53 protein-coding genes and 3 pseudogenes (2 of these 56 only partly in view) are annotated in these 56,220 nt (G+C 64.0%); 38 read left to right on the top strand and 18 right to left on the bottom strand.

Annotated features, from left to right (window positions below; all coding sequences use genetic code 11):
• From VWN43_RS11480 to VWN43_RS11455, 6 genes are all read left to right on the top strand, one after another.
• Positions 1-875: the 3' portion of a hypothetical protein gene (locus tag VWN43_RS11480; RefSeq protein WP_320181629.1), read on the top strand. 655 nt of this gene lie to the left of the window's left edge; 875 of the gene's 1,530 nt are visible here — the last part of the coding sequence; its start codon lies off the left edge, out of view; its stop codon occupies positions 873-875.
• Between the two features lie 56 nt (positions 876-931).
• Complete coding sequence (locus VWN43_RS11475) at positions 932-3,022, top strand: M1 aminopeptidase family protein (protein WP_320181630.1); 2,091 nt, start codon at positions 932-934, stop codon at positions 3,020-3,022.
• Between the two features lie 168 nt (positions 3,023-3,190).
• Entirely contained in the window at positions 3,191-4,618 is a 1,428-nt protein-coding gene (locus VWN43_RS11470) for an efflux transporter outer membrane subunit (protein WP_320181631.1), read from the top strand.
• Positions 4,615-5,931 (top strand): efflux RND transporter periplasmic adaptor subunit, encoded by a 1,317-nt coding sequence (locus VWN43_RS11465; RefSeq protein ID WP_320181632.1) that lies wholly within the window; start codon positions 4,615-4,617, stop codon positions 5,929-5,931. The genes VWN43_RS11470 and VWN43_RS11465 overlap by 4 nt, the downstream gene beginning before the upstream one ends.
• Positions 5,928-6,647, top strand: a complete 720-nt coding sequence (locus VWN43_RS11460; RefSeq protein ID WP_320181633.1) for an ABC transporter ATP-binding protein — start codon at positions 5,928-5,930, stop codon at positions 6,645-6,647. Before VWN43_RS11465 ends, VWN43_RS11460 begins: the two co-directional genes overlap by 4 nt.
• Positions 6,647-7,849 (top strand): ABC transporter permease, encoded by a 1,203-nt coding sequence (locus tag VWN43_RS11455; protein WP_320181634.1) that lies wholly within the window; start codon positions 6,647-6,649, stop codon positions 7,847-7,849. Before VWN43_RS11460 ends, VWN43_RS11455 begins: the two co-directional genes overlap by 1 nt.
• 409 nt (positions 7,850-8,258) lie before the next feature.
• Here the strand turns inward: VWN43_RS11455 and VWN43_RS11450 are convergent.
• Positions 8,259-8,582: pseudogene (locus tag VWN43_RS11450) on the bottom strand (transposase); the annotation flags it as partial.
• 250 nt (positions 8,583-8,832) lie between these two features.
• On the opposite strand from VWN43_RS11450, the gene VWN43_RS16350 reads away from it, so the two are divergent.
• The 8 genes from VWN43_RS16350 to VWN43_RS11410 all read left to right on the top strand — a co-directional run bounded on the left by VWN43_RS16350 (position 8,833) and on the right by VWN43_RS11410 (position 14,978).
• Positions 8,833-9,072 carry a hypothetical protein gene (locus VWN43_RS16350; protein WP_320181636.1) on the top strand — a complete coding sequence of 80 codons (240 nt, stop codon included), beginning with the start codon at positions 8,833-8,835 and terminating at the stop codon, positions 9,070-9,072.
• A gap of 590 nt (positions 9,073-9,662) precedes the next feature.
• Positions 9,663-10,208, top strand: a complete 546-nt coding sequence (locus tag VWN43_RS11440; protein ID WP_320182085.1) for a class I SAM-dependent methyltransferase — start codon at positions 9,663-9,665, stop codon at positions 10,206-10,208.
• Positions 10,209-10,333: 125 nt separating this feature from the next.
• The gene (locus VWN43_RS11435) at positions 10,334-10,855 is read left to right on the top strand and encodes a hypothetical protein (RefSeq protein WP_320181637.1); all 522 of its coding nucleotides are present in this window, start codon (positions 10,334-10,336) and stop codon (positions 10,853-10,855) included.
• Between the two features lie 212 nt (positions 10,856-11,067).
• Positions 11,068-11,283: a Rid family hydrolase gene (locus tag VWN43_RS11430; protein ID WP_320181638.1), complete on the top strand. Its 216-nt coding sequence runs from the start codon at positions 11,068-11,070 to the stop codon at positions 11,281-11,283.
• 93 nt (positions 11,284-11,376) lie between these two features.
• A complete protein-coding gene (locus VWN43_RS11425) occupies positions 11,377-11,805 on the top strand; it encodes a thermonuclease family protein (RefSeq protein ID WP_320181639.1) in 429 nt (142 codons plus the stop codon).
• 161 nt (positions 11,806-11,966) lie between these two features.
• Positions 11,967-12,185, top strand: a complete 219-nt coding sequence (locus VWN43_RS11420) for a hypothetical protein (RefSeq protein ID WP_320181640.1) — start codon at positions 11,967-11,969, stop codon at positions 12,183-12,185.
• A gap of 7 nt (positions 12,186-12,192) precedes the next feature.
• Positions 12,193-13,524, top strand: coding sequence for a DUF4365 domain-containing protein (locus tag VWN43_RS11415; RefSeq protein WP_330767343.1), 1,332 nt, complete (start codon positions 12,193-12,195; stop codon positions 13,522-13,524).
• Complete coding sequence (locus tag VWN43_RS11410) at positions 13,521-14,978, top strand: argonaute/piwi family protein (protein ID WP_320181643.1); 1,458 nt, start codon at positions 13,521-13,523, stop codon at positions 14,976-14,978. The genes VWN43_RS11415 and VWN43_RS11410 overlap by 4 nt, the downstream gene beginning before the upstream one ends.
• Before the next feature lie 377 nt (positions 14,979-15,355).
• On the opposite strand, the gene VWN43_RS11405 is transcribed toward VWN43_RS11410, so the two are convergent.
• Positions 15,356-16,345 (bottom strand): helix-turn-helix transcriptional regulator, encoded by a 990-nt coding sequence (locus tag VWN43_RS11405; protein ID WP_320181644.1) that lies wholly within the window; start codon positions 16,343-16,345, stop codon positions 15,356-15,358.
• Between the two features lie 61 nt (positions 16,346-16,406).
• On the opposite strand from VWN43_RS11405, the gene VWN43_RS11400 reads away from it, so the two are divergent.
• The 4 genes from VWN43_RS11400 (at position 16,407) to VWN43_RS11385 (ending at position 22,890) form a co-directional block, all read left to right on the top strand.
• The gene (locus VWN43_RS11400) at positions 16,407-19,733 is read left to right on the top strand and encodes a TM0106 family RecB-like putative nuclease (protein WP_320181645.1); all 3,327 of its coding nucleotides are present in this window, start codon (positions 16,407-16,409) and stop codon (positions 19,731-19,733) included.
• Positions 19,734-19,840: 107 nt separating this feature from the next.
• Positions 19,841-20,044 (top strand): hypothetical protein, encoded by a 204-nt coding sequence (locus VWN43_RS11395; RefSeq protein ID WP_320181646.1) that lies wholly within the window; start codon positions 19,841-19,843, stop codon positions 20,042-20,044.
• Positions 20,045-20,104: 60 nt separating this feature from the next.
• Entirely contained in the window at positions 20,105-21,643 is a 1,539-nt protein-coding gene (locus VWN43_RS11390) for a phospholipase effector Tle1 domain-containing protein (protein WP_320181647.1), read from the top strand.
• A 614-nt stretch (positions 21,644-22,257) separates the two neighbouring features.
• Positions 22,258-22,890: a sensor histidine kinase family protein gene (locus tag VWN43_RS11385; protein WP_320181648.1), complete on the top strand. Its 633-nt coding sequence runs from the start codon at positions 22,258-22,260 to the stop codon at positions 22,888-22,890.
• Between the two features lie 4 nt (positions 22,891-22,894).
• Here the strand turns inward: VWN43_RS11385 and VWN43_RS11380 are convergent, their stop codons facing one another.
• Positions 22,895-23,185, bottom strand: coding sequence for a helix-turn-helix domain-containing protein (locus tag VWN43_RS11380; protein WP_320181649.1), 291 nt, complete (start codon positions 23,183-23,185; stop codon positions 22,895-22,897).
• Positions 23,186-23,387: 202 nt separating this feature from the next.
• Between VWN43_RS11380 and VWN43_RS11375 the strand changes: the two genes are divergently transcribed.
• The 4 genes from VWN43_RS11375 to VWN43_RS11360 all read left to right on the top strand — a co-directional run bounded on the left by VWN43_RS11375 (position 23,388) and on the right by VWN43_RS11360 (position 28,566).
• A complete protein-coding gene (locus tag VWN43_RS11375; RefSeq protein WP_320181650.1) occupies positions 23,388-24,119 on the top strand; it encodes a ribonuclease H-like domain-containing protein in 732 nt (243 codons plus the stop codon).
• A 204-nt stretch (positions 24,120-24,323) separates the two neighbouring features.
• A complete protein-coding gene (locus VWN43_RS11370) occupies positions 24,324-25,775 on the top strand; it encodes a hypothetical protein (RefSeq protein WP_320181651.1) in 1,452 nt (483 codons plus the stop codon).
• On the top strand, positions 25,772-28,090 hold the full coding sequence (locus VWN43_RS11365; protein WP_320181652.1) for a hypothetical protein: 2,319 nt from the start codon (positions 25,772-25,774) through the stop codon (positions 28,088-28,090). Before VWN43_RS11370 ends, VWN43_RS11365 begins: the two co-directional genes overlap by 4 nt.
• Positions 28,087-28,566, top strand: a complete 480-nt coding sequence (locus VWN43_RS11360) for a hypothetical protein (RefSeq protein WP_320181653.1) — start codon at positions 28,087-28,089, stop codon at positions 28,564-28,566. The genes VWN43_RS11365 and VWN43_RS11360 overlap by 4 nt, the downstream gene beginning before the upstream one ends.
• Here VWN43_RS11360 and VWN43_RS11355 read toward each other — a convergent pair.
• The 4 genes from VWN43_RS11355 to VWN43_RS11340 form a co-directional block, all read right to left on the bottom strand.
• On the bottom strand, positions 28,563-28,901 hold the full coding sequence (locus VWN43_RS11355) for a hypothetical protein (protein WP_320181654.1): 339 nt from the start codon (positions 28,899-28,901) through the stop codon (positions 28,563-28,565). The genes VWN43_RS11360 and VWN43_RS11355 overlap by 4 nt on opposite strands.
• Before the next feature lie 91 nt (positions 28,902-28,992).
• Positions 28,993-29,286 carry an antitoxin Xre/MbcA/ParS toxin-binding domain-containing protein gene (locus VWN43_RS11350; protein ID WP_330767341.1) on the bottom strand — a complete coding sequence of 98 codons (294 nt, stop codon included), beginning with the start codon at positions 29,284-29,286 and terminating at the stop codon, positions 28,993-28,995.
• Positions 29,287-29,529: 243 nt separating this feature from the next.
• On the bottom strand, positions 29,530-29,652 hold the full coding sequence (locus tag VWN43_RS11345) for a hypothetical protein (RefSeq protein ID WP_320181656.1): 123 nt from the start codon (positions 29,650-29,652) through the stop codon (positions 29,530-29,532).
• 109 nt (positions 29,653-29,761) lie between these two features.
• A complete protein-coding gene (locus tag VWN43_RS11340; RefSeq protein WP_320181657.1) occupies positions 29,762-30,229 on the bottom strand; it encodes a hypothetical protein in 468 nt (155 codons plus the stop codon).
• A 252-nt stretch (positions 30,230-30,481) separates the two neighbouring features.
• On the opposite strand from VWN43_RS11340, the gene VWN43_RS11335 reads away from it, so the two are divergent.
• Genes VWN43_RS11335 through VWN43_RS11325 form a run of 3 tightly spaced genes read left to right on the top strand, consistent with a single transcriptional unit; the run spans position 30,482 to position 35,255 of the window.
• Positions 30,482-31,846 carry a hypothetical protein gene (locus VWN43_RS11335; RefSeq protein WP_320181658.1) on the top strand — a complete coding sequence of 455 codons (1,365 nt, stop codon included), beginning with the start codon at positions 30,482-30,484 and terminating at the stop codon, positions 31,844-31,846.
• Entirely contained in the window at positions 31,843-34,248 is a 2,406-nt protein-coding gene (locus VWN43_RS11330; RefSeq protein ID WP_320181659.1) for an AAA family ATPase, read from the top strand. The genes VWN43_RS11335 and VWN43_RS11330 overlap by 4 nt, the downstream gene beginning before the upstream one ends.
• Positions 34,248-35,255 carry an HNH endonuclease family protein gene (locus VWN43_RS11325; protein WP_320181660.1) on the top strand — a complete coding sequence of 336 codons (1,008 nt, stop codon included), beginning with the start codon at positions 34,248-34,250 and terminating at the stop codon, positions 35,253-35,255. The genes VWN43_RS11330 and VWN43_RS11325 overlap by 1 nt, the downstream gene beginning before the upstream one ends.
• A gap of 60 nt (positions 35,256-35,315) precedes the next feature.
• Here the strand turns inward: VWN43_RS11325 and VWN43_RS11320 are convergent, their stop codons facing one another.
• The 4 genes from VWN43_RS11320 to VWN43_RS11305 all read right to left on the bottom strand — a co-directional run bounded on the left by VWN43_RS11320 (position 35,316) and on the right by VWN43_RS11305 (position 39,578).
• Positions 35,316-36,485 carry a restriction endonuclease gene (locus VWN43_RS11320; protein ID WP_320181661.1) on the bottom strand — a complete coding sequence of 390 codons (1,170 nt, stop codon included), beginning with the start codon at positions 36,483-36,485 and terminating at the stop codon, positions 35,316-35,318.
• 104 nt (positions 36,486-36,589) lie between these two features.
• The gene (locus VWN43_RS11315) at positions 36,590-37,219 is read right to left on the bottom strand and encodes a hypothetical protein (RefSeq protein ID WP_320181662.1); all 630 of its coding nucleotides are present in this window, start codon (positions 37,217-37,219) and stop codon (positions 36,590-36,592) included.
• Between the two features lie 77 nt (positions 37,220-37,296).
• Positions 37,297-38,484 carry a hypothetical protein gene (locus VWN43_RS11310; RefSeq protein WP_320181663.1) on the bottom strand — a complete coding sequence of 396 codons (1,188 nt, stop codon included), beginning with the start codon at positions 38,482-38,484 and terminating at the stop codon, positions 37,297-37,299.
• A 212-nt stretch (positions 38,485-38,696) separates the two neighbouring features.
• Entirely contained in the window at positions 38,697-39,578 is an 882-nt protein-coding gene (locus tag VWN43_RS11305; RefSeq protein ID WP_320181664.1) for a LysR family transcriptional regulator, read from the bottom strand.
• Positions 39,579-39,672: 94 nt separating this feature from the next.
• Here VWN43_RS11305 and VWN43_RS11300 point away from each other — a divergent pair, with 94 nt between their 5' ends.
• Complete coding sequence (locus tag VWN43_RS11300; protein ID WP_320181665.1) at positions 39,673-40,554, top strand: alpha/beta fold hydrolase; 882 nt, start codon at positions 39,673-39,675, stop codon at positions 40,552-40,554.
• 35 nt (positions 40,555-40,589) lie between these two features.
• Here VWN43_RS11300 and VWN43_RS11295 read toward each other — a convergent pair whose 3' ends face one another.
• Positions 40,590-42,182 carry a recombinase family protein gene (locus VWN43_RS11295; RefSeq protein ID WP_330767340.1) on the bottom strand — a complete coding sequence of 531 codons (1,593 nt, stop codon included), beginning with the start codon at positions 42,180-42,182 and terminating at the stop codon, positions 40,590-40,592.
• A 69-nt stretch (positions 42,183-42,251) separates the two neighbouring features.
• Positions 42,252-42,890: pseudogene (locus tag VWN43_RS11290) on the bottom strand (magnesium chelatase domain-containing protein); the annotation flags it as partial.
• Between the two features lie 160 nt (positions 42,891-43,050).
• Here VWN43_RS11290 and VWN43_RS11285 point away from each other — a divergent pair.
• The 8 genes from VWN43_RS11285 to VWN43_RS11250 all read left to right on the top strand — a co-directional run bounded on the left by VWN43_RS11285 (position 43,051) and on the right by VWN43_RS11250 (position 48,992).
• Complete coding sequence (locus VWN43_RS11285) at positions 43,051-43,941, top strand: alpha/beta hydrolase (protein ID WP_253522066.1); 891 nt, start codon at positions 43,051-43,053, stop codon at positions 43,939-43,941.
• 123 nt (positions 43,942-44,064) lie between these two features.
• Positions 44,065-44,199, top strand: coding sequence for a 50S ribosomal protein L34 (gene rpmH / locus VWN43_RS11280; RefSeq protein ID WP_057884309.1), 135 nt, complete (start codon positions 44,065-44,067; stop codon positions 44,197-44,199).
• A gap of 86 nt (positions 44,200-44,285) precedes the next feature.
• Positions 44,286-44,669: a ribonuclease P protein component gene (gene rnpA, locus VWN43_RS11275; protein ID WP_320181667.1), complete on the top strand. Its 384-nt coding sequence runs from the start codon at positions 44,286-44,288 to the stop codon at positions 44,667-44,669.
• Positions 44,666-44,875, top strand: a complete 210-nt coding sequence (gene yidD / locus VWN43_RS11270) for a membrane protein insertion efficiency factor YidD (protein WP_253522070.1) — start codon at positions 44,666-44,668, stop codon at positions 44,873-44,875. Before rnpA ends, yidD begins: the two co-directional genes overlap by 4 nt.
• Positions 44,876-44,943: 68 nt before the next feature.
• Positions 44,944-46,734, top strand: a complete 1,791-nt coding sequence (yidC, locus tag VWN43_RS11265; RefSeq protein ID WP_320181668.1) for a membrane protein insertase YidC — start codon at positions 44,944-44,946, stop codon at positions 46,732-46,734.
• Positions 46,731-47,384, top strand: coding sequence for a ribosome biogenesis GTP-binding protein YihA/YsxC (gene yihA / locus VWN43_RS11260; RefSeq protein WP_320181669.1), 654 nt, complete (start codon positions 46,731-46,733; stop codon positions 47,382-47,384). The genes yidC and yihA overlap by 4 nt, the downstream gene beginning before the upstream one ends.
• Before the next feature lie 331 nt (positions 47,385-47,715).
• Positions 47,716-48,759 (top strand): beta-1,6-N-acetylglucosaminyltransferase, encoded by a 1,044-nt coding sequence (locus tag VWN43_RS11255; RefSeq protein ID WP_320181670.1) that lies wholly within the window; start codon positions 47,716-47,718, stop codon positions 48,757-48,759.
• Positions 48,750-48,992: a hypothetical protein gene (locus VWN43_RS11250; protein ID WP_330767332.1), complete on the top strand. Its 243-nt coding sequence runs from the start codon at positions 48,750-48,752 to the stop codon at positions 48,990-48,992. The genes VWN43_RS11255 and VWN43_RS11250 overlap by 10 nt, the downstream gene beginning before the upstream one ends.
• Positions 48,993-49,064: 72 nt before the next feature.
• Here the strand turns inward: VWN43_RS11250 and VWN43_RS11245 are convergent, their stop codons facing one another.
• A complete protein-coding gene (locus VWN43_RS11245; protein WP_320181671.1) occupies positions 49,065-49,484 on the bottom strand; it encodes a VOC family protein in 420 nt (139 codons plus the stop codon).
• Positions 49,485-49,698: 214 nt separating this feature from the next.
• On the opposite strand from VWN43_RS11245, the gene VWN43_RS11240 reads away from it, so the two are divergent.
• Entirely contained in the window at positions 49,699-50,361 is a 663-nt protein-coding gene (locus VWN43_RS11240; protein ID WP_253522080.1) for a glutathione S-transferase family protein, read from the top strand.
• Positions 50,328-51,218 (top strand): S1/P1 nuclease, encoded by an 891-nt coding sequence (locus VWN43_RS11235; protein ID WP_320181672.1) that lies wholly within the window; start codon positions 50,328-50,330, stop codon positions 51,216-51,218. Before VWN43_RS11240 ends, VWN43_RS11235 begins: the two co-directional genes overlap by 34 nt.
• Here VWN43_RS11235 and VWN43_RS11230 read toward each other — a convergent pair.
• Positions 51,215-51,682 carry a cupin domain-containing protein gene (locus VWN43_RS11230; RefSeq protein ID WP_320181673.1) on the bottom strand — a complete coding sequence of 156 codons (468 nt, stop codon included), beginning with the start codon at positions 51,680-51,682 and terminating at the stop codon, positions 51,215-51,217. The two genes, VWN43_RS11235 and VWN43_RS11230, sit on opposite strands and share 4 nt — an antisense overlap.
• Positions 51,683-51,711: 29 nt before the next feature.
• Here VWN43_RS11230 and dapE point away from each other — a divergent pair, with 29 nt between their 5' ends.
• A complete protein-coding gene (dapE, locus tag VWN43_RS11225; RefSeq protein WP_320181674.1) occupies positions 51,712-52,848 on the top strand; it encodes a succinyl-diaminopimelate desuccinylase in 1,137 nt (378 codons plus the stop codon).
• Positions 52,849-52,948: 100 nt separating this feature from the next.
• Positions 52,949-54,187 (top strand): dicarboxylate/amino acid:cation symporter, encoded by a 1,239-nt coding sequence (locus tag VWN43_RS11220; RefSeq protein WP_320181675.1) that lies wholly within the window; start codon positions 52,949-52,951, stop codon positions 54,185-54,187.
• 242 nt (positions 54,188-54,429) lie between these two features.
• Here the strand turns inward: VWN43_RS11220 and VWN43_RS11215 are convergent.
• The 3 genes and pseudogenes from VWN43_RS11215 to nth form a co-directional block, all read right to left on the bottom strand.
• A pseudogene (locus VWN43_RS11215) lies at positions 54,430-54,684 on the bottom strand (endonuclease III domain-containing protein); the annotation flags it as partial.
• Between the two features lie 51 nt (positions 54,685-54,735).
• A complete protein-coding gene (locus VWN43_RS11210; RefSeq protein ID WP_320181676.1) occupies positions 54,736-55,614 on the bottom strand; it encodes an ATP-grasp fold amidoligase family protein in 879 nt (292 codons plus the stop codon).
• A gap of 74 nt (positions 55,615-55,688) precedes the next feature.
• On the bottom strand, positions 55,689-56,220 hold the 3' portion of the coding sequence (gene nth, locus VWN43_RS11205) for an endonuclease III (RefSeq protein ID WP_320181677.1). It continues 119 nt past the right edge of the window; 532 of the gene's 651 nt are visible here — the last part of the coding sequence; its start codon lies off the right edge, out of view — the gene reads right to left on this strand; the stop codon is at positions 55,689-55,691.

Raw genomic sequence — 56,220 nt, 5'->3', positions numbered from 1 at the left:
TGGTGCGCGCCGCGCTGCCACCCGGCGTGGGAGAGGGCAGTGTTTCGATTGGCTTGGTTTCGACCACCGGCGCAGCCGCCAGGACCTGGCAAACCATCGAGCCTGCCGCACTGACCGCCGCATCACATCAGTTCGCATTCGCGGCCATTGCCTGTCTGCTGGGGCTGAGCATCGCAGCTTTGATGGGGCCGTTCGCGCTGAAAACCGAGGGGAGAGAGCCGGCTAAACCGCGCTCTTTCGCCATTCCCGAGCCCAGGCCGCAGCAATGTGATCGGCCGATACAGCGCCAAACCGGGGTCCCGCCGCCAACCTTGGTGCACGGCGCGCTGTTGGAAGCGGAACGCTTGTTGCGACGCTCGCCCGGCGCCGGACTTGTCGCTCTGGTGGCGTGCGCAGCGGGCCTGGCCGCACCCGCTATCGGATTGATCCTCACGCATCTTGCTGCGATCCTTCTAATGCGCAAGATCAGCCTCGCCGAATCCAGGCTGGCATCCGCCTTCGAACCGAGCCTGGCCGTCTTTTGCGGATCGAACAGCGTAATTGCTCATATTGCCGCCTTGGCCGTACCGATGCTGGTTGCGGCCGGCCCGTCCCTTCTTTCCATCCCCCCGCTCCAGGCGTTGACCGCCGCCGCAGGGCTGGTGTCCTCGGCCATCTGGTTGGTTTGGACGCATCGCCATCTTGCCTCGCCGATTCTGGGTGTCGCCGTGCTTGGTGGGTTGATCTATCTGACGGGATTCAACGATGTGCCGCGCCCGTTCGCAGTGTTCGGCTTTTCCGAATCCAGTGTCGCTGCCTTGGGCGGACAATTGGTCATGCTGACATGCCTGGCTCTTCTGGTTGCCCGCGCGGTTCCAAGGTCCCCTCGCAAATGAAGGGGGGGCATCGGCGGCGATGGGTTTCTCCCCTATCGGGCGTCGCACTGTATTGCTTGGCCATATTCCTGCTGCTCGGTGTCGCGCAGCGCAGCGTCTACGGCTATCCGGTGAGCACCGGGCCCATCACCCTGCTGCAGGTCGTGTCGGATATTGCCCCGCTTGCGGCGATCTTTTGCGCCCTTCTTATCTTGCCGAAGGGATTGCGCGGCGAAGGGGCGCAGCGGCTTTGGTCATTCTTGCGAAAATGCTTACTCTTGGCTGCGGTTTTGCTCGCGCTCACCCTTGCCGTCGCCGCGATCGGCCTGCTTTGGGTCGGCGCCGATATAGGCCCGTTCTTCAGGCCCGCTGCCCTTTTGGGACTGACAGCGGACCTGCTGCTCGAAGTCTGTCTGGCGCAACTGGCGCTACTGGTGTTCGCGCGGCGATGGTTGGCCGTTCTGGTAGTCGTCCTGTATATCGCGCTGGTCGTGTTGGTCGGACAGCCGACCGGGTGGGTGCAGTGGATCGGCTTCGGCACCACCCCCGATCAGCGGATTACCACGTTCGACCCCTGGCCCGTGGGATCTGCGGCCGCCTGGGTCGCCCGAGCGTATTGGCTGGCCCTTCTGGCTGCCCTGGCGGCGCTGATATTTGCGGCGCGTGGCGCGTGTGACCGCAGATCGCGGGTTCTTGGCCTGGCGGCCGGCATGGTCTTCGCCCTGGTCGGTCTCACGTTCGGCTTCGGGCTCCATGCCACGATGGCAGGGCAGCGCGCACGGGTCCCCGCTGCTACGGCGGACCTGCCCCCGGGCGTCAAATCGGAAGGCGCGCGGCTGACCATGACACGATTCGCCGCGGCCGTCGATTTGCAGGACCCAGCGAAACCGATCACGATCGAAGGTACGGTGCGGCTGGTCAATCAAACCGCCGCACCAATGAACCGCATTCTTCTCGAAAAAGCGCCGCTGCTCCAGATTACGGCAATTTCCGCACCGGGCGGCAAGCGTATCTGGCGTTCGCCCGACCGGCGGCTCGTATCGATCGCAACTGATCAGGCGATCGAGCCGGGTGCCAAGGTCACTGTGCGCTATTCCGCGCGGATCGGGCGCTCCGGAACAGGGCTGCCGGCCGCATGGACGACATCCTTCGCACGTGGCACGTTTCTTACGCCGGCGCTCCTGGTCCCGATGCCGCGAAGCGCGGCCTGCGCGATTCCCGACGATGACGACAAGCCGAGATGCGGAGCCGGTGAAAACTACCTGCTCGGGGATCGTGCGGGCGGGACGCTTACCGCGTCGCTGCCTCAGGGATGGGTGCTCGCCGATGGCCGGACGTCGGGGAACGGGCGGTTTGCGCTGTCGGTGTCGCCGAGCCAGTATGGCAACTTTCTCGTCGCCGCCGCTCCTTTCGCTGTGACAGGCTTCGATCGCGGGCAAGGCTGCCCGCCATTGAAAATTTATCTGGCTCCGGGCTCGCGCCAGGCGCCCGGTATCCTGGCGCGCGTCTTCTGCGAAGAATGGCGGGCGCTGGCCCGCGATTTCGACATCGGCGGGACGAGCCCGTTTTGGATCGCGGAAGTGCCCGAGACGATCGCGCTCGGCCAGTCTTACTTATCCGGCATCGCGTTGAGCGACCATCTTCTCGATGAAGGCGCGGACAGCGCCGTATTGCGCCATGTGCTTGCACATGAAATCGCGCACCGCATCTGGGGTTACGCCATCGCGCCAGAGAAGCAACCCGGACAGCAATTGGTGCTCGAAGCGATTCCGCAATATCTCGCATTCACCAATCACGCCGACGAGGCGGCCGCATCCGGGCAGGTCGAGCGGCTCGCCGGAGCTCGCCAGGATCAGGGCGGCCGGCGGACAAGCACCGACGGGCTATGGCGCTCGACCAATCTTGCCGACGCCTATCTGGCGCAGCCGCGCGCGCTTCTCCGGTCGGACTTGCGAGGCGGTACGAGCATACGCAGCGTGCTAGCCGACCAGTATCGCAGCGGGGCTTTCCGCGGCCGACAGTCCGCCAATCCGGAACGCATAATCGCCGACGTGCTGGCGCGGCTGCCGGCCGCGGAAGGGGACTTACTCGCCAACGAACTTGGCTTCGACAAGCCTGCAATATCTCGCGGAAATGTACCACGCCCACCGCGTGGCGCGGGAGACTGAACGCGTGAACGGCAACAATCTCTATCAATTCCCATGGGGTGATCTTGTGCGGGGTCGCCCCAAAGGGGGCGTGTAGCCGGTCGAATGTCATTGGTTTCGTGTGGATAGGGAATTATACGTCGCCAGCGACCAAGACATATGTGTCAACGACTTGAAGGGGATCCGGGTTTGCTGCCGATTAAAGCGGTCATTACCTTCGTAACGCTAGCCTCGACGGGTCTCACCGGCTGTGCAGGCATGGGCGGCCGCCCGGCGCCGGCCGCGCGGATCGCGGTGCCTTCCGACTGGTCGGTTCCCACTCCGCCGGTCGCAACGGATCCGGTGCAATACTGGACGCTTCTGGGCGATCCGCAACTCGACCGCTTAGTGGCGCAGGCCCTCGAAAATAACCGCGATGTCATACAAGCCGCCGCGCGCGTCGCGCTAGCAAGGGCGTCGGTGCGCGCCAGTCGCGCCAATTATCTGCCGCAGATCGGGGCCAGTGCGGGCGTGCAGCGCGACGTCGGCGATTTTGCCGATACCGATCTGCAATTCTCGGGCGGCGCGGACGCCCAGTGGGAGATCGACCTGTTCGGCCGGATCGGCCGGGATGTCGCCGCCTCGCGCGCGGACTTGCTCGCGGCAGGGTACAGCCTGGCGGATCTTCAGCGGCTGGTCGTCGGACAGGTCGCGCAGACGACCGTGTCTGCTCGCGCTCTCGCCACGCAGCTCGCGATCGCGCGCGATACGCTGGGCATTCAGGACGAGAACCTGCAGATCGCCGAGTGGCGATTGCAGGCCGGTCTGGTATCCAGCCTGGATGTGGAACAGGCCCGCGCCCAGCGCGCGCAGACTGCGGCCACGATCCCTGCGCTCGAGCGCGACCTGGCGCAGGCTGCGAATGCCATTTCGGTGCTTATCGCGGAGCCGCCGGGGCGTGTTCGTGCGGAGCTCGAGGCAGCGGGAACGGGCATTCCCACGCCTCCCGAGATCGCGGGTTTCCAAGCGCCGGCCGAGGTGCTGCGGCGGCGCCCGGACGTGCGGCAGGCGGAGGCGACCCTGATCGCCGATACCGCGCGAATCGATGTCGCGCGCGCGCAACTGCTCCCGCTGCTAAGGCTGACAGGCAATATCGGCACCGCCTCCTTCGGGGAGGACGGCCTGTTCGACATCATCACCGGCGGCCTGTTCGCCGGGGTCAGCCAACTCATCTTCGACGGCGGGCGCACGCGCGCCCAGATCGACAACGCCGAGGCGCGTGCGCAGGGCTCGCTGGCCGCCTGGGAGCAGACGATCCTCACCGCGCTGGCCGATGTCGAGAGCGCGGATGTCGCGTTGCGCAAGGCGCGCGAGCGGGTGGCGGCGCTCGCGATTGCGCTGGACGCGACCGATGCCGCCGCGATCCTGGCGCGCAGCCAGTATCAGGCCGGGCTGATCGACTTCCAGAAGCTGCTGACGGCGGAAAATCAGCTGCTTGCGGCGCGCAATGCGCTGGCTGCCGCCAACGCGGAGCGGGCCAATGCCTTCGTGTCGCTGCAACAGGCGGTCGGCGGGGGATGGGATACGGGCGCGCTGCGTGGAGCAGCGGGCGACATGGACGGGGATATCACGCGATGAACGAGGTTGCCGCCGACAAGGGGCCGGACCAGATCGAGGAATTCCTCGGCACGAAATCGCGCCCGCGCTGGCGTCGCTGGATGAAGTATTGGTTGCCGGCGCTGATCGTGCTGACTCTGGTCCTCGCCGTCTCGACCTGTTCGGGCGATGGGGACAAGCCGGAATATATTTCCGAACCGGTTATCGAACGCTCGCTCGATCTCACGGTCACCGCCACCGGCAATCTGCGCCCCACCAATCAGGTCCAGGTGGGGTCCGAGGTGTCGGGGCGGATCGATCGCATCCTCGTGGACGTCAACGAACGGGTGGCGCGCGGGCAGGTGCTGGCGCAGATCAATACCGACGTGATCGAGGATCAGATCCGGCAGGCACAGGCCAATCTCAATGCGGCCAGGGCACAGGTCGCGCAGGCGCGGGCCACGCTTGACGTGGACGTGGCGCAGCTCGATCGGCTGCGGGGCGTCTACGAAGTATCGGGCGGCAAGGTGCCCTCGCGCGTCGAGCTCGAGCAGGCGGATGCCGCCGTGAAGCGGGACCGCGCGGCCGTCGCCTCCGCCAACGCCAACGTCCGCGCCGCCGAGGCCCAGCTTTCCACCGCGCTCACCAGCCGCAGCCGCGCGGTCATCCGCTCCCCAGTTTCGGGCATGGTGCTGGCGCGACAGGTGGAGCCCGGCCAGACGGTGGCGGCAAGCTTCAACACACCGACGCTGTTCATCATTGCCGAGGACCTCGCTGTGATGCAGCTTCGCGTCGATATCGACGAGGCCGATGTGGGGCAGGTGGAAGAGGGTCAGAAGGCGACCTTCACCGTGGATGCCTATCCCGGACGGCGCTTCCCCGCGCAGGTGGAGCGGATCGACCAGGCCTCGACCAATACCGCGGTCACCGCGACGCAGCAGGCGTCTTCCGCTGCGGGCGCCTCGGCTTCGGTCGTGAATTACGAGGCCCGCCTCTCCGTCGCCAACCCGCAAGGGCTGCTGCGCCCCGGAATGACCGCGACCGCCACGATCGCCACGCAAAGCACCGGCAAACGCATGCTGGTCCCGAACAGCGCGCTTCGCTTTCAGCCCGATGCGGAGGAGAAAGAAGAAGGCGGCGTGCTCAACCCCAAGATCGGACTCCAGCAGAACGAGCAGCAGGCGACCATCGGCGTGGGCAGCCGTCAGCGGGTACAGGTGATCCAAGACGATGGCACCCTCAAGCCCGTCGAGGTGGTCACGGGCGAGAGCGACGGACGCTTGACCGTGGTAACCTCGAAAGAACTGAAGCCGGGAATGAAGGTGGTCACCGGCAAGAAGGCGACCGAAACGTGAGCCAAGACGCCCCCCTCATCGAACTGGCGGACATCACCAAGACCTTCGGCGAGGGTTCTGCGGCGTTTCAGGCACTCAAGGGTGTAGATCTCGTCATCGAGCGAGGCGATTTCGTCGCGGTCATGGGCCCCTCGGGTTCCGGCAAGTCGACGACGATGAATATCCTCGGTTGCCTCGATGTCCCGACCAGCGGCGTCTTCAGGTTTCGCGGTGTCGAGGTGCAGTCGCTCTCCCGCGATGAGCGCAGCCTGCTGAGGCGGCGCTACCTCGGCTTCGTGTTCCAGGGTTTCAACCTGCTCGCGCGTACCACGGCGATCGAGAACGTCGAACTGCCGCTGCTCTATCGTGGGGAGAAGAAGGCCGTCCGCCGCGAAGCCGCACTGCGCGCGCTGGATCAGGTGGGCCTCGTGCCCTGGGCGGATCACACTCCGGCAGAGCTCTCGGGCGGGCAGCAGCAGCGCGTCGCCATCGCCCGTGCGCTGGTGACGGAGCCCGATGTGCTGTTGGCGGATGAGCCCACCGGCAACCTCGATACCGAGCGGTCCATCGAGATCATGGAGCTCCTGTCTCGCCTGAACGCGGAAGGGATCACGATTCTCCTGGTGACGCACGAACCCGAAATGGCCGCCTTCGCGCGCACGATCGTCCATTTCCGCGATGGGCTCGTCGAACGCATAGAGCGCAATCAGGGTGCCGCCGCGGTGGAGCCAGCCTGATGTTCGGCGCGACGCTTCTGCTCGCATTTCGCGAGATCCGGCGACATCTGCTGCGCTCCTTCCTTACCACGCTCGGCATCATCATCGGCGTCGCCGCAGTCATTACCATGGTGACGCTCGGCAACGGCGTCACCGCCTCGGTCCAGGAGGATATCTCCTCGCTTGGCTCCAACGTCTTCATCATCTCCCCGGTCAGCGGCGACCGCGATTTCCCACGCCCCTTCGAACAGGCCGATGCCGATGCGGTCGAGCAGCAGATCGCCGGCGTCGACGTGGCGGCGGGCAGCGTCTCGAGCAGCGCGACCGCGATTCACAACGGGCAGGATTGGTCCACTTCCGTGCAGGGCGTGGACAACGATTTCCTCCGCGCGCAGTCGATCGACGTGACCGATGGGCGCGCCTTCACCGCCGAGGAGATGGCGGCGGGCAAGGACGTTTGTCTTGTCGGAACCAAGATCGTCGCGGCCATCTTCGTCGCCGGAAGCAGTCCTCTGGGCGAGAAAATGCGCGTCAACCAGGTCTCCTGCACAGTCGTGGGCGTGCTGGAGGAGCGCGGCGAGGGCGGCGGCGGCCCGAATTCCGATCAGGACAACACCGTGATGATGCCGCTAAAGACGGTGCAACGCCGCTTCACCGGCAGCGACGACCTGCAATATTTCGTCGTGAAATACGATGCCGCCTATTCTAGCACCTCTATTCAGGAGGCATTGATCGGCCTCCTGCGCGAGCGACGCCTGCTGCAGGACGGCGCGAACAATGATTTCAACATCATCGATACCGCCCAGATCAATCAGGCGATCGGTAGTGCCACCGGCGCGCTGACCGCGATGGTGGCGGTGATTGCCGGCATCAGCTTGCTGGTGGGGGGCATCGGCATCATGAACATTATGCTGGTATCGGTGACCGAGCGCACCCGCGAGATCGGCATTCGTCTCGCAATCGGTGCCCTTTCACGCGAAGTCCGCCTGCAATTTCTCACCGAAGCGATCGTTCTGTGCTGCCTGGGTGGACTGGTGGGCATCTTCCTCGCATTGTTGCTCTCCTGGGGCCTTGCCGGGGTTATCGACGTGCCCTTTGTCTTCGACCCGGTCATCAACCTCCTGAGTTTCCTCTTCTCTGCGGTCATGGGTATCGCCTTCGGCTACTATCCAGCCGCGCGCGCCTCCCGTCTCGATCCGATCGAAGCGCTTCGGCACGAATGACCCGCGCCAGTCCAAGGACTACGCAGATACGATACCCTGGCCTATTTTCGGATTGATAGGCCGGGGCATTTGCTTAAAAGCCCCAATCGAACGAATTCGTGAATGGCGTAAGCTTCGGTAATGCGCCGGTCGGTTACGTCGGCGAACACTTCGTTATCTTCGCTAGCGCCATGAACACCGTCTTTTCGCGCATATACTCGCCCATCGTTTGGGCGCTGAACTTCGATTCGCGAACGATCTTTGAAAGCGCCTCATAGAACAGTTCATCGTCGAGCGGCTGGACATATGCCAGATTGCAACGTTTGGGTGGCTGTCCATCGCTTCTTACATTTTGCGATCCTTTTGTTCTCTTCTAAGTTCGTTCCTTCAGACAAATCGAATGAAACTGCGAAGGGCGAACGTATGCGATTTATTTGGCGGCGGCGAGGTTGAGGAAGCTCTCGAAGGAGAGGACGGTCTTGTCATATCGGGTGGCGATACGCCGTTGCTTTTTGAGCTTGCCGAAGATGCGCTCGACGCGGCTGCGATCCCGGTATCGGCGATAATCGGGATGCTTTGGCACCTTGCGGTTTGAGCGGGGTGGGATGATCGGCAGGATACCCCGGATCAGCAGGCTTTCGCGGAAGCGATCCCCGTCATAGCCACTGTCTGCCAACAGCGCCTTGGGCGTAGCGACGGGAATTTGCATCAATGGCTCAGCGGCGGTGTAGTCGGATCCCTCCCCACCGGTTAAAGTGGGACGCTCCGGACTGGGCCTCGAAGCCATATGGCGGCTGACAAGTCTTCGGTTCAATTCTGAGGGGCAGGCTCGAAATGCGAACGCTTCGCGCCTTGATTCGAGAACACCGCCACTTTGCGCTGGCGCTTTTCTTGCTGGCGTTCTGCATCAAGGCTGTGATCCCTGCGGGCTTCATGGTTTCCGCGTCCAGCGACACGCTCTCACTGTTTCGATCTGCTCCGATGCGACAAGTGGCCTCAAGCAAATGCAGTTGGTCATTCCCGGCAAGCCGAGCGGCAGCAAACATTCCGACAGCGCAGCTAAGGCCAGCCATTGCGCCTTCTCCGGGCTTGCTCAGGCTGCGCTCGGCGGTGCCGACGCGTCGCTGCTTGCGCTCGCCTTTGCCCTCATTCTCATACTCGGCCTTGCTCCAACGCAGCACCTGCCGTTCTGGCAAACCTCCTATCTTCGTCCGCCTCTGCGCGGTCCCCCGGCGACTGTCTGACATTCTGACCTGATGCTTTTGGCGAAACCGCGTGCGAGCACGCGCACGCCAATTCTGAGTCATCGCTTGGTCGTCTCCGCGCTCTTTTGCCGATTCTGAAGGAGCGCCTGCGCATCTCCATTACAGACATTTCAACGGGGCAATTCCGATGAATAGACTTCTCACATCTTCGGCCCTGGCGCTTGCGCTGGCTGCTATCCCCGTCGCTGCTCACGCCAGTGAGGGCGACAATCAAGAAGCCAACTGTTGTCATAGAGATGATATCACATTACGTCAAAGTGACTGTTGCCGTTCTGGCAGTGTGAGACTTGTGTGATGCTTTGGGGTGACGCGACAGAACATGACAAACCATGCATCTTTCAGCACGTCCGGTTTCTTTGACCGGGAGATGGCCGAGGCCTATGACCAGCGGAACAGCGGCTTGCAGCCCATAGCGGATTCGCTGCACTTTCCGATGGGACTGGTGCTGGACCGGCTGCCGGAACAGGCCCGTATCCTGCGCGTCGGCGTCGGAACAGGGGCAGATATACTTGCCTTGGCCAACGATCGCCCAAGGATGGACATTCACCGGCGTCGACCCTTCGGCAGAGATGCTAGAGGTTGGCCGCAGAAGGCTGAAGGATGCGGGCGTTCTTGACCGTTGCCGCCTTGTTCAGGGGCATGCCAGCGATGTGGCCGATACCGATTTCGATGCGGCCGTCAACCTTCTTGTCGCCCATTTCATCAAGGCGGACGAACGCCCCGCTTTCTACCGCGCCATACACGACAGGCTGAAGCCCGGTGGCTGTTTGCTAAGCGCCGAGATCAGTGCCGCCCTTGATGCCCCTGAATTTCCGACGATGCTCGAAAACTGGAAACAGGTGCAGAGATTGATGGGCGCATCCGACGAATCGCTCGCTCAGCTTGAAGGGATGCTTCGAACCACTCTCGGCGTCGTATCCCCCGCCGACACAGAAGCCCTGTGGCGCGGCGCCGGCTTCCCCTTGGCGGTCCCGTTCTTTCAGACATTCATCGTCCAGGGCTGGTATGCCCTCAGACCCATTGAGAAGGATAATTCACCTGAATTATTCAGCGGCGGCCATTCGGTCCATATGTCAGCGTTGTCCGCTTTGAAACAAACTACCGTCAGACGTTAGTGGCCGGCATGAGGGCGCCAAGCGGCTGCGGGCGTGAGAGTAGACTTTTTTAGAATGAAAGGAGGTGGCTCTCTGGAAGAGAGCGGAAAAGGGCACGCGATCCCCGCGGCCTATGGAGACTTGAAATGACTGAGACCGAACAACAGAAGCGCATCGCCAACTACCTCGCCGCCTTTGCACACCTGCTGGGTGGTCAGCCCGGACGCTTCACTGAATTCCGAAACAAGGTGGACATCATGCTGAGCGGGTCGGCTCCACACGCTTTCGGCCTGATGCAGTTCGCTTCCCGGGTTCAGACAACCGGCCGCCCGCTCATCTGGGTTCATCAGTCTGCAGAGTGCCCGACGGTTCCGCAAATCGGCTTGGTCGTACAGATGGGAGGGGGGATGCACTACATTGAGAGCTGCATGCTCTGCCTGACTGGCGAAGACGACCGCGCGACCCTTGTACCAGACGGTTTCAATCTGGGCGCGTACAGGTTCGACGATGGGCTCGAACTACACCACATTACCGAAGCACCGGCTTCGACCTTCGAGGCGGCAGATGGCGACATGGTGAGGGCCTACAACCGACTTATCGCGATCCAGGCCGAGCAGTGGGAGCGGGGTGACACCTTCGACCTGCCTCATCTCGCTCAGGCGGCCTAAATCTCATGGTGCGCCGGATCGTCCATTGGCGATCCGGCATCGCCACTCAGGAGCTATCTTCGTTGGTCGACTGCCCTGAGCATAACGGTTTTGGCGCGAATAACTTAACGCTTCGTCACCGGCGAAGGTTAACGGCAGCAACGGATCGGTTAAGCATTGACCGGTTGCAACTTACGCAATGCGCGATTGGTCGCATTAAAGCAGGCTAGATTATGAAGTCCGTGCTGGCGGCAGCCGGCTGCGCCCTCGACGACGTCATCGACGTCACCACCTTCCATACCGATCCCGAGGCCCAATTCGATACGGTGATGAAGGTGCGAGCGGAGGAGATCGGCGAGGCTCCATATCCCAATTGGACGGCGGTCGGCGTCAACTGGCTCGCCGGCTTCGACTTCGAGATAAAGGTCGTTGCGCGTATTCCCTCATGACCTGGCGAAGGAGGCGCTAGATCCGCCGAGGGAAGCCCTGACGGTTTCGCGATCCGCCATGGCTATTTCGTGACTGTCCGCTAGTCTGACGCAATGAGCCTGCTCCTACTCGCAGCATCGGTCGTCGCAGCCGGTCAGACCTTCGAATGCACACCCGTCGCCGTCTGGGACGGCGACGGACCGATCTGGTGCGAGGAAGGCCCGCGCATCCGGCTGTCGGGCATCGCGGCTCGCGAGATGAACGGCTCCTGTTCGCCCGGACATCCGTGCCCGGACACCGACCCGGTGACGGCGCGTGATGCCCTGGTGTCGCTCGTCGGTGAACCGATAGGCCGACTACGTCATGGTCACGTCGCGGTGGTGGGCCCGACCATGACCTGCCTGTCCGTCGGAGGCGCGGGCGGCGATCGGACGGCAGCCTGGTGCGTATCCCCCAAGGGCGGCGACCTGTCCTGCGCGATGGTCAGCGGCGGCCACGCCGCGCGATGGGACCGCTACTGGCGCGATCACGTCTGTCGTTAAAGGATCCGGAAGACATCCATCGACGTCCGCTTCACTGGTTGCCTTCCGCCGATCACTTCTTCGCGATGGCCTGCGCGTCGTGGCTTCCGATGGCAAAAGCTCCTGGCGCACCGTGTAGCTGAATCGAGTCGACGCCCATCGTCGAACAGAACGAAATCGTGATGGCGGAGGTGAACCAGAGCGAGAAGCAGCTCACCGTGAAGAGCAACCTGCGCGGCTCGGTCCAGAACGTCGTCGTGCGTTCGTTGACGTCAGACAAGAACCTCGCCACGTTGCTGCAGAAGGAACACCGCCAGGCGATGGTTATTCTGACCAACAATTTCCAGGACATCCCTAAGTCGGGCGAAGGGCTCGACTTAAACGTGATCGAGGTCGACTAAAGTCACGATGACGAAGAACATCACGGACAACCAGATAACGGGAGAGATCGGCGAAAACGAGGTCCGCGGGCGCTTCCTCACGATGGGTTGGCAGTTCGACTGCCGATCAAGGCTCGAGGCCGGGATCGACGGCATAGCGGAAGTCATGAACGACGGTCAGCCCATGGCCCGCATGATCGCCGTGCAGATAAAGTCCACCAAGGAAGGAAGATACACGTCCGAGACCGACAGCGGCTTCACCTATCTTCTTCGCCCCGGAGACGTGGCCTACTGGAAAGGCTCGAACCTTCCCGTCATCGTCGTCTTCTACCGGCACTCCGACCACAGCTTCTACTGGAAGGAAGTGCCCCGTGAGGCGGACCCCGGAGACAGGCGGCTGAACATCGACAAGGCGGCCGACGTACTCGACGCCAGCACGGCCAACCGCCTGGCAGCCCTGACTGTTCCGAAGAAGGGTCTGGGATACTACGTCCCGCCTCTCGGGGGTGGCGAGGATGCGATCGTGAACATGCTTCCCGTCACCGTCCCCAGCGAGATGTTCATCGCATCGACGCCCTACAGCCACAAGCGTGCGCTCTCCATCATACTCGAAGCCGACGATCCAAAACGGTTCGACTGGATCATCTACGAAGGGGTGTTCTGGTCCTTCCACGATCCCCGGACCTCGTCGTGCATAGAGATAGTGGACGAAGACCAGGTCGAGGCGATCGATACCGCCGACCTCGCCTTCCACGACGACGTCGATGAACAGAACAAGTTCAGCTTTCTCCTACGGCAGGCACTGCGATATCAGACCGAGTCCGATCTGAACTGGGACAAGGAACATCGCGCGCTCTATTTCCGAGCTCATGACAGGAACACCCAGCGTACCTTCGCATACAAGTCGACGAAGAAGCACACCGATGCCGACGTGGTCAGCGTATTCATGGACAAGAACGACGAAAAGAGGGTCTCCTTCGTCCGCCACCATGCATTCATCCCGCGCTTCGAACTGATGGAGGACAGGTGGTACCTCATCGTGACGCCCACCTATCACTTCACGACCAACGGATTCTCGCCGCACCCATTCGCAGCCCCGCTGCTGTCGGGCAAGAAGCGGCTCGACAAGAGCGCAGCGCTGCGCGGCCAAGTCATCATGTGGCATCGCTACCTGACGGATGGTGACCGGATCGCCGAAAGGAACGAGATGGACCTCTTCGGTGGCGAAGAGCCTTCCGAGGCCTTCCTCAAGTTCGGGTCGCCGCCCTCGATACATCTGGACGTCCGCGTGCCCGAAGACGCCTGGGGAACGGAAAAGAAGAAGGATGACGCGCCTGAGGACGAAGGGCTGTTCGGATGACCTTCAAGACACGCATATTCGAGGAGCCGGAACTGGAATTCGGCGACCACCACCATCACCAGGATCCTCGCCTAGGCTTGGCGGAGGCGGGACCGCTCCAGACCTACCTCGGCGACGTGATCAAGATCGGTGTCGTCGGCAGCTCGAAGACCGTCGAGGACACCCGCACGTTCCTCACGACCGTGAGCAGCGGCGTGGAGGGCAAGTCCGACAAGCACCCGAACATGCATCCACCATTCCCCGGCCTCGGCAACCAGAGCCCCTACAAGGCCCGGTTCGAGATAGAGGAAGGCGCCACCGCCGTCCTCACGAAGGCGAAGCTCGACAAGATTGCCAAGGAACCAGATCATCAACGCGCCGTCGAGATGGCCGTGGATGCGGTCATGCACGAGCTACAGGCGATGGAAGATGGCGGTAGCCGGCCCGACGTCGCGGTCATAGCCATGCCGGTCAAGCTGCTCGAGCGCGTCTGGAACGCGAAGGTGGACGCCCGGGGGACCACCGAGAAATCCGACAGCAGCGGATCGGATGCCCCGAACTTCCGCGGAATGCTTAAGGCAAAGGCCATGGCGCTCGGGTTCCCGATCCAGCTCGTCTGGGAAGACGTCATCGACGATAAGGTAAAGATCCCGCAGAAGATCAAGGAGAGCAAGGGACGCGACATCCAGGATCTTGCCGCACGGACTTGGAACCTCATGACCAGCCTCTACTACAAGGGGAGCGGACGGATTCCCTGGCGCCGAATGCCCCTAGAAGGGGAATATACCGCCTGCTACGTCGGGATAAGCTTCTATCGCGAAGCGGACGGGCAGCAGCTCTTCACCAGCGCGGCGCAGATGTTCGACGAACGTGGTCGCGGCTTCGTGCTCAAGGGTAGGCGAGCGCGGACCGAGAGCCGCGGCAGACACCCCTACATGGCACGTGAGGACGCCAAGGAGATCATCGAGAACGTCCTCGATGCCTACAAGGCGCACCACAAGACGCTACCCGCCAGGGTCTTCGTGCTGAAGACCTCGCGCTTCAAGGACGAAGAGGCTGACGGGATCATCGCCGCTCTCGACGAAGCGGGAACGGAGTTGAAGGATCTCGTCTGGGTGCAGGAATCCTACAACGCGCGCATCCTGCGGGACGGAAACTATCCAGTGCTTCGCGGGACGTTCGTCGACCTGCACGGGAAGGGACTGCTCTACACGAGCGGCAGTATGCCGTACTACGGCACCTATCCGGGTACATACGACCCGAACCCCCTGCTGCTCTGCCCCCATCCCAGCAGCGAGAGCACGGTGAGCCAACTCGCGGAAGAGGTGTTCTCGCTCACGAAGGTCAACTGGAACTCCACCCAGATGAACCAGCGCCTGCCGATACCGATCAGGGCGGCACGCAAGGTCGGCGAAGTCCTCAAATACGTCGAAACGGGGGAACTGGTCAGCGCAGACTATCGAAAGTACATATGACCTGGGCGGGATCCGGGCTCGGGTCTGCGCCTAACCGACGAATGCGACCAGTTGCCGGAACGCCCCGCGGAAGAAGAGAACGTAGCCGGTAATCACGAGGGCCCCGACAATGACCGCTTCAACTAACAAGAAGCGATCACTGCCTTCGTCTTCATACCTATCACGCATTGCGCGTCTCTAGCACGATCGCCATCCTTCAGAAATGGGATCTGACCGTCCGTCCGTCTGCCGGTCCAAGATGGATCAGATCAAAAGGCCTTCCGAGCCCTGCTCACGATCCCAACAGATCGGTTACGTGTTAGGTATCAGTATGATATTCTTGCACAATAACTCCGCCATATTGGAAAGGTGCGCAGACGCCTCGTTGAATCTCGATTTCATGGCAGCGCCTGGAACGGCCGCCGGGAGGAGTGGACCATCTCTCGCAGCTCGGCAGGCTGGAGCACCTCGACGTGCTCGCCCCACTGGTAGAGGAACCAACACATCTCCATGACGCCGCAGGCCCTGAAGCGCACGAGCAGCGAGCCTTCGCGTTCCCTTTCGAACGTCTGGGTCGGATGGAACATGAACCTCTCGGCGCGAGGCGCCGCCTCGGCGTCGAACCGCCAGACGACGTCGACCACCTTCCTCTCGTCGACGTAGGAGCCGAACCCGATCTCGGCATGCTTCCGCAGGTCGAAGTCGGCGTCCTGCTCGAAGGTATCGTCCAGGACCTCGATGTCGGAGATCGACTCCACCCGGAAATGCTGCAGTGGAGCCTTCGCACCCTTCTCGACGTCCTTCGCCACGAGATACCGGCGCACGCCCAGGAGCATGCCGTATGGCGCCACCGTCCGAACCGACGACCCTCCCTCGCGGCCGAGGTAACGCATCCGCACGAGGAACGGGCCCTTGAACGCCTCGACGAGCGCGGCATCCATCGAAGTATCGGTCTGAGGACGCGGGCCGGGCCGGGCCGCGTGGCCGAGAGCCTGCAGCAGGATCTCTTCGTCCACTTCGCGTCGTGCCCTGCCGGTGGCCGGCGTGAGGCTCCTGACCTTAGCCCGCAACTCCCTCAGCAACGAGGCCTGGCCGGGCAGGTCGCCTCTCTCGAGTTCGCCGATCGCCGTGCCCAGCGCCGCAAGTTCCTCCCCACTCGGCGTCAGCAACGGTGCGACGTGACGTGCGGGGATGATCCAGCGGCGCTGCCGATCCTCGTCGACCTCAATCTCGACCTGGGGGAACACCTCCTCGAGAGCGTCCGTCCAGCGCTGCGCCGTGCGATGCGAACAGGACTGTTCCCGACGGATGTCCTGCAAGGTGACCCCGCTGCGCCTGGTCGCGAGCATGGCTATCTTCAGCAGTTCCTTGGCCTTGACGAGGGACATAATTGGACCATGACATGTTCTGTCACCCTGCGCTAGTAGTAGGCAGGCTAGGAGAACACCGATGCAATCCATCGACGGCAGATTCCGACTTTCGGCTTCAGACCTCATGCGGTTCAAGGGATGTCGGCACGCGACGACCCTCGACTTGCGCAAGCTCGAGATCGGAGACCTCGAACCGGACGTGGACGGCGAGGAGGCCGCACTGCTCCAGGCACAGGGAGATGCGCACGAGCTGGCGTTCCTGGAACGACTGAAGGCCGACGGCCGCCAGGTCGTGGAGATCGAGACCAAGGGCCGCACGATAGAGGACTGTGTGGCATCAACGCTGGAGGCGATGCGCTCCGGCGCGGACGTGATCTTCCAGGGAGCGATGCTCGACGGTGTATGGGGAGGCTATTCGGACTTCCTGGAGAAGGTGGGAGCGCCTTCCGAGCTCGGCGAATGGTCCTACGAGGTCGTCGACACCAAGCTGAAACGCAGGCCCGACCCCAAGCACGTCCTCCAGCTGTGCCTCTACAGCGACATGCTCGCAGACATGCAGGGTCGTCCGCCGGAGCACGCCTACCTTGAACTCGGAGACGGTTCGCGCTTCACGGTGCGGCTCGACGAGGTATCGGCCTACGCTCGGCGGTCGCGGCGCATGCTCCAGCAGTTCATCGACGACCGCCCTGCGACGAGCCCCGAACCGGTAACGGCCTGTGCGCTGTGCCGCTGGAAGTCGCACTGCGAAGAGGTCTGGCGGGAGACGGACAGCCTCTCCCTCGTCGCGAACGCGACACGCTCGCAGCGGGACAAGCTGCGCGAGGCGGGGATCGGCACAATGACCGATCTCGCGCAGGCGACGACGCGCATACCGCGCATGACGACCGAGACGTGGGAGCGTCTGAGGACCCAGGCCGGGTTGCAGGTCGCCAGGCGCGCCGGCGGTGATCCGGATTTCGTTCTGCGCGACCAGGCCGACGGCCGCGGCTTCGACCTCCTTCCCGAACCCGACGAGGGCGACCTCTTCTACGACATCGAGGGCGATCCCTACTATCCGGATGGAGGACTGGAGTACCTGCACGGCATCTGGATGCTGAAGGACGGCGATTGGGACTTCGTGGACTTCTGGGCGCATGACCGATCAGAGGAGGCGAAGCTGACCCACGACCTCCTCGACTTCCTCTCCTCGCACATGCGTGCACACCCCAAGGCTCACATCTACCACTACGCCAACTACGAGATAGCGGCACTGCGACGGCTGACCTCTCAGCACAGGACCGGCGAGGCGGCGATGGACCAGCTCCAACGCGAACGCCGGTTCGTCGATCTCTTCAAGGTGGTGGCGGGCGGCCTGATCGCGTCCGAGAAGGGATACTCCATCAAGGACCTCGAGGCCTTCTACATGGCGAAGCGCGACGACGAGGTCGCGACCGCCGGCGCCAGCGTCGTCGCCTACGAGGAATGGCGAAGGACCCGGCGACAGGAGATCCTAGACGAGATCCGCGACTACAACCGCACCGACTGCATATCGACGAAGCTGCTGCGCGACTGGCTCGTGTCCGAAGTGCGCCCCGACGGCCCCTATCCCGTCTTCGGCGACACGCCGGGCCCGAAGGCCGACGAGAAGGTGCAAGCCGAGGAGGAGGAGGACGAGGCCCTGCGCGAGAGGCTGGTGCCGGTGGGCGTGAAGCTCGGCGAGGACGTCGCGACGCTCCTGCTCGACCTCAGTCGCTTCCACCAGAGGGAGGACAAGCCGGCCTATTGGGCGATCTTCGACAGGCTCGCCCAAGACAGCGAGGACCTCCTCGACGACCTGGAATGCCTGCAGGGGCTCGAAGCGACGGGTCCGGCCATAAAGGACAAGCGCTCGTTCGAACGCGAATACCGCTTTCCCGAGCAGGAGACGAAGCTTAGGGTCGGCAAGACCCCGTGCGTCAAGCCGGCCACGATGCCCGAGGGCATCAACCTGGTGGCCCTCGACGAGGAGGCCCGCACGGTCGTCCTGCGAAGATCGACGGCAAAGGGTCCGCTGCCAAACCGTCTCGACCTCCTCCCTCCGCGCCCCATCGACAACCGGATCGTCCGCAAGGCCATGGCCTCGACGACCGAGCGCATCATCGCGGGAGACCCTCGCGCCTCCGCAATCGTCGATCTCCTCTCCAAGACCCATCCCCGCATCGACGGCGTCGAACCGGGGGCCGCGATCGTCGCGGAGGGCGGGGACCTGGTCGAAGGGACCATCGAGGCCATCGGTGCGATGCGGGACACGGTCCTCGCGGTCCAGGGGCCTCCCGGCACGGGCAAGACCTACGTGTCGGCCAAGGCGATCGTCGCGCTGGTCGGGTCCGGCCGCCGCGTCGCCGTGTCGTCCAACAGCCACCGTGCCATCGGCAACCTGCTCAAGGGGGTGGCGGAGGAGGCCGAGGCCCAGGGCGTCGACTGCCGTATCGCGCAGAAGGTCTCGGATCCAACGGACGCCGGCGACCACCCCGCAGTGCAGGTCGTGAGGGACAACGAGGCGGCCGAGATCGCTGCGGCCGACGTGGTCGGGGCGACGTCGTGGCACTTCGCCCGATACGAGGATGCGGCGTTCGATCACTTGGTGATCGACGAGGCCGGGCAGGTGTCGCTCGCAAACGTGACGGCCATGTCGCGAGCGGCCCGCAACATCGTGCTGGTCGGCGATCCCATGCAGCTTCCGCAACCGATCCAGGGCGCCCATCCCGGCGAGAGCGGTCTCTCCAGCCTGGAATACCTGATCGGCGACCAACGCACGGTCCCCGCCGACAGGGGCATCTTCCTGCCGACCACGCGGCGACTCCACGACGACGTGTGCGCCTTCATCTCGCGAGCCGTCTACGAAGGACGGCTCGAGAACGACGACGCGGCTTCGGCGCAGTCGCTCGTCGGGCCCGACGGGACGGACCTCGCCGGAGCTCGGATCGTGGACGTCCGGCACGAGGGGCGTTCGCAGGTTTCGCCGGAGGAGGTCGAGCGCGTGCAGACGGAGATCGAGGCCGTCTCGGGCGCGCGATATGTTGATAGAAACGGCGAGCTGCACGTGGTCCGATCGGAGGACGTGATCGTGGTCGCCCCGTTCAACGCGCAGGTCAACGCCTTGAGGTCGGCCTTGGGCGCCGACGTCAAGGTCGGCACGGTCGATCTCTTCCAGGGGCAGGAGGCACCCGTGTGCATCGTCTCCATGACGACGTCGGACGGGGAGGAGATACCCCGGGGCGTGGAGTTCCTCTTCTCGCTCAACCGGATCAACGTGGCCGTGTCCCGTGCGAAGGTCGCGGCGCGGGTGATCGCGAGCCCGTCGCTGCTCGACACTCCGGTCCGCACAGTCGAGCAGATGAAGCTGGTCAACACCCTGTGCCTGCTCGAGGAACACGGCCAGCGATGATTGGATCGCTTCGAGGGTGACATGTTCCGACACCCTCGCGTGCGACAAGAGCGATGGCAGCCGAATCGGTCGGTCCGCCCGCCGGAAGCACGCGAAGGAGCAAGATCATGGCAGGAAGTCGTTACCGTAGCGCCAAGAGCGGCCGCTACGTCACCAACAAGCACGGAAAGAGCAGTCCGAGCACGACCGTGCGTGAGGCCGCGGGCAAGAGCGGAAGCACCGGCGGCGCATATCGCAGCGCCATCAGCGGCCGCTTCGTCACCGCCAAGCACGGGAAGAGCAGCCCGAGCACGACGGTGCGCGAGAAGTGATGCGGAGCGGGGACGGCTCGTCGGGCGGTCCCCGCACCAGCGTAGGAGGTCCATGACAGGATGACCCAGGACGAACTGGAACTGGAAAGCCACGACGCAGGAGAGAGGCGACCGCGGACGCGGCGTCTGGTGTTCTGCTTCGACGGGTCGTGGAACAAGTTGGATTCCAGCCAGCATCCCACCAACGTGGTGCTTCTGGCCGAGAGCGTGCCGCCGGTGGACCGGGACGGACGCGACCAGATCGTCTACTACGACGAGGGCGTCGGCACGGCGTCGGACGAAACCTTTCGAGGCGGAGCGTTCGGCAAGGGCCTCGTCGCGAACGTCCAGGAGGCCTACCGCTTCCTCATCTTCAACTATCGCCCCGGCGACGAGATATTCGTCTTCGGGTTCAGCCGCGGTGCCTTCACCGCGCGCACCTTCATCGGCTTCATCAAGTGCGCCGGGATCATCTCGGTCGCGGACGCCTCGCAGCTGAGGCGGGCGTGGGAGCTCTACGGCCTTCACGCCGACAGGGACGCGGACGAGCCCGAGGAACTGCTCGAATTCCGCCGCAGGCACTGCCCGACCTCCTGCGTCTCCGCTTCCGAACTCGCCTGGCGACGGCGCGACGATCCGGCGGCGGAGGTCGACATGGTCAAGGTGCGCTACTGCGGCGTGTGGGACACGGTCGGGTCGCTCGGCTGGAAGGTGGTGGCGGCGACCTTCGACCGGCACAAGGACAAGCGCTACACCGACCACGATACCCAGCTGTCCGACCTGGTCGAGGCGGGCAGGCACGCGGTCGCCATAGACGAGCGGCGGGTCCACTTCATGCCGACGATGTGGCGCAACGTGCGCGAGCTCAACGTGGCGGCGGGGCACGAGCCGTATTCGCCCGAGGCGCCCTACCAGCAGAAGTGGTTCGCGGGCGACCACGGTTCGGTCGGCGGCGGAGGGCCGGAGCGCGGCCTCTCGAACGCCGCGCTCCACTGGGTGCTAAAGGGTGCCGTGGAGATGGGGCTCGAGGTGGACCTCGAGGGACGTTCGCAGCTCGACGACATACGCTACCGCGCGGATGCGCCGCTGACCAACACGCCGGAACCCCTGGACGAGCGTCGCCTCTCGATCCGCAGGTCGGCGGGGAGGGCGCTCTCGGCGATCAAGGACCGGCTGCTCACCGCGGACCGGAGCGGACCTGCGGAGGTGGAGGACGTCCACCCCTCGGCGCTGCGTCGCTGGTTCATGCCGGGCCCGGCGCTCGGCGGAGCGGACTACCGCCCCGCTCCGCTCGCGCACCTGGAGGGGGCGATCGAGGCGCGACGGCACGACTTCGATCCTCCCGGCAAAGCGGAGCTCCCGACCTACGTCGTCGCGGCTGGCGAGAACCTGTGGCGCATAGCGCGCCGGATCCTGAGGGATCCGGATCGCCGGCAGGAGATATTCGCCCTCAATCGCGACCTCCTCGACGATCCCGGCGACATCTTTCCCGGTGACGTGCTCAGGATGCCGCGTGACGCCGCCGTCCTCTCCGACGAGGTGGCAGAGGCAGGACCCCGAGGTCCATGCCGACCTGGCGACGACGATCCCGAAGGTGCGCGCCCGAAGCCGTCGCCCTAACCAAACCATCCCGCCGAGGTTCGACCGAGCGGGCGCGACCGAGGGTTCCGGCGAATCAGGACGACGGACAGTCGGGCCCGAAGCCTGGGCTCGCCCCCCCGAGGCAGCGCCCATGCCCAGTGCGATCATCGCGCTCGTCCGATCCGGCCCCGCTCCAGTTCCTTCTCCAGCCAGGGGGCCTCGCCGCGCAGGACCGATCTGCGTCGCGTCTCTAGGTCAGGTTGTAGGAAGGCCGACGCGGATATCCAACGTGGTGTATGATGCCTCATCCCGCACCGGTCTCGAAGGGATCGCGTGTCCTCGAGCAGATGCACGTCATAGGGCATACGCGAATTCGACCTCCACCTGTCCGAGACGGCCCGCGCGGCGGCGGTGGGACGACTGCCGTCGCATCTCGTCGAGCTTCCCTATCTCCCCTCGTTGCTCCCGCCGGACACCAGGATCGCGGAGGTTGGAGCCATGGAGACTTGGCGACCCTGCTAAGAACCGACGTGACGACCCTGGTGTTCTCGATGGGATCGACCTCTCGCCGTGGAGATCACGACCACGGTCACGAACCCTCTTGCATGTAATACTTCAAAGTAGTAGAGGTGTCTTGTCGAGGAGGGAAACCGATGAACAGACGTCAAAGACGGACCCACGTGCGCGAAGGGCAGGCGGCCGATCTCATCCTGCGGGACGAGCAGCACCGCACCGCCAACGAGCTTTCGTCTGCGCTCGCCGCACTGCGGCTCACCTCCCGGCAGCACGGCGCCGGTGCGCTTCCACTGGTGGATTGCGCCATCGAGCGGCTGGAAGGCTACGTCGCTGTCAGACGGCTCCTCGTCGCCCCGGAAGCGCAGGGCTGCGAACTGGTCGAGCTTCTGCGCGAACTCAGCATCGCCATGGCCAGGGGCCGTCTGGTCGCCGGAGGTATCAGGGTCGTGACCAGCACGCTCCGCGTGCAGGTCGTGCCGAAGTTGGCCAGCGCCGTCCTGAGGCTCGCGCACGAGATGCTCACGAACGCGCTCAAGCACGGGACCCCGTCTGAGGAGATCGTCCTGTCGATGCGTGTCTCCCGCCGCCACCTGAGCCTCAAGTGCAGGAACCCGTGCGACGGTCCGCAGCCCACCTCGACCGGCAGGCGAGGCCTGCGAATCATGCGCGCGCTGTGTGAGGAGCGCGACGGCAGGTTCAGAACCAGTCGTTCGGAGGAAGGCTTTACGGCGATCGCGACGCTACCGCGCCTTCCCAGGCCCGACATCTGACGCGTCAACCTTCGCGGCGGACGTAGTCCCGGTTGCGCAGCTCGACGCTCGAGAGGTCCACCTCTTCGACGAGCGAGGACAACGAGACGTCCAGCGCCAGCGCAATGCGTGCCATCGTCCTCAGGTTCGGCACGGCCTTGCCGGCCTCGAGACGCCAGACGTGCGCCTGCGAGATGCCGACCCTGCGACCCAGCTCGGTCCCGTCGATCCCGGCAGCCCGGCGCAAGGTCGCCATGCGGGCACCGAACGACACGGCGAGCGGATCGTCGTCGGAGGTTTCGGTCTCCTTCGCCATGCCGCGTCCCTAACACCGCTTCAGGCGCAGCGGCAACAATGCCTGTCGGCGTTAGCCACGGCCACGACACCCTCCCCGTCCTCCAATCCCATCGGCACCCTGCTCGCCGACACGGTGCCTCTCGCCAGCGAAGACGAGGCGACGGGATCCCCGAGAGGAAACGGATTTGCGAGATCATTCAAGTATGGAAAAGGAACCGACGATGCCCGAAACGCACGACCGCTCGAGGCGGACACCCATCGACCTCTCGCGACCGCTCGGTCGGCTCGCCGTGTTCGACCTCGAGACGCGCGACGACGCCCTGCTGACCGGCTTGGGCACGAGCGCGAAGGCCGTCCGTCCATTCGTCCAGCGCATTGCCAGCTTCTCGCTCCTCACCGTGACCGAGCCGTCCATCGGACGCTGGGAGATCGGGGAACTCACGAGCCATCACGGCGACGAGACCGACATACTCGCCGCGATCGACGCGGCATTCGGAACGAACCCCACGCTCGTCACCTACAACGGCTCCCGTCACGACCTGCCGGTGATCCGCCGCAGGATCATGCGTCACCGCCGATACCGCCTCGAGGCCGCCCTGCGCGCTCCCCGCCTCCCCCATATAGACCTCTTCACGTTTCCCCACGTCCCGGCCGGTGGCCACCATGGCAGCCTGCAGGATCGATGTGCCGGGCTGGGGATCGACGCCAAGACCTACCTCGACGGCAGAGACGGCCGGTCGCGCATGGTGCTCAAGGGCGAGGTGGACTCGGTCGCGACGTTCCTGCTGCTTATCCACGAACTGGCGGCGCTGCGAATCGACGGGCAGGTCTGGGCGGCGGGAGTGCGGGCGCTGGAGCAGGCGGGTGGCGGTGAGTGGGCGCGCAGAAATCATCTGAGCGCGCTGATAGGCGGTGGGGTGCGCTGGGCAGGGGAACGAGGTAAGTCATCCTGAAAATTACATTTGACGATCTGCAAGTGTCCAGCCTATAAGCGGGTTTCGAAGCCATAATGACAGAAAAGAAAGTGTATAGAGGCCATAGGTGTTGGGACGCTCTGGGTAACAAGAGCTACCCCAAATCGAGTGATTACTATAGAATCTACATCAGTGCTGGATTCTCTATTGATACGTTGATGCTGTTTGCGGTATGTTTCTTGAATGGAACGTCCCGTCCAGATGCCGCTGTGCCTTTTTCCCGACGAGCCCGATGAGCTCGGCGTTCCAAGGTTCCATGTCTTCAACGACGGCACGATCTGTTCGCCAGGCGGTGTCCTGCGAAGCCTGAGCAAGGTCCTCAGGGACGACGTCGCCACCATGCCGGTGGAAACCTGGAAAAAGTTCAGGCTGCCGATTCGGATCTTCCTCAACACCGAGTTGGAGGCAGGCGAAGACTGGCGGGCGATCTGGCGCGAGGGCGAGGAAGCTGCCGTAGAGAGGCAATTGAAGTTCCTAGTCGCGCGAGGTCACACGCTTGGGGTCAAGCGACCGATAGACGGAGCGCGGCAGCTGTCCCACCCGTCACCTAAGTACGGGAACTTCGACAGGCTGGCCCTGAATTTCCTCTATGACAAGCTGGAGCACGCCAAGCTCACGCGCCGGAACCACAGCCTACTGACCTTCTTCGCCGAGGCCGACATCGAGCAGCGCATCGAATACGTGTCGCTCATGAAGGAGCAGAACCGGAAGTCGGACCACATCGGTCGGCGGTTCTTGGCTCCGAAGAGAGAGGCGAGGATCTCGATACCGGTAGACCCTGCGTCCTGCGTGTCCTTGCTCACGACCGACCTCGAACTCGCCAACGCTCCTGAACTTATCAAGGACTCGAACATCGTCCTGCGCCTCAACGGGAAGCGCCCGATGTCCGTGATACATGCGAATGCCTACGGCTGGGTCATCAAGGGCGCGAAGGATCGGGTCGGCTGTCGTAACAAGCGTCGCGGCGAAGACGTGACGCAGGCGCAGTTCGTCATGCCACCGGACGTACGCGCACGGCTCGTCGAGAGGCTGTCCGCAGAAAAGTCGCCGATCGAGCCTACCAGAACGCTGATGGAGGAGATCGAGGTAAAGGCGGACGAGCTGTTCGGCGCCGACGAAGAGCTTGCGAAAGAGGCCAAGACGTTCTTGGAGAGGGTGGCGATATTCCCACGGCCGAGTGCGGAAACCAGCTTCGACGCCTTCATCACCTACGAAGGCCTGCGATACTGGACGATCAAGGGTCGCGAGATCAGACAGGAGCGCGGAGGTCACAAGCCGATCCTGTTCAACGACGGGAGGCGGGAACCCACTCTCCGCGACTATCGTAGGGCGACGATCACCCGGCAGGTTCTTGAGCTCTTCGCGAATACCACCAAGGGATCGCAGGAACGGGCGGACGGTCTGATGGAGATCGCGACTAAGCACGACCAAAGTACCGACCAGAGCAAGGCCTATGCAGACTGGGCATACCAGCTCGAGGCCGAACGCGAGGCCCTCGAGGACTACGCAGCAGAAGAGGCCGCGATGAAAGCGCATGAGAAGGTCGTGATCGGAGAGACCGAAAGGAACGGCGAGGGTACGCTCGATGCGGACCTCGCGCATCTCGCCGACCGCCCGAAGGATCTCGCTACATGACGGTCGCGCAAGTCGTCCGCAAAGTCGATACGCTCACGATGTCGCTTCGAGCAGCGGGCATGCGCCTCGGGCTCGCGGACTGGCAGGCCGCCCGCGTCGCCTACTACGGAGGCATGCCGGTCGAAAGGAATGGACGACACTGGAAGGTGTCGCTCGACCCCGCATGGAAGGACGGGACCGACCTCTACGATGCATACGTCGCCGGCATTGTCGAATGGGACGATGAAACGAGCTACGCACACAGGAGGATCCGCGTCGCCGCGCGCGTACCACATGACCATCCTTGGCCCGATGGCCTGGATGACTTCGCACTCGCTTCTCAAGGCGTGGTCGGACTGACGAGAACGGAGCTGCGCGCGTACTTCGTGACCCGACGTGACGCTCCCGACGAGCACGTGGACAGGCTCACCGGCCGCCTTCTCCAAAGTTTCGAGCAGAGGCGCACGAAGCGCCATCGAGTCGGCTGCGACATCCGCGTCATGCTGTTGCGCCATCCCGATCTCGCACTACCCGGCACATGTGTCACCGACGACGAGATGGAGAAGCCGCCACCGGAATGGCTCGGATCAGCGATGGGATGCGGTCATGTGTCGGAACTGGCGTGCGCGGCGCAGATCGTCGCGGCCGAAGGAAAGGGGGCCCGGCACAGGCGGATCGGGCGGGGGTTCGAATTCGTCGCCACCAAGCTCGTCGACATGGCCGTGGACGGACCGCCCACTCCGGAGGTCCTGGTCCGTGCGCTGCACGGTGTCTTGGACGACGCGATCAGGCTCAAGAGCGTCGCGAGGGCCCGAGTGGAAGGGGTGAGGGCCGTCCTCGCCGTTCTTCGGGGACTCTCTATCTATCTGATGGGACATCCCGACCAGCTCGGACGTATCGCACCGCTCCTGTCGAGGGCCGTCCATCGGGACGCGCTGTTGCGGACCAGGCTTCGCAGACTGGAAAAGAGCGTTCGCGTCAAGTCCATGGAAAACAGGAAGAAGGAGGCCGAGGAGGTCACGAACCGCTTTGGGGAGTTCCGTCGGACGGTGGCGGCGCGGGCACTCGAGGCCAAGGCCTGTGGAGCGCAGATCGCCGAAGCCCGGTCGAAAGCGGAAGAGCACTTTGAAAGATTCGACGCAGGCGAGCGCGACGATCCATATTACGAGGTCTTCGTCGCGTTACCGGTGTTCGACGACGACAGCCGCCCACTGCCCGAGGCGAGACAGCTGGCCTGTTGGCGAGTGTGGCGTGAGGGTGACCTGTGGCGTTCGATCGATCCACGGCAGGACATGTGTCCGAGCTGGTGCGGCCTGGATCAGGAGGACCGTAGAGCGCTCGCCATCACCGCGCAGGTCCACCAGGGCTTGGCCACGGCGGTGTCGTCGCATGGCAATGGCACGGACCTTATCATGGAGTTCGTCGAGTGCCTCCCGGACGTAGGCGGCCGCACCAGCGAATTGCATCTCGTCAAGCCCTATCGGCTCGGCCTAGTGACGGCTCCGTTGGAGTCGCCTCCCCAGCTGCAACGCGAAAGAACCGCCTACGTCCTGGAGAACAAGCTCCCCCACGCTCCTGGTTCGATGCCGCTTGGGGGACATGGGCTCGATGGCATCTCGATCGCACGATGGGCCCGGCAGACGGGGCGGTGCGTGGTGCCTCTCGACGAGGCGGTCATGGGAACTCGATTCGCACACTGTTTCGTGGACATCGTCGCGGACAGTCTCGCGCGGCGCATGGAGGTCCTGCAGATCGTCCAGACCGCCGACTGCATCCGCCACGACCTCGGGGCCTCGGCCAACCTTCCCGGCTTCAAGGCGGTGCCCAAGCGCCGGACGAGCGAGGAAGGTTTCGTCTTGTCCGCGACGACATGTTCCTCCCTTCTGCAATTGGCGAGAGACGTGGCGATTGCCACCGGGCATGAAGATGGGTGGCTGAGGGACGTGCCGGGCGAAATCAGCCTGCCGGAGAGACTAGCGCGACGAGCACCCTTCGTGTTCCAGTGGGGCGGCAGAGCCCTCGGAGCCGCGACCGTCGGTTACCTTGTCGCGCTCCTGTCGGCTGGGTTCGGTAAGGTGAGCTTCCATATCCTTCGTCACGCGGCGTCCAACAACATGAGGCGACGAGGCGTCCACGCGGCCGCCGTGCAGGCGATGCTCAACCACCAGTCGAGTATGCTCAGCGACTACTACAGCGCACCGACCGAATTCCAGGTCCAGCAGGATCTCGCCCGCGCGGAGAAGGAGCAACAACTTCTTGTGCGGGAGATCGCGGCCCGCGAGCGACGGGTTGCCGGGAACAAGGTGGAGAAGAAGCGCGAGGAGACGATGCGATGAACGGCAAGGCGAACGGCCCGAAGGCACCCTACAGACCAGGTCCTCCAAAAGGAAGGACACCGCTCGTCCCGGGGACTGAGCTCACGCGCAGTCAGTTGGCGATCGAGGTCGGCATGGACTTGGTCGAACGCGCCATCAAACCGACGATCGAGGCCGTGAACAGTCGGGAACCTCTACTCACTCTGGGTTGGCTCAACGCGAACAGCAAGGTCCTGGAACCCTGCCGCGCGAAATGGAGAGGGGAGAAGGCGGCGGAAACCGCGCAGGTCGAGGACGAGAACGTCGTGTCACTCGACCGGGCCCGCGCAGACAGGGCCATCGCCGAACTGAGGGAAGAGAAGGCCAAGCACGAGCAGACCAGGGAAGAGCTGCGCGAGGCCAATGTCCTCATAAGCAGGCTGCTGAAGGGCTTCGCGGAGGAGATGCCTCTGGAAGAGGAGCCGGAGGAGAAACCTAAGGGTGAGGTGTCGGTCTAGCGCTCGACGCGTGCGAGCTCTCCGGCAAGGTCGACGAGGAAGGACGCGTCGAACGCCCGGACCACGCCGCGTCGCGCCGCGCGGTCGCAGACCGCCTCGAGATCGACCAGGAACTTGTGACGGCGGCGATCAGAGGCGTCGGCGGTCCCCCATAAGCTGCCGACGTCGCGGTTGGGAAGGCCCTCTGCGGGGACACCCATGGTGTCGAGATGCAGGTAACGACGCCTGCCGCTGACGAGGCATTCCAGTCTGAGCTCGCGCAGGTGCGCGTCGTCGGCCTCGAGGGCGACCCGGCGCCAGAAGGCGGCGTCGGGCCGGCCCGAGACCTGGCGCAACAGGCACGAGCCCGAGGATGAGGGCGGAAGGCGCCACCAGCAACGCACGCGGCTCCATCGCCGTCCGCCGGGGACCACCGCACGGTTCGGATCAGTCGACGAGGGCATCGTGGAGGATGCGAAGGTGGTCCCTTACTCGTCTCGCCCCGCAGAGGTTCCCCATCGCCATGTCCAGCGGGGTCCGACCTGCGAAGATGTCGCCGTGATGGCGCAACCATTCGCCTCCCCTCGTCGCACCGAAGACGGCGACGGCCAGCATTAGGATCTCGTCGACGATGCGCAGCCGCGTCTCGATCGCGTTGGCGGAAGCCCCCAGCCCCGCGTCGAGAAGTGAGTCGGCCTCGTCCTCGTGCAGGTCCAGCGATGCGCACCGGGCGCGAACCATGGACCTGAGATGTCCCAACTCGTCGAAACATACCAACGTGACTTCTCCTGAAACTCACCACACGCCGACCTCAACGATACTACTTTAAAGCAGTTCCCCGAAATTTCGGTGGCGAGGGCGTGACGGCGGTCGGTGGACCGATATCGCGACGGCAGGGGGACCAGTGGGAGGGGCCCACCATGAATGAAGGGAAAAGCATATGAAGAGACATCGCGATCACACGGTCACGCGACGACTGCGGACCTACGCCCCGTCCGCCTTGGCGATCGTCGGTGCGTTCTGGTCCGTGTCGGCATCGTCCACGGTTCCGCGCGAGCCGTCGGCACCAGTGGCCGTAGAGCGGATACGTGTCGGCGATACGAGCATGGAGAGCGGCGCCGAGGCGGGCCTCGCACATGAGGGGACGGACGTCATGAGCCTGCTGGAGCCGGGGCCGTTGGCGGACAGCCCCGCGGCTTCGGCCATGTCGATCGCGCTACTCCTCTACGGGCTTCTTCTCGTCGCGTTCGCGATCGGACGGGCGCTCGAACAACGAGAGGAACCGTTCGATCATCGAGACCTTCTCCTCCTCCTCGACGGAATCCTCTTCGGCACCGTCGCCATCCTCTACGTCTGAGGGGCCATGCCTCCGGCTGGGATCGCGCTGGCCGGGCGTGCGCCAATCACGTCGGCAGTCGAGGACGATCGAACCGACATGGAGGTAAATGTTCACAGCACGATCGTCGCTCTGCTTGGCGCCGCGTAATTGAGCCTCCCCAGCCTCGCCATGTCGCTCGGGCATGGCGATCATGAGCGACGCCAATGCCCACATTGACGACAGGCTGGCGAAAACCAGCATGAAGTAGCCCGGCAGCTCGCTGTCGGAAGAGCTGGCGTGCAGATACCAGGAACCCATCATCAGCAGCATGGCGACGAACAAAAGCAACAACTTGAAAACGCGCATGGGCGAATCGACCTCGTTCCTTCGACTGGTCCGATCGGAGCCTGCGGACTAGCGGAGGGAAGGTTACCGGCAGGCAAACCGGTGGCGTGGACCGTTGGGTTCCCGCGCGCCGTAGACCGCCTCGATCGACTCGGTTGGCCACCCGGCCTCGCGCATCGAACCCAACCTTGCTATCGTACCCACGAGGAGGAGAACATGCGGCGAAGATCGCTCCTTCTCCGGCGGACCCGAACGACCGGGAGGAGGGGCTTGGTGACCGCGACGAAGAAGACCGCCGTGATCTTGATACACGGAATCGGCGAACAGAGGCCGATGGACACCATGTGGAGCTTCATGGACGCCGCATGGGTGCAGGACGACGCCATGGTCGAGGAATACGACCGGGCGATATACTCGAAACCGGGCGACACCGCGGAGAACCACGAGCTCCGGCGCGTCACGACACGCGGCGACAGGCACTCGGGTCGTCGCTTCGACTTCCACGAATACTACTGGGCGCACATGATGCCCGACAACCGGCTCTCGGACGTGCTCGGCTGGCTCGCGTCGCTGTTCGTCCGCCTTCCCGGAACGTTGCCGAGCGGCTATCTCGGTCACTGGATCCTCGCCTGGACGCTGACCTTCGTCGCTGCAGGCTGCTACGTCGCCTTTCTCCTCGATTCCGACAGGTTGGGATGGGCGAGCGGTCTGGCGACCCTCCTGCTCCCCATCGTCACGAGCTTGGTGCTCAACGCTATCGTCCCGGTGGTTGGCGACGCCGCACGCTACCTCAGGGCCGCGCCGCGCAATGTCGAGGCGAGGCAACGGATCAGGGCGGAGGGCATGAAGCTCCTCGCCCGGCTTCATCGCACTGGCGACTACGACCGTATCGTCGTGTTGGGGCACAGCCTCGGTTCGCTCGTCGCGTACGACGTCCTCACGCATGCATGGGCCGGTCTTGACGAGCGAAAACTGGAGGGGCGACACGCCGAAGGATCAGACGCGATGCGTCTCCTCGCCGACGTGGAGAACGCGGGCGCCGCGCTGTTCGAGGACGAGAAAGCCGACGACGGATCGCTCGTCGCGAAGAAGGGCGCACACGACGAGCGTTCCCGCTTCCGCGAGGCGCAGCGCGCATATCGGAGGGAGCTCGCGTCTGGGGAAGGGGCTCCCTGGCTGGTCAGCGACCTGATCACCCTCGGCTCGCCCCTCGGCAAGGCCGACATCCTGCTCGCCGGATCGCCTTCCGCATTCGAGACGCGCAAGAAGAGGCGCGAATTCCCCATCTGCCCTCCCTTCTACGAGTATTGGGCGAAAGACGTGAAGAGATTCAGCTTTCCTAGGGACGCCAAGTCCCGCATCCCGCACCATGCCGCACCCTTCGCGGCGACCGTCTGGTCCAACGTCCATTTCGAGACGAGGCTGCTGCTGCTCGGCGACCCCGTGGCGGGTCCGGTCGCCCCGCACTTCGGTCCCGGGGTGGTCGACCACGCCTTGAGTTCGGCCGGCCTTCGGTTCCGCCATCTCGACTACTGGCGCATGCCTTCGGGAAAGGCGACCCCGGCCGTCCGTGCCCTGCGGACCGCCCTCGATCTTCGGGACGTAGGTGACGTGGAAACCAGAGAGCACGAAGGATGAGGTTCGTCGACAGATCGAGGACCGCACCGCCTGAGTTCATCTTGCGGTCGCGCGAGATCGGACAGATGCGCGAGGAGGTGCTGCAGGCGTTCGAACTCGCGTCGGCAAGTCGCGCGCAGGCGCGGATCAGGGTCAAGGCCGCGAGGGTCGGTTACGCGATATGGCGCGAGCTCGGGGACCTGTTCGAGGGCCGATGCGCCTTCTGCGAGAGCGCCTGCGACGTAGACGAGAAGTCGGCGTATCCCTTCAGGCCCGACACCGAGGCCGAACCGGTCGCGGACCATGCGACCAGTCACCTCTACTACGTCTGGCTCGCGACCTCGTGGGACAACTGGTTCCTGATCTGCGAAGGATGCAGGCCCGACAATCCCGCCCACTTCCCGGTGAGAAAGCGTCGTTCGCCGCTCCCGAGCCTAGAGATGCTGCGGGAATTCAGTCTGCCTCGACCAGACCGACACGAGCCGGACTTCTCGCAGGGCTACGAGCCCTGGGAGACCCGTCGCAGACCGAAAGGCGGCGACCCGCTCTTCATCCCGTCCTGGTCCGACCTCGAGAGACGTCATGGCGTCGCTCGGACCGAGGACGCCCTGCTGCTCGACCCGACGCGCGATCGCGCCATCCACGAGCACCTCGCCGTCGGACCTGACGGCGTTCTCGTCGCACTCGACCCGCGCGGCGACGCTACGCTGGGCCATTTCCATCTCAACCGCCCGGAACTCGTCGAACGACGTCGGGACGCGATCGGGGAACTCGAATGGAGGCTACTCAGGTCGAAAGCCGGAGAAATCGATCCGCACGACCTCGACTTCCCAGGAATCCTGCGAATGCGGCTGCGCCTGCTCGGCCTCGCCATGTCGGAGATTCAGGGGACGAGGTTGGACCCACGAGACGTGCTTGGGTCCGTCGGCCGCATGCTGCGATCTGATGGGGGACGAAGCCTGTTCGAGGAGCTCCGTCGCGCCGACCCCCTGGACGTCCTCGACGCCCACCCGAGCATATCGGCGAGGCGGGTCCACCCTCCCACGCGTGCGACACCTCGCAAGACCGCGAGGCTGACGAAGGTATCGATCGAGAACTTCAAGTCGCTGGAGCGACTCTCCTTCCCAATCCCGGCCGAGCCCGCAGCGAGCGTCAAGGCGACCTCCGATGCGGTCTGCGGGTCGCTCCTCATCCTCGGCGAGAACGCCACGGGGAAGAGCAGCATCCTCGAGGCGTGCGTGCTCGCGCTCATGGACGACAGGGACCGGGAAGCTCTTCGACTGTCACCGCGGGGACTGATCCTCGACCCATCGTTCATGGACCCCGACAGCGCGCCCGGGCCCGACCACGCGGTCGTCGAGATCGGCTTTGAGGACGGCTCGGCCTCCAGGACGCTCATCACACCGAAGGGCTTCGACGTCTCGTACGAGGAGGAGGTGCCGCCCGTGTTCGCATACGGCGCCTTCCGGCAGTACCTCGACAAGCAACTGGTCCGTCTACCGGCAGGTCACCACGTGCGGACCCTGTTCCAGTCGGACAGGCTTCTTCCGAACCCGACGAACTGGCTCCTGGACCTCGACCGGGACGAGTTCGACGAGGTGGTGAGGGCGCTGCGGTCGATCTTCGCGGTCGAAGGCGATTTCGACGTCGTGGAGCGCGGCGAGAAGGACTGCTTCATCGTGACGCCATACCTGCACGGCGGCGTCGAGAGACGCGAGCGCACTCCGCTGAAGCTCGTCTCGTCGGGCTTCCGCGCTGTCCTCGCCATGGCGTGCGACATCATGCGGGGCCTGATGAGGCAGCCGGGCTTCCAGACCCTGTATGGAGCACGCGCGATCGTCTTCGTCGACGAGATCGAGGCCCATCTGCATCCGCGATGGAAGATCGCGATCATGTCCGCCCTGCGCGAGGCGCTCCCCAACGTGACCTTCGTCGTCACATCGCACGATCCGCTCTGCCTGCGTGGGATGGGAAGCGGCGAAGTCCTGGTGCTCAACCGTGTCCGAGGTGCCGACGACGTGGACAGCGAACACCCGGTGTTCATCGAGTCGCTCTCGACGCTGCCCGACATCGAGGAGTTGACCATCGAGCAGCTCCTCACGGCCGACTTCTTCCAGCTCGCCTCAACCGACGCACGTGCGACCGAGCTGGAATACGCCCGCATCGCCGATCTGCTCCGCGACATGGCGGCCGACGGACCAGCAGCCCTCGACAGCCTCACCGAACGCGAGCTGTCGGCCTTCAGGGCCTTCGCCTCGGAGGTGAACGGGGCGCTCCCCGTCGGTGACAGCGAGATACAGAGGCTCGTGCAGGAAGCCGTCGCGCAGTTCCTCGCCGAACGAGACGTCCTGTCGTCGGAAAGGGTGTCGAACCTAAGGGCTCGGACGCGCCAGCGGATCGTCGAGATCCTCGGACGCGCCTGATGAGGAGCATAGCGCGACCGAGCGGATCGCTTCCTGCCGATCTCTCCGAGAAGCAACGCGAGGAACTCGATCAGGCTCGCGCCTACTTCGGCCTGTCGGCGCAGGATCGCGCCACCGCCCGCAAGGCGCAGTTCAAGGCCTACAAGCTCGCTTCGGTGAAGGTCGGTCTCGAGAAGCTGTTCGGGGGCAAGTGCGCCTATTGCGAGAGCGTCTACGACAGCACCGCTCCGGTCGACGTTGAACACTACCGTCCGAAGGGTCGGGTGCAGGAGGCACCCGACCACGACGGATACTGGTGGTTGGCGGCGGACTGGGACAATCTCCTGCCTAGCTGCATCGACTGCAACCGGAGGAGAAGGCAACCCACTCCCAAACCGGGGATCGACCTCGCGGAGATGCACTCCGACCTCAGGGCGACGACTGCCATTACCTCGACGGGGAAGAAGGACGCCTTCCCTCTCGCGGACGAGGGCAGACGCGCGCGAGGCGAGGGCGACGACATCGGAAGGGAGAGTCCTCTCCTGCTCAATCCTTGCATCGACCGGCCGGAGGATGTCCTGGACTTCACCTTCCACCCGCACGTCGGTGCCTCGATCGTCTACGCGAAGGGAGACGCGACCCCCGCCGACGCGATGAATCCCGTCGGTGCTGACGTGGACGGCGAGGAGGTCCGCCGGCACGCCGACGAGTCCGAGATCGACCTCGTCGCGGCCATGTCGATCCATACCTACGGCCTGAACAGGGTGGGTCTCGTCCAGGCGAGGACGCGCGTCGTCCGGCAACTGCAGTTCCTCGCAGGGCTGGTCGTGGATCTCGACGAGATGGTCGCGCAGGTCGAGGCCTCCGCCGCATCCGACGACGTGAAGCAACTCGTCCTCACCAAGTCATCGGCGATGCAGGACAGGATACTTCGGGAGGTGCGAGCGATGACGGAACCGACCCAGCCCTATTCGGCCACGGCGAAGGCATGGGTCGACGAGTTCCTATCGCTCGGCGGCATGTCCTAGCCACGACGGTGCCGTATCCGCGAACGAAATGGGAATGGACGAGACTTCGAGCTTGTCGGCTCACCAGCTCACCCGCCAGGCCGACGTGTCCAGCCATCCTCGCTCGACCAGTCGCGTCAGAGATTCGCCGTCGTCCAGACGGTTCAGGATCGTCCTGACGAGAGCCGGCAGGACGCGCCCGAAACAGACCTCGTCGGGCAACTCGCCCACGAAATCGGGATCGACCTTCGGATATCTCCGGTGCAGGTCGCGGCGGTGCTCCTGTATCGCCACGATCTCGCTAGACGGCAGGAAGACCGCATGTGTGTCGTCATGCGCCGCGTCCGGCGGCGCGATCCGTATCTTCTCGAGACCGGTCACGTCCGACAGCCCGGGATCGAGCTCCTGCTCGACGAAGGATCGGACGAGGAAGGCCGCGTGCTCCTTCCAGACCAACCGGACGTATTCGCCGAGGGTGTCGTGGCGCAGCAGCAGCTCCAGGCCGGCGATCGATCTGCGCTCGCGATCCTCCAGCTTTTTGAGTTCACCGCGCATCTTGAGGATCTCCTCGCGATCGTCCAGCGAAAGGTCGGGCTCGGACTGCCGGGCCTTGATGCGCAGCAGCAGCTCCTCGCTCTCCCGCTGCCGTATCGCGAGGCGACCTCGCGGGTTGTCGATCAGGTCGTGGATCGTCTCCTTCACCTCCACGTCGAGTTCGCGATCCTCCACGAGCAGCTCGTGGCACTCGGCCGTCCAGGTCCTCAGCAACGGCGCATGCTCGCCTCGCGCGTGGACGCCGAAGTGCTTCGATGCGACCGCCCCATGGCGGGTCGCACGACGCACCAGTTCCCCCCATCCGAAGACTGCGACTCCGAACAGTCCATCCTTCCGGTGCTGCTCATCGAGCTCGCGCGCCCGCTCCTGGAGCGCCGCATCGTCGGGGGCCGAAGACACGAGGATGAACGACCTCAAGGGCGGTTCGAAATCCCTTGCCTTGGTGACCTCCTCCTCGAGTTCACGGCAGGTCACCTGCTTCACCGGCCACACGGACTTCCGTTTGCACTGTATTCCGACAGGCCAAAGGGAGCCCGCCCGCGCGACAATGTCGACACCATGCTGTCGCTGCCCCGCACGCCCGTTGCGGACGAGCGACACATCACCGAACTCATCCTGAAAGGTGTCCGCGCACAATTCCTCGAACTGCTCCCAGCTACGAGGTGGCGCGTAGTCGAACTGCCAACGGTCGGTCATCACTTACCTTCACGGGATAGAGGGAAAGACGGCAACTCATCAGATGCGATCGACCCGCCTCCTGACGCTGCGGGCACCCATTTTGCAGATATGACGACCTCCTTCTAGCATCGCCTCTGACAGCACTCGACGGCTTCCGCCGTTGTGTATCCGAAGGCAAGATCGAACCAGCCTACCCGAATTGCTTCGACGATCCCGAACCAAGGCCGATTTCGGGCGGATGACCTGACCCTCGGTGCCGAGCCGAGCTTCGCGGCCGTATCGGCGATCGCATCGCTCACCGACCGCGACAGGGCAGGCCGTCGTCCGCCCATCTTGTCGGACAGTCGGTCGGGATCCGTAAGGAGCTCCTCCGCAGCCCTGAGCATCGCATCCGCACCTTCCGAAATCGTCCGGCGAAGGTGAGCCGTCCTCATCACGAGAGGGACAGTGGTGCGAGCCGCATGCCCGGATGCGACCTGCGTCCCCGCGGGCGACGAACGCAGCTTGCCGACGTCCCTGCTGAAGTCACGTTCGATTTGCGTGATGATGTCGTCCAGCGTCACCTCGCCCGGTTCGCCCCTACGGGAGTAGAACCAGTCCTCGACGCCGACATCGGCGATCCCGACCAGGCGTGGCTCGGAACTCCGGCGATGCAGCCATGTACGGTCCGCGCGCCCTTCGCCGTCTGACGTCCTGTCGAGAAATCCCCTCTGCAGGAACCTCGGGAGGTAATGCTGCCGTTTGCCCGCCATACGCCCGGATATCGGCCCAGCGAGGGCTCATGCCAAGAGGCAGGCGAATTCTCGGTCCAGTGCCATGTCGAGATCGATCAGCCGCAGTCGATCAGGGGCGAGGCGTCCGTGGCCCGCGGATCCGAACCCAAGAAGTCGCGGAAGAACGTCGAATGATCCGCTGCCTGCCGGACGTAGACCGAATAGTCGTGCAGTTCGCGCTCGTCTCCCCAAGGGTCCTCCGGACGACCGAAGTCGTAGACCGACAGCGTGATCCCTGTCCCCCTACCCTCAAGTTCGCGCTTGAGATCGCAGGCCTGCGTCTCGATGGCGCCCAGGCATGACGCCCCTAGCCTACGGCAACCGAGCACGAGCTTGTTCAAGGCGCTGTCGTCCGGCTGGACGACCGTAAGGATCGTGAGGTTCTGCGATAGCACTCCCCGCGATTGGCCACCGAAGGTACTCGATGGCGTCGCAGGGGCGAACATGCCCAAGCGGGCGTCCGAGAGTTGCGGGATCCGATCCGGCCCGCGATCCTCGTCGCGGTGTCGGGCGAACCGACCATACCAGCGGTTCGTCGTCGGATCCTGCAGCTGGGGAAGGGCGATCGTGGGGTCGCCGAAGGTCGCACCAGCGACGAACGCTCCCGAACTGTGAGTGAGCACACGCCAGGAAGGAGATCCCGACGCCGTCGTCCAAGCTTCCTCGACGCCATTGAAGAGACGGCGCAACGCGAACCCCGCGAGCGGCCCCGTGGACTGCGCTCGTGACCAGCAGCCTATGCCCTTGTCGTTGCCTCTGCACCCGTCCCAGTAGACCTCCACGAAACCTATCTTGCGATCAGCGGGAAGAAAGCGACGCATCTCACGCTCAGCCGTGGCGTAGTTGGCGTCGCTTTCGCGGAACCAGTTGTTGAAACCATAGATCAGGACCCCGATCGTGTCCCTGCCGTCCTCGCCGAAGCGCGCGGCGATGCGCTCCGCGCGCCTCTTCCACATCGTCTCTTGGACCATCTGCCATCGTGCGAAGCAGTCTGTAGTGACGCTGCCGTAGCAGCCTTCGTCGACCGCGTCGCAAAGTTCCTCGAGCTCGCTTCCGGCCCGAGGCTCGAGACAAAGGGCCGGGTCGCCGCCGCGCGCGGCCTCGAAGAGACTTCCGTGCGAGCCGTCGGGGAGGGCATATCCGGCAGCGATACCATCGTCGGGATAGAGATCTCCTCGGGCATCCATGAAGATGCGCACCTCGTCCGGCGCATCGGCGACCGTATTCGGGAAGAAGAACTGCACGTGGTGGTTCGTGCATCCGGCTGAAGTCAGCAGGACAACTGACAGCAGTAGGCTGCATATCCTCATCGTATCCCCCTCGTTCCAAGTTGCGATCAGGCTAAACGCTATGCCATCCCATGGGAAGTGATGGTCGATCGACGCAGGGGAAGACCCGATCGGTTCGCCGCTCGCAGCTCGACGAACTCACGCGAAAGCGATCGCCTGCTTCCGGATCAGGAGCTTGCGGTGATCATGCCGGCCAAATGTTCGACGACGGCGCCCACAAGTCCCTGGTCGTGAACATGGCGCCGGTGCACGACCTGGATCGGAAGCGGGGGCGCACGAAATTCGCGGAGTACCTCCGTGAGCGCTCCCGAAGCCAGATGCTCCTCAACCTGGTAGGAAAGGACGCGTATCAATCCTGCTCCGCGGAGTGCGAATTCGATTGCAGCGCCCGCGTTGTTCGTGGCCACCTCGCAGCGCACGTGCCGGGAACGGAGTCGACCGCCCATCGAGAACCGCCATTGGTCGTCGAACCCCTCCGCGTTGAGGCCGATACAGCGATGGCTGTCGAGGTCGTCCGGTACGGCAGGAACACCGTTGTCGTCGAGGTATCCGGGGGACGCGCAGGTCAGCTGTTCCACCTGACCCAACGTGACCATCTCGAAATTGCCGTCGTTCGGCTCGGCGATCCTGATGGCGAGATCCACGCCTTCCTCCACGAGGTCCACCAGACGATTGAGAAGTAGGAGACGAACGAGGACTTCCGGATGCCTGTCCCTGAAGGGTTGGATGGCGGGGGCGACCACAAGCTGTCCGAAGAGTTCAGGAGCAGTGATGGTCACAGTGCCGGCCAGCTTCCCGTCCCTTGGAGCGTCCAGCTCCTCGAGCATCGCTATCATCTCGCGGTAGGTCTCGAGGTGTCGCAGGCCGGTGGGCGTGAATGCGAGACGCCGGGTGGTCCTCTCCAACAATCGTTCCCCGGCCGAGGCTTCGAGCATCGACAAAGCTCGCGACAACGTCGCTGGCGAGCGCCCCAGCTTGCGCGCGGTGGCTGCGAGCGACCTACTCTCGTCGATCGCGACAAACATCCGCATGGCTTGCAGTCTGTCCATCGTTCGTTGCGCTCCCTGAAACGTGACCTTTCCACATTTCGATATTCCATCGAAATCTGCAATGCCCATCTCTCAGTCGAACAGGAGGTTTCCCATGTCCACCCGATATAATTTCCAGAACGTCGAAGGTATCGACGTGTTCTACCGCGAGGCCGGCCCAAGCGACGCGCCCGTGATCCTGCTTCTTCACGGCTTCCCGTCGTCGAGCCACATGTTCCGCGATCTCATTCCTCTGCTCTCCCGGAGAAACAGGGTGATAGCACCCGACCTGCCGGGCTTCGGAAAGACGTTGCCCGATGAGCAAGACGGTTTCGAATATACGTTCGAGAACCTTACGAAGGTCGTGACAGGCTTCTGCGACGAGCTGTCGCTGGACCGCTTCGCACTCTACGTATTCGACTACGGGGCACCCATCGGCTTTCGCATGGCGATGCGGCAACCGGAAAGGATCACTGCGATCATATCGCAGAACGGCAACGCCTACGAGGAAGGCTTCAGTCCAGAGTGGGCGGCGTGGATGGACTACTGGCGCGACCCGAGCGACGAGAACCGCGAGGCGTGCAGGCCGAGCCTAAGCCCCGAGACCATCAGGGATTGGCAGTACGGAACGGGAGCGGACAGCCGGCTGCTCGCTCCTGACGGATATGAGCTCGACATCGCCTACATGGCGCGTCCAGGTGCGGAAGAGCGGCAACTCGATCTGATACTCGACTATCGGAGCAACGTGGCCCTGTACCCCGACTTCCAGGCCTACTTCCGCGATCGGCAGCCACTCTTCCTCGCCGTCTGGGGCAGGCACGATCCCGCCTTCCTCCCCGCCGGGGCCGACGCCTTCAAGAGAGACCTGCCCGAGGCCAAGGTGCACCTCCTAGACGCTGGCCACTTCGCTCTCGAAACGCATGCGATGGAAATCGCATGCATGGTCCAGAGCTTCCTCGACCGGAACCAACCCGTCCCGGCTCGAGCTGCCGATTAGGGAGGGGCCGTGTCGACGCACATGTCGGCAGTCAGTCAGGCGAGCGGTCGGCCATCGAGGCGACCCATGATCCATTCGGTCCCACCCTTGATCTCGTCGTGGTCTATGGACACCCTGCGATCGCCTCCCACCGTCATGGTGACGCCGACCTGTTCAGGGCCGGAGAAGGTCAAGTCGGTGACCAGCGCATGGACGGCCGACTTGATCTTCGATCTCGCCTCGAACCTCACGTCCTCGTCGGGATGATCGAGAGACGCGCGAAGGGTCCGGACACGTTCCTGCTGTTCCTCCACGCTAAGCGATCCACGAATACGGATAAGGCGCTCCCGAGCGGCGTCCAGTGCGGCTTCGGCCTCGTCCGACTTGGCGGTGAGGTCGGTCCATGCCGACCGCGCCTCGTGTCGCCCCGTCTCGATGGCGAGGTCGAGGGCGGTCCTAGTCCGAACACTCGCGAGCTCATTTGCCCGTTCGAGACGAGCGACCTCGATCTCCAGTTCCTGGATCTCCGCCTGCGGCGCGAAGCTCTCCTCGCGCAGCGCCTCGTAGATGATTGGGGACAGGATACCATCCTCCCAGACCGCGTAGTTGTAGTGAAGGTGATTGTCGCAGCCCCGACCCCTCTGGTATCCATCGCAGACGAGATAGTCCTCGTTCACCCAGCTGCCGTCGGCCCTCTGCTTGCGCCCCTTCCCTCGGAAGGTCATCTTGGCGCCGCACGCCTCGCATCGGGCGAGACCGGAGAAGAGGTTGACGAGCCGTCGTCCCCTGCCGGTGAAACGACGCGAGCGCTCGGCCATCGCAGCCGCCGCCCGTCTATGGAGATCGGCGTCGACGACGACGGGGTAATAATCCTGCACGACCTCGCCGGTAGCCTCCCTCCTCGAACCTCGAGGCTTGGTCGCCGGATGCAGTTCACCGACGACAGCGGGGTTCCGCAGGATCTTCTGAACCGCACTCGCATGCCAACCCGAAGCCCTTCCGAAAGTCGGAACGCCATCGCAATTGAGGTTGCGCGCGATGTGCTGCTTTCCGAATCCCGCGACCGTCTCCTCGAAGATGCGGCGCACGACATCCACTCTTTCTGGGATCGGTACGAACCGTGGCGGGATACCGACGACCTCCAACCACCCGGGAGCCCGTCTCGTCATGACGAACTTCTCGCCCGCCGAGAGGCGTCGACGCTTGGCCGCCCAGGCGGCTCCGAGGCGCTGACTCTTCTTCTCGGATTCCTCGTGGGATAGCTGCGCCTTCACGATCACCTCGATGATAGCAGCCATGTCGAGGTTGCCCTTCGAATAGCGCCGAGCCCCATCGACCGTAGCCACGGTTACGCCCGCTTCGGTGAGGTTCATCATCCACAGGAAGACGCGGCTTGGTTCCTGGCGGGAAAGCCGATCCAACTTCTCGCAGAGCAGGATCACCCCTTCCGGATACCGGCCGGCCTCCACGTCTCGGACGAAGCCGGAGAGTTGGCCTGTCGCGGCATGCTCACCTTTGAAGGCGCTGATGCCGTCGTCGACCAACTCTTCGAGCACCCGCCAACCTTGCTCTGCCGCATGGCTCCAGCAATCCGCTCGTTGGCGTTCGAGGGTCGACCCTTTGCTCTGTTCCGAGCTCGACCACCTCATATACACTACGCAATCCATGACTCCTCATCTTATCGATATAGCCGATTAAGGTGTAGCTATATCGTACTTGAGGAGGTTGTGCCCGCCGGCCGCCGCGATCTCGAGCGCGCGCTTGGCGGTCTCCTGTCCCTTGACCTGCTTGAGGTCGCCGCCGCCGACCTCGCTTTCAACCACGCCGGGTTCGGGGGCGGGCAGTTGCTGCGTGCCTTTGAGGTGATTGAGCAGGCTCGCCAGGTCGGGCGCGGCGCAGACCGGTATCTCGCTCGCCCAGCGCGCTTCTGAGCCTTGCGCGCGTGGACAGATCAGACCGGCCTCCGCCTCGCTCGCGTGGATCGCCGCCAGTAGCACGCCGGGCGAGGGCACGATCCGCGCGTCGAGCGCCAGTTCGCCTACCGCGATCCAGTCGCCCAATTGCTCGGCATCGGTCACTCCCATCGCTGCCAGCAGCGCCAGCGCAATCGGCAGATCGTAATGCGAGCCTTCCTTGGGCAGGTCGGCGGGTGAGAGGTTGATGGTGATCCGCTTGGGCGGCAGCGCAAGGCCCATGCTGGACAGCGCGGCGCGCACGCGTTCCTTGCTTTCGCCCACCGCCTTGTCCGCCAATCCGACGATATTGAGCTTGGGCAGACCCGGCGCGACCGAGCACTGCACTTCGACGCTGCGTGCCTCGAGCCCGAGATAGGCCACCGTTTTGACCAAAGCGACCAGGATTAACCCCCACCCCCGCAATCACCCCTAGCTGATGCCGCGAAAGCCCCTGTTTGTCGAGGGTTAACGGGTTCACACTGGAGGTGAAGCAGCATGGTTAACAGCGGGTTATCCATACCTCTTGAGCCGCTGGAAAGTGCGCGTGCGGCAAAAGATTGCCATGTTCAGAATTACAGCAATCCTCCTTTCCGCCCTTGGTACCCTGATCGCCGCTCCGGTGGCCGCACAATCGCTGACCCTGGTCAGCCTGCCGGTCGTCTATGTCGCCAGCCCGGTCGTCCAGCAGACGCACCAGGGCCGCGCGGTCCTTCCTGCCGCGGTAGTCCGCCCCCAGGCACAGCCGGTGCGCGAGCGGCAGAACCTTGCCGCCGTCCGTCCGCAGACCTACACGCCCGCCGCATTGCCGGTGTGGAAAGCCCCCGCCTTCATCGATCGCCGCTTTCGCGACTATAACCGCGGTCTTGCGCAGTACGGCCCGTTCCGCGTGATCGACGCGCGCCGGGTGGCGCTGGTGGGCGAAACCGATGCTGCGACCCCGGGCTATTTCCGCGCGATGATGCGCGACTTTCCCGGCATCGAGCAGCTCGACATGGTCGAATGCCCGGGCACCCGCGACGACCGCGCCAACCTCAAGGTCGGCCGGATGATCCGTGCAGCGGGCCTCGTCACCCACGTTCCCGCGATCGGCTCGGTCCGTTCGGGCGCGGTTGAACTGTTCCTCGCCGGAGTCGACCGCGACATCGCGCATGGCGCCGAGTTCGCCGTGCACAGCTGGATGGATGCCTATGGCCGCGAAGCCGACGATTTCTCGTTCGACGCTCCGGAGAACCGCCAGTATCTCGACTATTACCGCGAGATGGGTATGAGCACCGACCAGGCGCGTGCGTTCTACGATTTCACCAATTCGGTTCCGCATGCGCGTGCCCTGTGGCTTGGTGCGAGCGACATGCGTCGCTGGTCGGGCCGCCCGCAGCAGGCCAAGACGCCCGCGCGGACCAAGGCCGTCCGGTCGGCCCCGACGCTGGCCTATGCCGACGTCACTTTTTCTTGACGCGAGAGGGCGGTTCGCCTAGGCGCGCGGCCCTGTAGGTCGTCGCTCGCAGGGGCGGCCCTTTTTGCTGGCCCGAATCACTCGAGCCGGCAGCCAACCGAAATCTTTTGTAAGGACGATCCGATGAAGCGGACATTCCAGCCCTCGAACCTCGTGCGTGCACGCCGTCACGGTTTCTTCGCCCGCAAGGCTACTCCGGGTGGCCGCAAGGTCCTGCGCGCCCGTCGCGCCCGTGGCCGCAAGAAACTCTGCGCGTGATGTGACGCGCCGCGCCTGAGGCGCGGCGACAATCGCACCACACTGGCGGGCTCCCATTCGGGGGCCCGTTCGCGTATCTGCCATCCATGCACCCGAGCCTCTCCGTCATCCGCAAGCGCGCGGACTTCCTCGCGGCGAATCGCGGGCTGCGGGTTGCGCGCCCCGGCTTCGTGCTGCTCGCGCGGCCCAATGACGGGCAGGGCAAGCGCTATGGCATCACCGTGACCAAGAAGATCGGCAATGCGGTGGTGCGCAACCGGATGAAGCGGCGGTTTCGCGAATTGCTGTGGGACGCGCTGCCCGAAGTGGGCCTGCCCGATCACGATCATATCCTGATCGGCCGCGAGGGCGGGATCGAGCGCGATTTCGGCGCCCTGCGCGCGGAACTGGCCGCCGCGCTCGCGCGCGCTGCCGAAGGCAAGGGCGACCGCCCGCGCAAGCCGCGCCACAATCGCAGCCGCCGCGCATGAAATATCCGCTGATCTGGATCGCGCGGCTGTGGCAATTGGGGCCCAGCCTGCTGCTGCCGTCGACCTGCCGCTACCATCCCTCGTGCAGCCAGTATGCGATCGAGGCGCTGGGAAAATACGGCGCGATCAAGGGTGGATGGATGGCCTTCAAGCGTATATTGCGCTGCAACCCCTGGGGCGGCCACGGCCACGACCCGGTGCCCTAGTACTGTCTTGACAGGCTAAGACACCACCCCACATTCTGACTTTCGACCGGACAAAGACGGGACCGACCTTGGACAACCATCGCAATTTGATCCTCGCCATAGTGCTTTCCTTCCTGCTGTTGCTGGGATGGACCTCGGCGATGGACTACCTCTACCCGCAGCCCGAACAGGCGCTGGTCGGGGACCGGGCGGATACGCCAAGCGAACAGGCGAGCCAGGCGGCCGACGGGGCGGCAACGCGGCATTCGCGCACCGGCGGCCTCGTCGATCCGGCGATGCGCGAGCAGGAAGTGGCCGATCTGAAGACCGCGCTGGCCAGCCCCGACCGGCTGCCTATCGACGCACCGCGCGTGGCGGGGTCGATCAACCTGCGCGGCGGGGTGATCGATGACATCGTGCTCAAGGGCTATAACGAAACCACCAGCAAGGATAGCGAACCGGTTCGCATCTTCTCGCCCAGCGGCACGCCCGCGCAGCAATTCGCGCAATTCGGCTGGGTCGGTTCGAACCTCACGGTTCCCGGCCCGCAGACCTTGTGGGAAGCCGATGGCGATGTCCTGACCGCCGACACGCCCGTCACGCTGACGCATGACAATGGCGAAGGGCTGACCTTCGCCATCCGCTATTCGATCGACGACAAGTTCATGGTCACCGCCGAACAATCGGTTGCCAATAGCGGCGGCGCCCCCGTCGTCATCCAGCCCTTCGGCCTCGTCAATCGCACCAGCCGCACCGCGAGCGAGGATCTGTGGATCGCGCATTCGGGCCCGATCGGCGTATTCGGCGATAGCGCTGATTACGATGTCGATTACGACGATCTCGACGACGACCAGCGGATCTCGCCCGAAGGCCGCACCAGCTGGGCCGGCTTCACCGATATCTACTGGCTCGCCGCGCTCGTCCCGCAGGACGATACCGCGCCCGAAACCACCTTCCGCGCGCTGGGCGACGAAACCTATCGCGCGGACATGATCTACGAACCGAGCAATCTGGCTGCGGGACAGGCATACACCGTCACCTCGCGGCTCTATGCCGGGGCCAAGGAAAGCGTGATCCTCGACAGCTACGAGGATGCCGGGCTCCAGAAGTTCGGCCTCGCGATCGACTGGGGCTGGTTCCGCTGGTTCGAAAAGCCGTTCCTGTGGCTGCTGCGCACGATCTACGACGCGGTCGGCAATTTCGGCATCGCCATCATCTGCCTGACGATCATCGTGCGCGGGGCCATGTTCCCGATCGCCCAGAAGGGCTTTGCCAGCATGGCGTCGATGAAGGCGATCCAGCCGAAGATGAAGGCGCTCCAGGAACAGTACAAGGACGACAAGCCCAAGCAGCAACAGGAGATCATGGCGCTCTACAAGAAGGAGAAGGTCAACCCGGTCGCGGGCTGTCTGCCGATGCTGCTCCAGATCCCGGTGTTCTTCGCGCTGTACAAGGTGCTCTATCTCGCGATCGAGATGCGTCACCGCGACTTCCTGTGGATCACGGATCTGTCCGCGCCCGATCCGGCCAATCTGGCCAATGCGCTGTCCTATGTCGGTATCGAAGTGCCGCAGTTCCTGATGATCATCTTCGGGCTCGGCGTGCTCGGCGTCCTGCTCGGTTTCACCATGTGGCTGACCTTCAAGCTCAACCCGAGCACGCTCGATCCGATGCAGCAGAAGATCTTCGATATCATGCCGTGGATCCTGATGTTCGTGATGGCGCCGTTCGCCGCGGGCCTGCTGCTCTACTGGGTGACCTCGAACATCCTCACGCTGGCTCAGCAGAAATACCTCTATTCGAAGCATCCGCAGCTGCGCGCCGCGATCGAAGAGGACAAGGCGAAGAAGGCCGCCGAAGCGGCCAAGGCGGGCTCGTGACCGAAGCCGAAGCCGCCGAACAAGCCGCGCTCGAACGGCGCGCGGGCAAGCTGTTCTCGGGCCGGGTGGATTTCCTCCTCTCGGCACCGCAGCTCAAGTTCCTGCCCGAACCGACCGTTCCCGAGATCGCCTTCTGCGGGCGCTCCAACGTGGGCAAGAGCTCGCTGCTCAATGCGCTGACCGGGCGCAAGTCGATCGCACGCGCCTCGGTCACGCCGGGCCGTACGCAGGAACTCAACTTCTTCGAAGTGGGCGAACCCACTCTGTTCCGTCTCGTCGACATGCCCGGCTACGGCTTTGCCAAGGCCCCGGTCAAAGTGGTCGAGAAGTGGAAGAGCCTCGTGAAGACCTATCTGCGCGGCCGCCCGGTGCTTGCCCGCACGCTGGTGCTGGTCGACGGGCGCCACGGCCCCAAGGATGTCGACCGCGAGATGATGACCATGCTCGACGAGGCCGCGGTGGGTTACCGTGTCGTGCTGACCAAGGCCGACAAGATGAAGGCCAGCGAACTCGCCAAGGTGATCGAGGCGACCGAAGCCGAAGCGCGCAAGCACGTCGCCGCCTTCCCCGAGATCCACGTGACCAGCGCCGAAAAGGGCATGGGCATTGGGGAGTTGAGGGCGGCAGTGCTGGGGGACGCGGGGGTTTAGGGGGCGTCCGTTTTTCGGCTCGTCATATCGCTGGGTGAACGACCGGATTTGGGGTGGTTAGCGGACAATTGGAATTAGGCGATAGATAGAATTCACACCCGACATAAGACAGGGATGCGAGTTCGCAAACCTCGCTGAAACGACAGAGCCTTGTAACCCGCGGATCGCAGCGCCAATTACCCATCACGCCATTGCGATTTATCGCAGTTCTGTCTGGCGGTGTCTCTTCACGATCAAAAGTTCATTTGATTGGCGTTCCTGAGACAGGAAACGCAATCGACGTGCCCGGGGTGTCGGCAGCCCGGCGCGGTCGATCCAAAGGTCCTGCCATATGATCGCTTATTTCCTTCTCGTTCATCGTTATCCAGCTCAGTTCAAACGCTTGTTCAAGGCAATCTACCTGCCAGGGAACCAGTATGTCGTACACGTCGACAAAGGCTCTGGTGCGACCCTGACTGAGGAAATCACAGACTTTCTGACACCTTATCAGGGGGTCGAAATGCTGGAATCGAAAGATGCCCTTTGGGGCGGATACAGCCTCGTGGACGCTGAACTGCGAGGGATGGCTCGCCTGCTCGAGATGGATAGTAGGTGGACCCACTATATCAATCTTTCAGGTCAGGATTTCCCACTCAAGAGCCAAGACTACATTCGCCAGTTCTTTGCCGCGCACCCCGGCAAGCAGTTTATCCGCGCGCTCGATCAGGCCAAGGAACGGCCCGATACGATGAATCGCATCAGCCATGTGTTCAAAGAGGAGCAAGGGAAAATGACTGCGACGGGCATCGCGCGCCCCTACATCCTTGGTGACACGCCGTTCATCGGGACGCAGTGGAAGGCTGTGACGCGCAGTTTTTGCGATTATGTTTGCCATGACCCCGGAGCAGAACGGTTCAAGACGTTTTATAGTAACAGCTTTATCGCGGACGAAGCGTTCTTCCAGACCGTGATGATGAACAGTATCGACCACGGCACCGTTATGAATGATGATCTGAGAATGATCGACTGGGTGCCTGATGGTGACATCAAGTTGCGCCCCCGCAATTACGACGAGAAGGATTTCGACGAATTGAAGCGAAGTACCGATCTTTTCGCACGGAAATTCGATGCCGAGTATGAGACAGAAATCCTCTCCCTGCTTGAAAGTCACCTGAGATCACCGGCAGCGATCAGATACCGTGGTTCGGGCGAGGTGCCAGGAATACTTCTCGCTACGAAAGAGCTGGAGTTGATCTCTGCTCGACCCACTCAACCCTCGCGAACCATTGCGGGGACGGTGAGGAACAATTCCTCTAAGCCCACGCATGAGAATTGTATTTCTCACGATCTTCCAAAAATGGAAGCAGGTCGAAAAAGCGAAGAGCTGTGCAACTGAGTGCAGCGAAATGCCGCAGTGAACAGGTACGTCATTTGGAACGATCATTAAATGACCCATTGGCCAATCGACGGATTATCGCGGCCACGGCTGCTGAAGCATGGGGTCTAGAAGCATTGAGAGCCGAAGAAAGAGAAGCAAAAAACCCCACCTCTCTTAGTAAAGAGGACGCTGAAATCGTTCGCCAGTTTGCCGAAGAGGCGGATGCGGAGAGCAAGAAACGCCGGGACTAGGCAAATTGCCATCCTGTCATCAATGGAAGTCTCAAAACGGGTCGTTAGCGGACGGGCTGCTGAAACAGCCATCTAACGCGCAAACAGCATTGCGTCGTCGGCGAAGGCCTTCATTTCCAGCGCATTGCCGCTGGGGTCGCGGAAGAACATCGTTGCTTGTTCGCCGGGCTGGCCCTTGAAGCGGATGGTGGGTTCGATGGCGAACTCCACGCCCGCCCTGGTCAGGCGCTCGGCCAGGTTCTGCCAGTCACTCATTGTCAGCACCACGCCGAAATGGGGCACGGGCACGCCGTGCCCGTCGACATGGTTGTTCGCGCGGTCGCCCGCTTCGCCGGGGGCGAGATGCGCGACGATCTGGTGGCCGTAGAAATCGAAATCGACCCATTCGGCGCTGCTGCGTCCCTCGCGGCAGCCCATGGCCTCGCCATAGAAGGCGCGAGCAGCGGCTAGGTCGTGAACCGGGAAGGCGAGGTGGAAGGGCCTGAGCGACATGTCTACTCCGTCGCCCCTGCGGAGGCAGGGGCCTAGATAAGGGGTCTTGCTGGCACACCTTGCGCCTGATGGAAACCGCATCGAGTATCGCTGCCGTTGTCTGGATTCCCGCCTGCGCGGGAATGACGAACCGGGGCCGGGCGGCCTTGCCTGTTCAGCCTCGACAGTGCCCGGCCGGGCCTCTACCGCCGCCCCACGCAAGGTGGGTGCACATATGAAGCTGATCATCGGCAACAAGAATTACTCGAGCTGGAGCCTGCGCGGCTGGCTCGCGGCGAAGCAGTCGGGTCTGTCGTTCGAGGAAATCACCGTGCCGATGTTCGGCAAGCAATGGGACGCGCTCAAGAGCGAGGATGGCGGCACGCAGCCCTCGCACGGCAAGGTACCGATCCTGTGGGACGACGAGGCGGTGGTGTGGGACAGCCTCGCGATCCTCGAATATCTCGCCGACAAGGTCGGGCGCGACCGGTTCTGGCCCAAGGACGCGGTCGCGCGCGGCATGGCGCGCTCGATGGTCGCGGAAATGCATTCCTCCTACCATGCTCTGCGCGGCGAATGCCCGATGAACGTGCGCAAGCGGTTCGAGGGCTTCACCCCGAGCGAGGCCTGCCGGCAGGACATCCTGCGCATTCTCGGGCTGTGGGCCGAGGCGCGCAGCCGCTTCGGCAGCGGCGGCCCGTTCCTGTTCGGCACTTTCGGCGCGGCGGATGTCTATTTCGCCCCGGTAGTGTCACGCTTCATCAGCTATCAGATCGCCGTACCCGGCTTCGCCGCCGCCTATATGCAGGCGGTGTGGGAGCATGAGTGGTTGCAGGCGTGGATCGAAACATCGGAAAGCGAAGAATGGGTCATCGAACAATACGAAACCATTGCCTGAGCGCATGCGCCGCGCTGGCGGCGCTGCTGCTCCCCGCGCAGGCGCAGGCCTGGGGCTTCTACGCGCATACGGTGACCGCCGATATCGCGCTGGAAAACGTGCGCCCGCAGACGCGCGCGGACATCGCACGGCTGCTGCAGGCCTCGCCCCTGCTGGGCACGCCCGATTGCGACCTGGACAGTCTGCAGGATGCGAGCGTGTGGCCCGACTGCCTGCGCGGCCAGTACTGGCGCTGGGGCTACACTTTCGCCTGGCACTACCAGACCGAGCCGGTCACCGAGGAATATGACGCGCGCAAGAACTGCTCCGGCCTCGGCTGCGTCAGCGCGCAGGTCGAACGCAACCAGCGCATCCTCGCCGACGAGAGCCTGCCCGACAATGTCCGCGTGGAAGCGCTCGCCTTCCTCGTCCATTTCATCGGCGACATCCACATGCCGCTGCATTCGGGCGATCACGACGACCGCGGCGGCAACGATCGCGAGGCGGCCTATGGCATCGTCCCGGGGCTGAACCTGCACTGGGTGTGGGACGGGCCGCTGGCCGAACGCGCGATCAGCGGCAATCCGCCGATCGCGCGGCGCTACAGCGCGGCCGAACGCGCCGAACTGGCGGGGGGCAAGGCCGCCGACTGGGGCCGTGAAAGCTGGCAGATCTCGCGCGACTTCATCTATCCCGAAACCTTCGGCTGCGACCCGTGCGAGGGTGCACTGCCGCGCGAGACCGCGCTGTCGCAGGAACTGATCGAACGCTCGGCCCCGATCGCGCGGCGCCGCGTGCTGCAGGCGGGATTGCGCATGGCCGAATATCTCGATCGCGCTTTCGAGCCGGGGCCGTTGCCCGAAGAGGTGCGCGACTAGGGCAGGCGTTCGGCCGGATAGCGGGTTCCGTCCTTTTGGGCATAGCCCTCGGCATCGAAGACCATGTCGATATCGGGATATTCGCCCGAATCCACTTCATTGCTGCCACCGCTGACGACCACGAAGACGCAATCGGCAGCGGCGCGGTTGTGCAGCCGGTGGCCATTCTCGACCCCTGCGGCCCATGCAACGACATCGCCGGGGCGGACCACGATCTCTCCCGTATCCTCGATCAGCACGGCCTCGCCTGCCAGCATGACCAGCAGCTCGTCCTTTTGCCGGTGCCAGTGTCGCTGCGATGAGAAGGCATCGGGCTTCAGCACGACATGGCTGGCCCCCAAATGGGTCAGCCCCGCCACAGGTCCCAGCCGGCGGTACCAGCGCCCCTGCACCTCGGCATCGTAGGGGGCCGGGTAACCCGTCGCATTGGTCTGGGGGATGGCATCGAGATCGAGCTTGGGCATCGCTGCGCACTCCTGCTAGCGCGTGCAGCATGACTGATGTTCTCGATCTCGCCAAGCGGCTGATGGCCGCGCCCAGCGTCACCCCCGCCACCGGCGCGGTGTTCGACGCGCTGGAAGCGATGCTGGCGCCGCTCGGCTTCGCAGTGACGCGCTTCACCCGCGGAGAAGGCGCGGTGGGCAGCCCCGAAGCGCCGGTGGAGAACCTCTTCGCGATCCGCCGCGGGCCCGAAGGATCGAAGCATCTCGCCTTTGCCGGGCATGTCGACGTGGTGCCGCCGGGTGGCGGCTGGACCAGCGAGGCCTTCGAACCCGAAGTGCGCGGTGAGCTGCTCTACGGCCGCGGCGCGGTCGACATGAAGGGCGCGATCGCCTGCATGGTCGATGCCGCCGCCCATGTGCCTGCCGATGCGGGGACAATCAGCTTCCTCATCACCGGCGACGAGGAAGGCCCCGCGCTCCACGGCACGCGCGCGCTAATCGATTTCATGCGCGAGCAGGGCCACCAGCCCGACCTGTGCCTCGTTGGCGAACCCACGTCGGTCAACCGGCTGGGCGATATGATGAAGATCGGGCGGCGAGGCTCGGTCAACATCTGGCTCGAAGTGCAGGGCACGCAGGGCCATGTCGCCTATCCGCACCTCGCCGACAATCCGATCCCCAGGCTGGTGGCGATGCTTGCCGAGCTCGACGCGCTGGTGCTCGACGAAGGCACCGACTGGTTCCAGCCGAGCAATCTCGAAGTTACCGAGATCGATGTGCCCAACGATGCACACAACGTGATCCCCGCGCTCGCCAAGGCGCGGATCTCGATCCGTTTCAACGATCTGCATTCGGGCGCGTCGTTGTCCGAGAAAGTCGGCGCAATTGCGGAAAAGCACGGCGGCAGCGCGCTGCCGATCATCAGCGGCGAGCCGTTCCTCACTCCGCCGGGCGCCTTCAGCGACAGTATCGCTGCGGCCGTGAAGGCGGAGACCGGCGTCGATCCCGAACCCTCGACCACCGGCGGCACTTCGGATGCACGGTTCCTGCGCAGCGTCTGCCCGGTAATCGAATTCGGGCTGGTCAATGCGACCATGCACAAGACCGACGAGGCGGTCGCGGTGGAGGATCTCGCCACGCTGAGCCGGATTTACGCGCGGATCGCCCGCGACGTGCTCGCCGGGTGAACGCGCGCGTCCTCACAAGGCTTTGCAAGCCACGATAACTGCGGCATGAATCCGCGCGCGGCTTTGACCGCTCGCAATGACAAGACGAGGGGTTGGGAAGTTGCTGAGGACCTGGTTCGAAATTCCGCTGTGGCAGCGCGTGATTACCGCGCTCATCCTCGGTGTGCTCACCGGCTGGGCCTGGGGCCCGGAAGCCGAAAGCATCAAGTGGATCGGCGATTTCTTCATCAAGTCGATCAAGATGCTGGTCGTCCCGCTGATCTTCTTCAGCCTCGTCTCGGGCGTCGCGGCGATTGGCGATTTGCGCAAACTGGGCGCGGTCGGCGGGCGGGCGATGCTCTTGTTCGTGGTCACCGGCCAGATCGCGGTCTGGCTCGGGCTGGGCCTCGGCACGCTGGTCCAGCCGGGCGCGGGGCTGGATACCGATGCGATCCAGAAGGGCGCGACGCCCGAACCCAACGAGACTTCCGCGGTCGACATGATCCTCTCGATCGTGCCCGAAAGCCCGGTGCAGGTGATGGCCGATGTCGCGGTGCTGCCGCTGATCGTGTTCAGCATGCTGATCGGCATCGGCATATTGATGGCCAGGGAAGACGGCGTTCCCGTCCAGAAGGTCTTCGATAGCGGCGCGGTGATCATGCAGAAGGTCACCATGATCGTGATGGAATTGACCCCCTTCGGCGTTTTCGCGCTGATGGCGTGGGTGGCGGGCACGCTCGGGCTCGATGCGCTGGTCAGCCTCGCCAAGCTGGTCGGGCTCAACTATCTCGGCTGCCTGCTGATCATCACGCTGATCTACGGCAGCATGATCAAGTTCCTTGCCAAGCTGCCCGTGCGCGACTTCTTCCGCGGTATCTTGGATGCGATGGCGGTGAGCTATTCGACCGCCAGTTCCAATGCAACGCTGCCCGTCACGCTGCGCTGCGCCGAGCGCAATCTCGGCGTGTCGAATTCGGTGGCCAGCTTCGTCATCAGCCTCGGTGCGACGATCAACATGAACGGCACCGCGATGTATCTCGGTCTCGCCACGCTGTTCGGCGCGCAGATCTTCGGCGTCGACCTGTCGATGGGCGACTATTTCCTCATCTCGATCCTCGCGACGCTCGGCGCGGTCGGCGCGGCGGGCATCCCGGGCGCGGGCCTCATCATGATGGCGCTGGTGTTCGGCGCGGTCGGCGTGCCGCTGGAGACGATCGCCTTCGTCGCCGGCGTGGACCGGATCATGGACATGATGCGCACCACCACCAATGTCAGCGGCGATGCTGCAGTGGCGACCACGGTGGCGGTGATGACGGGCGAGATCGACACACGCGAGATGATCTCGGCGGATGATGTCTAGCTGGTCGGAACTCAGTCCCTATTCCCGTGCGCTGCGCTTATCCCTAGGTTTGATAGCGCTGGCTCCGCTATGGCTTGGGCTTCCCACAATTTTGGATAGTTTGGGCGTCGAAGCTCGGAATCGCGAGCCTGTGCTCTTTGCGTTTCTCATCATATTTGGAATGGCAAGCCTCGCTTCTTTGCTGATCCGATGCCGAAACTGCGGACGATCACTCTTCGTGAACGACTACCTTTGGGGAGTTGTCACATTGCCCGGTCCTGTGCCTGCGAAAATTTGTTCGAAGTGCGGAACCGATCAGACAAGGACAGTTGATTAACGCCCCTTGGGCTTCTCAGCGCCTTCTTGCTATAGCTGCACAGGTCGACCACCGGGCAGCGCCAGCATTCGGGCGTGCGCGCCTTGCAGGCATAGCGGCCGTGCAGGATCAGCCAGTGATGCGCACCCAGCCGGAAGGGCTGCGGCACGCGCTTTTCGAGCTTCACTTCAACCTGCTCGGGTCTCGTCGGGATTGGCGTTAAGATCTCCGTCAACAATCCACTAATTGCGGATCAGGCCGCGACCGGTTGCAGTTCCGCTTGCTTCGGTTCGGCTCGGTCGCCCGCGATCGCCGCCAGCCATAGCGCGCCGATATGCCGGTCGAGTTCGGGCGGATCGAACGGGTCGAGCCCCGAGCCGGGATAGAAGGTGACTTCGCCGAATTTCGGCTGGCCGTCGATCTCGTAGAAATCGATCCGTGCAAAGTCGAAGGGCCGCGCCAGCGTCTCGGCGGCGGCCAGCATGCGGTCGAGATTCGCCGGCGCGGGCGAAGGTGCCTCCTCCGGCATCGAGACCTGCGTCCATGCCCGGTCGTAAAGCGTCCAGCGGTGATTGCGCCCGCGATCGAGATGTACCTGCACCAGCACCGCGTGCCCGCCGAAGACATAGATCTTGTAATCCACCGGAAGCTGGTCGCCGCTGCCGAGAAAGGGTTCGACGATGTAACCGGGCGGCAGGTCGCGGTAAGCCCATTCGTCGAGCCACAGGCCGTAGGCCCTGCGCGTCCAGCCCGCAGCCCGCCGCCGCGCCGCCTGCCAATCCGCCGCGTCATGGCACACCACGTTCTGGTTGCAGCCATGGCTGGCCTTGAGAATGAAAGGAAAGGGGGCGGGCGGGCCTGCGGGCAGGACGCTGCCCGTCCAGCGCGTGGGGATGATCCATCGCTCGCCCAGCAACCGCGCGGCCTGCTGCTTGGCGGAAACCTTGTCGACCCACACGGGCAGCAGGGGATTGCGGTCCTCCAGCTTGCGTTGCTGCACCAGTTCGGTGAAGCGGCGCGGGCGGCGCAGGTCGGGCCAGCGACGGTGACGCCACAGATAGGTGAGGCCGATCCGGACCTTGGGCAGGGGCAGGAGCCAGTGCGGGAGGGAGGGCAGCTTCCGCAGGTCCATCGTCAGCGATACGCCGGTCGCGGTTTTGCGTTCCGCACGGGGTGAACCGGAGAAGGGGGCGGGGGCCGTTGCACCTAGCGCCCCTTGGGCTTCTCCAGCACCTTCTTGCGGTAGCTGCACAGATCGACCACCGGGCAGCGCCAGCATTCGGGCGTGCGCGCCTTGCAGATATAGCGGCCGTGCAGGATCAGCCAGTGATGCGCGCCCAGCCGGAAGGGCTGCGGCACGCGCTTTTCCAGCTTGGCCTCGACCTGTTCGGGCGTCTTGCCCTTGGCGAGGCCGGTGCGGTTGCCGACGCGCAGGATATGCGTGTCGACCGCGAAGGTTTCCTGCCCGAACCAGCAATTGAGCACGACATTGGCAGTCTTGCGGCCCACGCCGGGCAGGCGGACGAGATCCTCGCGCGTGTCGGGCACCTCGCCGCCATATTCGTCGACCAGCAGCTGCGAGAGCGCGATCACGTTCTTGGCCTTGGAATTGAACAGGCCGATGGTCTTGATGTGCTCCTTCAGCCCGTCTTCGCCCAGGGCGAGCATCGCCTGCGGCGTCTCGACTTCGCGGAACAGCGCGCGTGTCGCCTTGTTGACGCCGACATCGGTCGCCTGC

Origin of the sequence: Qipengyuania sp. HL-TH1 (genome assembly GCF_036365825.1) — a bacterium.
GTDB classification, from domain to species: domain Bacteria; phylum Pseudomonadota; class Alphaproteobacteria; order Sphingomonadales; family Sphingomonadaceae; genus Qipengyuania; species Qipengyuania profunda.
Note: the sequence above shows the minus strand (reverse complement) of the source record. Positions and strands in the feature narration are given on the sequence as shown.

Excerpts from the sequence above, each read along its gene's own strand:
- VWN43_RS11465 (WP_320181632.1), top strand. The coding sequence starts at position 4,615 with ATGAACGAGGTTGCCGCCGACAAGGGGCCGGACCAGATCGAGGAATTC.
- VWN43_RS11455 (WP_320181634.1), top strand. The coding sequence starts at position 6,647 with ATGTTCGGCGCGACGCTTCTGCTCGCATTTCGCGAGATCCGGCGACAT.
- VWN43_RS16350 (WP_320181636.1), top strand. The coding sequence starts at position 8,833 with ATGCAGTTGGTCATTCCCGGCAAGCCGAGCGGCAGCAAACATTCCGAC.
- VWN43_RS11440 (WP_320182085.1), top strand. The coding sequence starts at position 9,663 with ATGCTAGAGGTTGGCCGCAGAAGGCTGAAGGATGCGGGCGTTCTTGAC.
- VWN43_RS11435 (WP_320181637.1), top strand. The coding sequence starts at position 10,334 with ATGACTGAGACCGAACAACAGAAGCGCATCGCCAACTACCTCGCCGCC.
- VWN43_RS11430 (WP_320181638.1), top strand. The coding sequence starts at position 11,068 with ATGAAGTCCGTGCTGGCGGCAGCCGGCTGCGCCCTCGACGACGTCATC.
- VWN43_RS11425 (WP_320181639.1), top strand. The coding sequence starts at position 11,377 with ATGAGCCTGCTCCTACTCGCAGCATCGGTCGTCGCAGCCGGTCAGACC.
- VWN43_RS11420 (WP_320181640.1), top strand. The coding sequence starts at position 11,967 with ATGGCGGAGGTGAACCAGAGCGAGAAGCAGCTCACCGTGAAGAGCAAC.
- VWN43_RS11415 (WP_330767343.1), top strand. The coding sequence starts at position 12,193 with ATGACGAAGAACATCACGGACAACCAGATAACGGGAGAGATCGGCGAA.
- VWN43_RS11410 (WP_320181643.1), top strand. The coding sequence starts at position 13,521 with ATGACCTTCAAGACACGCATATTCGAGGAGCCGGAACTGGAATTCGGC.
- VWN43_RS11405 (WP_320181644.1), bottom strand. The coding sequence starts at position 16,345 with ATGTCCCTCGTCAAGGCCAAGGAACTGCTGAAGATAGCCATGCTCGCG.
- VWN43_RS11400 (WP_320181645.1), top strand. The coding sequence starts at position 16,407 with ATGCAATCCATCGACGGCAGATTCCGACTTTCGGCTTCAGACCTCATG.
- VWN43_RS11395 (WP_320181646.1), top strand. The coding sequence starts at position 19,841 with ATGGCAGGAAGTCGTTACCGTAGCGCCAAGAGCGGCCGCTACGTCACC.
- VWN43_RS11390 (WP_320181647.1), top strand. The coding sequence starts at position 20,105 with ATGACCCAGGACGAACTGGAACTGGAAAGCCACGACGCAGGAGAGAGG.
- VWN43_RS11385 (WP_320181648.1), top strand. The coding sequence starts at position 22,258 with ATGAACAGACGTCAAAGACGGACCCACGTGCGCGAAGGGCAGGCGGCC.
- VWN43_RS11380 (WP_320181649.1), bottom strand. The coding sequence starts at position 23,185 with ATGGCGAAGGAGACCGAAACCTCCGACGACGATCCGCTCGCCGTGTCG.
- VWN43_RS11375 (WP_320181650.1), top strand. The coding sequence starts at position 23,388 with ATGCCCGAAACGCACGACCGCTCGAGGCGGACACCCATCGACCTCTCG.
- VWN43_RS11370 (WP_320181651.1), top strand. The coding sequence starts at position 24,324 with ATGGAACGTCCCGTCCAGATGCCGCTGTGCCTTTTTCCCGACGAGCCC.
- VWN43_RS11365 (WP_320181652.1), top strand. The coding sequence starts at position 25,772 with ATGACGGTCGCGCAAGTCGTCCGCAAAGTCGATACGCTCACGATGTCG.
- VWN43_RS11360 (WP_320181653.1), top strand. The coding sequence starts at position 28,087 with ATGAACGGCAAGGCGAACGGCCCGAAGGCACCCTACAGACCAGGTCCT.
- VWN43_RS11350 (WP_330767341.1), bottom strand. The coding sequence starts at position 29,286 with ATGGTTCGCGCCCGGTGCGCATCGCTGGACCTGCACGAGGACGAGGCC.
- VWN43_RS11345 (WP_320181656.1), bottom strand. The coding sequence starts at position 29,652 with ATGCTCGTATCGCCGACACGTATCCGCTCTACGGCCACTGGTGCCGAC.
- VWN43_RS11340 (WP_320181657.1), bottom strand. The coding sequence starts at position 30,229 with ATGCGCGTTTTCAAGTTGTTGCTTTTGTTCGTCGCCATGCTGCTGATG.
- VWN43_RS11330 (WP_320181659.1), top strand. The coding sequence starts at position 31,843 with ATGAGGTTCGTCGACAGATCGAGGACCGCACCGCCTGAGTTCATCTTG.
- VWN43_RS11325 (WP_320181660.1), top strand. The coding sequence starts at position 34,248 with ATGAGGAGCATAGCGCGACCGAGCGGATCGCTTCCTGCCGATCTCTCC.
- VWN43_RS11320 (WP_320181661.1), bottom strand. The coding sequence starts at position 36,485 with ATGACCGACCGTTGGCAGTTCGACTACGCGCCACCTCGTAGCTGGGAG.
- VWN43_RS11315 (WP_320181662.1), bottom strand. The coding sequence starts at position 37,219 with ATGGCGGGCAAACGGCAGCATTACCTCCCGAGGTTCCTGCAGAGGGGA.
- VWN43_RS11305 (WP_320181664.1), bottom strand. The coding sequence starts at position 39,578 with ATGGACAGACTGCAAGCCATGCGGATGTTTGTCGCGATCGACGAGAGT.
- VWN43_RS11300 (WP_320181665.1), top strand. The coding sequence starts at position 39,673 with ATGTCCACCCGATATAATTTCCAGAACGTCGAAGGTATCGACGTGTTC.
- VWN43_RS11295 (WP_330767340.1), bottom strand. The coding sequence starts at position 42,182 with ATGAGGTGGTCGAGCTCGGAACAGAGCAAAGGGTCGACCCTCGAACGC.
- VWN43_RS11285 (WP_253522066.1), top strand. The coding sequence starts at position 43,051 with ATGTTCAGAATTACAGCAATCCTCCTTTCCGCCCTTGGTACCCTGATC.
- rpmH (WP_057884309.1), top strand. The coding sequence starts at position 44,065 with ATGAAGCGGACATTCCAGCCCTCGAACCTCGTGCGTGCACGCCGTCAC.
- rnpA (WP_320181667.1), top strand. The coding sequence starts at position 44,286 with ATGCACCCGAGCCTCTCCGTCATCCGCAAGCGCGCGGACTTCCTCGCG.
- yidD (WP_253522070.1), top strand. The coding sequence starts at position 44,666 with ATGAAATATCCGCTGATCTGGATCGCGCGGCTGTGGCAATTGGGGCCC.
- VWN43_RS11255 (WP_320181670.1), top strand. The coding sequence starts at position 47,716 with ATGATCGCTTATTTCCTTCTCGTTCATCGTTATCCAGCTCAGTTCAAA.
- VWN43_RS11245 (WP_320181671.1), bottom strand. The coding sequence starts at position 49,484 with ATGTCGCTCAGGCCCTTCCACCTCGCCTTCCCGGTTCACGACCTAGCC.
- VWN43_RS11240 (WP_253522080.1), top strand. The coding sequence starts at position 49,699 with ATGAAGCTGATCATCGGCAACAAGAATTACTCGAGCTGGAGCCTGCGC.
- VWN43_RS11235 (WP_320181672.1), top strand. The coding sequence starts at position 50,328 with ATGGGTCATCGAACAATACGAAACCATTGCCTGAGCGCATGCGCCGCG.
- VWN43_RS11230 (WP_320181673.1), bottom strand. The coding sequence starts at position 51,682 with ATGCCCAAGCTCGATCTCGATGCCATCCCCCAGACCAATGCGACGGGT.
- dapE (WP_320181674.1), top strand. The coding sequence starts at position 51,712 with ATGACTGATGTTCTCGATCTCGCCAAGCGGCTGATGGCCGCGCCCAGC.
- VWN43_RS11210 (WP_320181676.1), bottom strand. The coding sequence starts at position 55,614 with ATGGACCTGCGGAAGCTGCCCTCCCTCCCGCACTGGCTCCTGCCCCTG.